General features: G+C 47.7%; 47 protein-coding genes and 1 pseudogene. 22 read left to right on the forward strand and 26 right to left on the reverse strand.

The annotated features are described in order from the left end of the window. Positions 1 to 617 (forward strand): ATP-binding cassette domain-containing protein (locus FEN17_RS26715; RefSeq protein WP_138368494.1); only part of this gene is annotated, 617 nt, incomplete at its 5' end. 162 nt (positions 618 to 779) lie between these two features. After that, positions 780 to 1,892 carry an NAD(P)-binding domain-containing protein gene (locus tag FEN17_RS26720; RefSeq protein WP_138368495.1) on the forward strand — a complete coding sequence of 371 codons (1,113 nt, stop codon included), beginning with the start codon at positions 780 to 782 and terminating at the stop codon, positions 1,890 to 1,892. 151 nt (positions 1,893 to 2,043) lie between these two features. Here FEN17_RS26720 and FEN17_RS26725 read toward each other — a convergent pair whose 3' ends face one another. Further along, positions 2,044 to 2,730 (reverse strand): LytR/AlgR family response regulator transcription factor, encoded by a 687-nt coding sequence (locus FEN17_RS26725; protein ID WP_229209012.1) that lies wholly within the window; start codon positions 2,728 to 2,730, stop codon positions 2,044 to 2,046. Next, positions 2,727 to 4,139, reverse strand: a complete 1,413-nt coding sequence (locus tag FEN17_RS26730; protein ID WP_138368496.1) for a sensor histidine kinase — start codon at positions 4,137 to 4,139, stop codon at positions 2,727 to 2,729. The genes FEN17_RS26725 and FEN17_RS26730 overlap by 4 nt, the downstream gene beginning before the upstream one ends. Positions 4,140 to 4,155: 16 nt before the next feature. Here FEN17_RS26730 and FEN17_RS27580 point away from each other — a divergent pair, with 16 nt between their 5' ends. Then, the gene (locus FEN17_RS27580; RefSeq protein ID WP_205748198.1) at positions 4,156 to 4,434 is read left to right on the forward strand and encodes a hypothetical protein; all 279 of its coding nucleotides are present in this window, start codon (positions 4,156 to 4,158) and stop codon (positions 4,432 to 4,434) included. A gap of 46 nt (positions 4,435 to 4,480) precedes the next feature. Further along, positions 4,481 to 7,990, forward strand: a complete 3,510-nt coding sequence (locus tag FEN17_RS26735; protein ID WP_138368497.1) for a choice-of-anchor Q domain-containing protein — start codon at positions 4,481 to 4,483, stop codon at positions 7,988 to 7,990. Positions 7,991 to 8,027: 37 nt separating this feature from the next. Here the strand turns inward: FEN17_RS26735 and FEN17_RS26740 are convergent, their stop codons facing one another. After that, positions 8,028 to 9,143 carry an alpha/beta hydrolase-fold protein gene (locus tag FEN17_RS26740; protein ID WP_138368498.1) on the reverse strand — a complete coding sequence of 372 codons (1,116 nt, stop codon included), beginning with the start codon at positions 9,141 to 9,143 and terminating at the stop codon, positions 8,028 to 8,030. A 155-nt stretch (positions 9,144 to 9,298) separates the two neighbouring features. Between FEN17_RS26740 and FEN17_RS26745 the strand changes: the two genes are divergently transcribed. Further along, positions 9,299 to 10,483: an FG-GAP repeat domain-containing protein gene (locus tag FEN17_RS26745; RefSeq protein ID WP_138368499.1), complete on the forward strand. Its 1,185-nt coding sequence runs from the start codon at positions 9,299 to 9,301 to the stop codon at positions 10,481 to 10,483. Positions 10,484 to 10,528: 45 nt separating this feature from the next. Here the strand turns inward: FEN17_RS26745 and paoC are convergent, their stop codons facing one another. The 5 genes from paoC to FEN17_RS26770 all read right to left on the reverse strand — a co-directional run bounded on the left by paoC (position 10,529) and on the right by FEN17_RS26770 (position 16,365). Next, entirely contained in the window at positions 10,529 to 12,727 is a 2,199-nt protein-coding gene (gene paoC, locus FEN17_RS26750) for an aldehyde oxidoreductase molybdenum-binding subunit PaoC (RefSeq protein WP_138368500.1), read from the reverse strand. A 1-nt stretch (position 12,728) separates the two neighbouring features. Next, the gene (locus tag FEN17_RS26755) at positions 12,729 to 13,679 is read right to left on the reverse strand and encodes an FAD binding domain-containing protein (protein ID WP_138368501.1); all 951 of its coding nucleotides are present in this window, start codon (positions 13,677 to 13,679) and stop codon (positions 12,729 to 12,731) included. Between the two features lie 45 nt (positions 13,680 to 13,724). After that, positions 13,725 to 14,369 (reverse strand): aldehyde dehydrogenase iron-sulfur subunit PaoA, encoded by a 645-nt coding sequence (paoA, locus tag FEN17_RS26760; protein ID WP_138368502.1) that lies wholly within the window; start codon positions 14,367 to 14,369, stop codon positions 13,725 to 13,727. Positions 14,370 to 14,558: 189 nt separating this feature from the next. Further along, complete coding sequence (locus FEN17_RS26765; RefSeq protein ID WP_138368503.1) at positions 14,559 to 15,320, reverse strand: SDR family oxidoreductase; 762 nt, start codon at positions 15,318 to 15,320, stop codon at positions 14,559 to 14,561. 61 nt (positions 15,321 to 15,381) lie between these two features. Continuing rightward, positions 15,382 to 16,365 (reverse strand): aldo/keto reductase, encoded by a 984-nt coding sequence (locus tag FEN17_RS26770; protein WP_138368504.1) that lies wholly within the window; start codon positions 16,363 to 16,365, stop codon positions 15,382 to 15,384. Between the two features lie 224 nt (positions 16,366 to 16,589). Here FEN17_RS26770 and FEN17_RS26775 point away from each other — a divergent pair, with 224 nt between their 5' ends. The 4 genes from FEN17_RS26775 to FEN17_RS26790 all read left to right on the forward strand — a co-directional run bounded on the left by FEN17_RS26775 (position 16,590) and on the right by FEN17_RS26790 (position 20,061). Beyond that, on the forward strand, positions 16,590 to 17,489 hold the full coding sequence (locus FEN17_RS26775; protein ID WP_138368505.1) for a helix-turn-helix domain-containing protein: 900 nt from the start codon (positions 16,590 to 16,592) through the stop codon (positions 17,487 to 17,489). 281 nt (positions 17,490 to 17,770) lie between these two features. After that, the gene (locus FEN17_RS26780) at positions 17,771 to 18,193 is read left to right on the forward strand and encodes a helix-turn-helix domain-containing protein (protein ID WP_138368506.1); all 423 of its coding nucleotides are present in this window, start codon (positions 17,771 to 17,773) and stop codon (positions 18,191 to 18,193) included. Then, positions 18,190 to 19,233: a PDDEXK nuclease domain-containing protein gene (locus FEN17_RS26785; RefSeq protein ID WP_138368507.1), complete on the forward strand. Its 1,044-nt coding sequence runs from the start codon at positions 18,190 to 18,192 to the stop codon at positions 19,231 to 19,233. The genes FEN17_RS26780 and FEN17_RS26785 overlap by 4 nt, the downstream gene beginning before the upstream one ends. Further along, positions 19,234 to 20,061 (forward strand): hypothetical protein, encoded by an 828-nt coding sequence (locus FEN17_RS26790; RefSeq protein WP_138368508.1) that lies wholly within the window; start codon positions 19,234 to 19,236, stop codon positions 20,059 to 20,061. Positions 20,062 to 20,091: 30 nt separating this feature from the next. Here FEN17_RS26790 and FEN17_RS28015 read toward each other — a convergent pair whose 3' ends face one another. After that, positions 20,092 to 20,238, reverse strand: coding sequence for a helix-turn-helix transcriptional regulator (locus tag FEN17_RS28015; protein ID WP_138368535.1), 147 nt, complete (start codon positions 20,236 to 20,238; stop codon positions 20,092 to 20,094). A 110-nt stretch (positions 20,239 to 20,348) separates the two neighbouring features. Between FEN17_RS28015 and FEN17_RS26800 the strand changes: the two genes are divergently transcribed. Both FEN17_RS26800 and FEN17_RS26805 read left to right on the forward strand, forming a co-directional pair. After that, the gene (locus tag FEN17_RS26800; RefSeq protein ID WP_138368509.1) at positions 20,349 to 20,609 is read left to right on the forward strand and encodes a type II toxin-antitoxin system Phd/YefM family antitoxin; all 261 of its coding nucleotides are present in this window, start codon (positions 20,349 to 20,351) and stop codon (positions 20,607 to 20,609) included. Further along, positions 20,591 to 20,872: a Txe/YoeB family addiction module toxin gene (locus FEN17_RS26805; protein ID WP_138368510.1), complete on the forward strand. Its 282-nt coding sequence runs from the start codon at positions 20,591 to 20,593 to the stop codon at positions 20,870 to 20,872. Before FEN17_RS26800 ends, FEN17_RS26805 begins: the two co-directional genes overlap by 19 nt. A 122-nt stretch (positions 20,873 to 20,994) precedes the next feature. On the opposite strand, the gene FEN17_RS26810 is transcribed toward FEN17_RS26805, so the two are convergent. From FEN17_RS26810 to FEN17_RS26820, 3 genes are read right to left on the reverse strand one after another with little or no spacing between them, the layout of a single operon-like run. Further along, positions 20,995 to 23,220 (reverse strand): xanthine dehydrogenase family protein molybdopterin-binding subunit, encoded by a 2,226-nt coding sequence (locus FEN17_RS26810; protein ID WP_171038013.1) that lies wholly within the window; start codon positions 23,218 to 23,220, stop codon positions 20,995 to 20,997. A 2-nt stretch (positions 23,221 to 23,222) separates the two neighbouring features. Beyond that, positions 23,223 to 24,242 (reverse strand): FAD binding domain-containing protein, encoded by a 1,020-nt coding sequence (locus FEN17_RS26815; protein ID WP_138368512.1) that lies wholly within the window; start codon positions 24,240 to 24,242, stop codon positions 23,223 to 23,225. Beyond that, positions 24,239 to 24,871: a (2Fe-2S)-binding protein gene (locus FEN17_RS26820; RefSeq protein ID WP_138368513.1), complete on the reverse strand. Its 633-nt coding sequence runs from the start codon at positions 24,869 to 24,871 to the stop codon at positions 24,239 to 24,241. The genes FEN17_RS26815 and FEN17_RS26820 overlap by 4 nt, the downstream gene beginning before the upstream one ends. A 392-nt stretch (positions 24,872 to 25,263) precedes the next feature. Here FEN17_RS26820 and FEN17_RS26825 point away from each other — a divergent pair, with 392 nt between their 5' ends. After that, the gene (locus FEN17_RS26825) at positions 25,264 to 26,169 is read left to right on the forward strand and encodes a LysR family transcriptional regulator (RefSeq protein WP_138368514.1); all 906 of its coding nucleotides are present in this window, start codon (positions 25,264 to 25,266) and stop codon (positions 26,167 to 26,169) included. Between the two features lie 104 nt (positions 26,170 to 26,273). Here the strand turns inward: FEN17_RS26825 and FEN17_RS26830 are convergent, their stop codons facing one another. The 9 genes from FEN17_RS26830 to FEN17_RS26870 form a co-directional block, all read right to left on the reverse strand. Next, a complete protein-coding gene (locus tag FEN17_RS26830) occupies positions 26,274 to 26,672 on the reverse strand; it encodes a (R)-mandelonitrile lyase (protein WP_138368515.1) in 399 nt (132 codons plus the stop codon). Between the two features lie 184 nt (positions 26,673 to 26,856). Next, positions 26,857 to 27,357: a cupin domain-containing protein gene (locus FEN17_RS26835; protein WP_138368516.1), complete on the reverse strand. Its 501-nt coding sequence runs from the start codon at positions 27,355 to 27,357 to the stop codon at positions 26,857 to 26,859. Positions 27,358 to 27,418: 61 nt separating this feature from the next. Next, positions 27,419 to 27,931: a cyclophilin-like fold protein gene (locus FEN17_RS26840; RefSeq protein WP_138368517.1), complete on the reverse strand. Its 513-nt coding sequence runs from the start codon at positions 27,929 to 27,931 to the stop codon at positions 27,419 to 27,421. Between the two features lie 251 nt (positions 27,932 to 28,182). After that, on the reverse strand, positions 28,183 to 29,397 hold the full coding sequence (locus tag FEN17_RS26845) for an MFS transporter (protein WP_138368518.1): 1,215 nt from the start codon (positions 29,395 to 29,397) through the stop codon (positions 28,183 to 28,185). Between the two features lie 130 nt (positions 29,398 to 29,527). Next, positions 29,528 to 30,067, reverse strand: a complete 540-nt coding sequence (locus FEN17_RS26850; RefSeq protein WP_138368519.1) for a hypothetical protein — start codon at positions 30,065 to 30,067, stop codon at positions 29,528 to 29,530. A 92-nt stretch (positions 30,068 to 30,159) separates the two neighbouring features. Further along, positions 30,160 to 31,038 (reverse strand): helix-turn-helix domain-containing protein, encoded by an 879-nt coding sequence (locus FEN17_RS26855; RefSeq protein ID WP_138368520.1) that lies wholly within the window; start codon positions 31,036 to 31,038, stop codon positions 30,160 to 30,162. Positions 31,039 to 31,170: 132 nt separating this feature from the next. After that, complete coding sequence (locus FEN17_RS26860; protein ID WP_171038014.1) at positions 31,171 to 33,612, reverse strand: alpha-L-rhamnosidase-related protein; 2,442 nt, start codon at positions 33,610 to 33,612, stop codon at positions 31,171 to 31,173. 36 nt (positions 33,613 to 33,648) lie between these two features. Then, entirely contained in the window at positions 33,649 to 35,310 is a 1,662-nt protein-coding gene (locus tag FEN17_RS26865) for a carboxylesterase/lipase family protein (protein WP_138368521.1), read from the reverse strand. 224 nt (positions 35,311 to 35,534) lie between these two features. Continuing rightward, the gene (locus tag FEN17_RS26870) at positions 35,535 to 36,203 is read right to left on the reverse strand and encodes a Type 1 glutamine amidotransferase-like domain-containing protein (RefSeq protein WP_138368522.1); all 669 of its coding nucleotides are present in this window, start codon (positions 36,201 to 36,203) and stop codon (positions 35,535 to 35,537) included. A 370-nt stretch (positions 36,204 to 36,573) separates the two neighbouring features. On the opposite strand from FEN17_RS26870, the pseudogene FEN17_RS28020 reads away from it, so the two are divergent. The 5 genes and pseudogenes from FEN17_RS28020 to FEN17_RS26890 all read left to right on the forward strand — a co-directional run. Beyond that, positions 36,574 to 36,705 (forward strand): annotated as a pseudogene (locus FEN17_RS28020) (permease prefix domain 2-containing transporter); the annotation flags it as partial. Between the two features lie 99 nt (positions 36,706 to 36,804). Continuing rightward, positions 36,805 to 39,174, forward strand: a complete 2,370-nt coding sequence (locus FEN17_RS26880) for an ABC transporter permease (protein WP_171038015.1) — start codon at positions 36,805 to 36,807, stop codon at positions 39,172 to 39,174. 60 nt (positions 39,175 to 39,234) lie between these two features. Further along, positions 39,235 to 39,585 carry an ArdC-like ssDNA-binding domain-containing protein gene (locus tag FEN17_RS27585; protein ID WP_205748199.1) on the forward strand — a complete coding sequence of 117 codons (351 nt, stop codon included), beginning with the start codon at positions 39,235 to 39,237 and terminating at the stop codon, positions 39,583 to 39,585. Beyond that, complete coding sequence (locus FEN17_RS28025; protein WP_205748200.1) at positions 39,488 to 39,790, forward strand: zincin-like metallopeptidase domain-containing protein; 303 nt, start codon at positions 39,488 to 39,490, stop codon at positions 39,788 to 39,790. Before FEN17_RS27585 ends, FEN17_RS28025 begins: the two co-directional genes overlap by 98 nt. A gap of 72 nt (positions 39,791 to 39,862) precedes the next feature. Then, a complete protein-coding gene (locus FEN17_RS26890) occupies positions 39,863 to 42,139 on the forward strand; it encodes a GEVED domain-containing protein (protein ID WP_138368525.1) in 2,277 nt (758 codons plus the stop codon). A 326-nt stretch (positions 42,140 to 42,465) separates the two neighbouring features. On the opposite strand, the gene FEN17_RS26900 is transcribed toward FEN17_RS26890, so the two are convergent. After that, positions 42,466 to 43,380 (reverse strand): TIM barrel protein, encoded by a 915-nt coding sequence (locus tag FEN17_RS26900; protein ID WP_138368526.1) that lies wholly within the window; start codon positions 43,378 to 43,380, stop codon positions 42,466 to 42,468. Positions 43,381 to 43,523: 143 nt separating this feature from the next. Here FEN17_RS26900 and FEN17_RS26905 point away from each other — a divergent pair, with 143 nt between their 5' ends. Further along, positions 43,524 to 44,231 carry a helix-turn-helix transcriptional regulator gene (locus tag FEN17_RS26905; protein ID WP_138368527.1) on the forward strand — a complete coding sequence of 236 codons (708 nt, stop codon included), beginning with the start codon at positions 43,524 to 43,526 and terminating at the stop codon, positions 44,229 to 44,231. Positions 44,232 to 44,295: 64 nt separating this feature from the next. Next, positions 44,296 to 44,832 (forward strand): VOC family protein, encoded by a 537-nt coding sequence (locus FEN17_RS26910; RefSeq protein ID WP_138368528.1) that lies wholly within the window; start codon positions 44,296 to 44,298, stop codon positions 44,830 to 44,832. Positions 44,833 to 44,846: 14 nt separating this feature from the next. Here the strand turns inward: FEN17_RS26910 and FEN17_RS27760 are convergent, their stop codons facing one another. The 3 genes from FEN17_RS27760 to FEN17_RS26925 all read right to left on the reverse strand — a co-directional run bounded on the left by FEN17_RS27760 (position 44,847) and on the right by FEN17_RS26925 (position 46,369). Further along, entirely contained in the window at positions 44,847 to 45,191 is a 345-nt protein-coding gene (locus FEN17_RS27760; RefSeq protein ID WP_229209014.1) for an alpha/beta fold hydrolase, read from the reverse strand. A gap of 294 nt (positions 45,192 to 45,485) precedes the next feature. Beyond that, on the reverse strand, positions 45,486 to 46,010 hold the full coding sequence (locus tag FEN17_RS26920; RefSeq protein ID WP_138368529.1) for a DinB family protein: 525 nt from the start codon (positions 46,008 to 46,010) through the stop codon (positions 45,486 to 45,488). A gap of 5 nt (positions 46,011 to 46,015) precedes the next feature. Further along, a complete protein-coding gene (locus FEN17_RS26925; RefSeq protein WP_229209015.1) occupies positions 46,016 to 46,369 on the reverse strand; it encodes a carboxymuconolactone decarboxylase family protein in 354 nt (117 codons plus the stop codon). Between the two features lie 138 nt (positions 46,370 to 46,507). Here FEN17_RS26925 and FEN17_RS26930 point away from each other — a divergent pair, with 138 nt between their 5' ends. Then, entirely contained in the window at positions 46,508 to 47,128 is a 621-nt protein-coding gene (locus tag FEN17_RS26930) for a DUF1579 family protein (RefSeq protein ID WP_138368530.1), read from the forward strand. Positions 47,129 to 47,268: 140 nt separating this feature from the next. Here FEN17_RS26930 and FEN17_RS26935 read toward each other — a convergent pair whose 3' ends face one another. Continuing rightward, the gene (locus tag FEN17_RS26935; protein WP_138368531.1) at positions 47,269 to 49,413 is read right to left on the reverse strand and encodes an ATP-binding protein; all 2,145 of its coding nucleotides are present in this window, start codon (positions 49,411 to 49,413) and stop codon (positions 47,269 to 47,271) included. A gap of 212 nt (positions 49,414 to 49,625) precedes the next feature. On the opposite strand from FEN17_RS26935, the gene FEN17_RS26940 reads away from it, so the two are divergent. Further along, on the forward strand, positions 49,626 to 50,051 hold the full coding sequence (locus FEN17_RS26940) for a helix-turn-helix domain-containing protein (RefSeq protein WP_138368532.1): 426 nt from the start codon (positions 49,626 to 49,628) through the stop codon (positions 50,049 to 50,051). 139 nt (positions 50,052 to 50,190) lie between these two features. Then, positions 50,191 to 50,616: a hypothetical protein gene (locus tag FEN17_RS26945; protein ID WP_138368533.1), complete on the forward strand. Its 426-nt coding sequence runs from the start codon at positions 50,191 to 50,193 to the stop codon at positions 50,614 to 50,616. Positions 50,617 to 50,772: the final 156 nt, after the last annotated feature.

Consider the following 50,772-nt stretch of genomic DNA (forward strand, 5'->3'; position numbering starts at 1 on the left):
CGAAAGGACGCTGTCCGAAGTGCGAGGGCGAAGGCTTTGTGATGGTTGAGCTTTTGTTTCTTCCGAGTGTTTATACGCCGTGCCCGGTATGTCATGGAAGTCGTTACAATGAGAAGACCTTGGAAATTACCTACGATGATAAAAACATTGCTCAGGTACTTGCCATGACGGTGGATGAGGCATTTGACTTTTTTGAGTCCGAACCTCAGATTAAGCGGGCGCTGGATGTTGTTCGTCAGGTTGGTCTGGGATACCTGCGTCTTGGGCAACCGGCCACCGAGCTTTCGGGAGGTGAGGCGCAGCGGATAAAGCTCGCCACAGAACTACAACGAGCCCAGCATGGAAACACATTATATGTTTTGGATGAACCCACAACCGGGCTGCACCCTTCCGATGTGGACAATTTACTTATTCAGCTCAACAAGCTGGTTGATCAGGGAAATACGGTTATTGTCATCGAACACGATATGCACGTAGTCGCAAACAGCGACTGGGTGATCGACGTCGGGCCGGGTGCCGGAGATGAAGGCGGTGAGATCGTTGTGTGCGGTCCGGCAGAAACTGTTGCGGGTGAACCAGCAAGTCAGACGGGGAAATATCTGGCAGCAAATTTCTGATGGAAGTAACGCCCTGAAACGCAGGAGCGAAGTAAGACGCGAATTGGCCTTGACGGTTTTGGCAATGTGGCCTCTGACTTAATGATCTATCCTGCCTTAAATGCAAGTTGTTTTACCAGATCTATCTTCTCAAATTTGGCGAGATCTTAGTTAGATTTACAAATGCCAGATAAAATCCGATACAAGACGAAAATCGTGGTCATTGGTGCCGGACAAGCCGGACTATCCGCAGCTTATCATTTGAAGAAGCTGGGGTTGGAGATAGGGCCAGATTTCATAGTACTTGATGCCGCGCCGTCGGCGGGTGGAGCATGGCAAGATCGTTGGCCATCACTTACTTTGAGTACAGTAAACAGGATCCATGATCTGCCCGGAATGTCTTTTGCGGAAACGCTCGAAAAAGCCAGCGAGACGGTACAGGCCAACATTGCTGTGCCACATTACTTTCAGCTTTATGAGCAAAAATTTGGGATCCGGGTCTATCGCCCGTTGAAGGTGGAAAAAGTTTACCTTCACAATGATCGCTTCTATATCAATTCGTCGGAAACACTCTTTTCTGCGTTGGGAATCATCAATGCCACCGGTACCTGGGAAAACCCCTACATCCCGTCTTACCCGGGAGCTGAACTTTTCGCCGGGGAGCAGCTGCATACGAAAGATTTTAAAACGGCTGATTATTTCAAGGGAAAGCACGTTGTAGTGGTCGGCGGTGGCATATCTGCCATACAATTGCTCGATCAGATTTCAAAAATAACGACTACAACGTGGGTTACCCGTCGTCCCCCTGTTTTTCGGGAAGGTCCTTTCGACGACGTGGCAGGCCATCGTGCCGTGGCAATGGTGGATGAAAGGGTAAGAAAAGGGCTGATTCCTTCCTCTGTGGTTTCCATCACCGGTCTACCACTTTCGCCCGAAGTAGAAGATATGAAACGCAGGGGCGTGCTTAACCGCGTTTCGATGTTCAGCGAAATCACCAGGGACGGCGTTAAATGGGAAGACGGCCGGGAAGAAAAGGCCGATGTAATTCTGTGGAACACCGGGTTCCGGGGCGCATTGGCACATCTGGAATCCGTTTTACCAAGGGAAGAAACCGGTGGCATTATCATGTCCGGCCGGCTAGCCACCATGGTCGCGAAAGAACCGCGCATCCACTTACCCGGATACGGCCCGTCTGCATCCACCATTGGCGCCAACCGCGCCGGCTCAGTAGCAGCCCGCGAGTTAATGGCTACGTTAGGTCTTGCAGTGAATGATAGAGGTGTTGTTAGTAGGTAATAATCGGCCTTTTGGAGGCTGCGGTGATTCGGAATTTTGATGAGGAGAAAGCGATTATATTATTTCAAATATTTAATCTGTCCAAGGCAGCCTATCATAAGAGGCGTTGTTTCTTAAATCTAATTAAATGCCTTGTCAGAGAAATTGTAGCCTATCTATATAGCGCATGAAGGTTTTCGGCGTACATATTTCCGACTGGGATTGCATGCTTCCCGGCGTGAACCCGGTTTTTCTCAATGCGCGTAATCTTCGCTTTTGCAATAAGAAATGAGCGATGTGTACGTATGAAAAAATTTGGAGATAGTAAATTGATTACCTCCTGCATGGTAAGTCTGCTCAAGATTTTCTTGTCCTGCAACACAAAGTGTACGTAGTTCCCAGAACTTTCTATATAGACAATTTCCTCCAAATGTATCTTAATTTGCTCGTAGCCTGATTTGACAAAAATGAAAGGAAGACTTTTTAAAGTTGGATCGTTTTTTAGTTCAGTAAAATCTCTTGCTTTCATGCAAGCCTTTTGAAAGCGCTCTCTTGAAAAAGGCTTCAGTAAATAATCGATTGCTTCCAACTCATAACTTCTTACAGCATGTTCCATAAATGCCGTCGTAAAAATAAGCATCGGCTTATTTGCGAGTGATTGGAAAAAATCTATTCCGGATATGTCAGGCATCCGAATATCAAGAAATAATAAATCGGCGGTATTAGCGGCGAAATAACACGCCGCGTCAGACGTCTCCGTAAATGTTTTCTCCAAACTCAAAAACGGGACCTCCTTTGCAAAGGACTGAATGATGCTTAGGGAAACAGGCTCATCGTCTAATGCTACTGCTTTGATCATCTTTCGAGTTTGAGGGTCATATGTACAAAATACTCAATAGGCGATTGACTTATACTAAGCGTATATTGGTCAGGATAAATCATTTCTAAACGTCGACGGACATTTTCCAATCCAATTCCACTGCTGTTCTTCTCCGGATCGTGTAAGTTTTGATGGTGCGTACTGTTATAAATGTCGAAGTTCAGCGCGCCGTGTGTATAAGCCACGGAAATGTGGATCCAAGAGCGATTTTTCAGACTGATTCCGTACTTGAAAGCATTTTCAACAAACGGAATGAGCAACATCGGCGCAATCTTTTCCTGCATCTGGCCTTGCGGGTAAGTTACCTCAATGTTGATTTCCGGTAAACCGGCAAGCCGCAACTTTTGAAGGTGAATATAATCCCTGAGGTTAGAAATTTCACGTTCCAGCGGAATAAAATCAAGGGTATTTTCAAAAAGCATAAATCGCATCATATCGCCTAATTTTTGTATGCCTTCACTCGTTCGCGCGCCCTTTTCTTCCAATGCGGTTCCGTAAAGTGCATTCAAAATATTGAACAAAAAGTGTGGATTAATCTGGGAGCGAAGTGAGGAAAGGTCGGCAGACGATTTGCCAAGCTCCCTTTTCAGTATTGAGAATTGCTCACGATCCTGATTCTGTTTGTAAAAAAACGAGGATAGAAGTAGAGCGATCAATAAAAACAGGATACTCAGCCCTAAATAGGTGCCAACGAGCACACTAGGTGGCATCAGCGTCCATACAATAAAAAATACTAACCACACAAGTGCAATGGTAAGCAGCCCGTTGAGCGTGTAAATATTTTTTTTGAGTTGATTCCTATTAATCTTTGGCAACAGCCATTTCAGATTGAACTGGTAAACGATATAAGCAAACGGCATAAGTGAAATCCACAATGCTCCGAAATGATAGTTATCAGTGATGATAAAAAACAGAGAAATCATTGCCCAAACAGAGCCCGCTACAAGAATTTGTCCTAGTAGACGGTGCCTGGGTGTTTTTTGCTCTTGCAAGTAAATCACCAGATTTTTCAATATCTCGTAGGTAGCGAGGAGTGATACTGTCCATCCAACCGAAGGTAAAATGTTTAGAAAACTTTCCTGATAAGACGGCCGGGTATCAAAATAAAAAAAATGGTGAGAAAGTGTAAAAACGCCTGTAATAGCCAAAACTGTCAATGAGGACGCCAGGACAATGCGGAGCCATTCTTGTTTTGGCAAATAGCGGGGGAGGATAAAGTGATTAATCGCAAAATAAGAAGCAAAGACGATTGCTATCACCGAAAATTGCGGGAGCAGGCGATAATTGATATAAATCGCGTTCGGCTTGTAAGTGCTTAGCACATTCATGTAGACAATGAAACTGTAAAGCGCGGTTGCTATCAAAAGCTCAGTTTTACGGATTTGCATAGCTTTTTTTTATACAATGTTAGCCGCTATCTTATTGTCAGAAAAACAAGTGGGATGGAAAGCCATTTTTAGGTGTGAAATCCATCAATTAACATCCGCCAACGCCTTGCTGGTTTCTGAACCCTTACTAGTTATTCGTGAATTGCTGTTCATGATTTTTAAATTAAATGGACTAAACTGTTTTTACATTTTCGTCAGCCATTTAGAAGGCTGTGAAAAAGACAAACTATCAAAACCAATATTGGAAAAATATAATTTTCTGACTAAGAATATACGTCTGGGTTATCTAGAATGAAAAGTAGTCCTTTGCAAAATCTTAAAACTTCCTCTTTCCATACTAGATGACTCAACGTTTACTTCCTGCAAAAAGAACGAATTTCCTGTTTCATGTCTCTTTGCGCGCCGCAGCTTGCTGCCTGCTTGTTTTATTTCTGACCAGCGTTTCGTCTGGTGCGCTGGCTTCCATATTTTATGTAAAGGTAAATGGAATAGGTTCAGGGGCCAGTTACTGGGCTAATGCCAGCGGCGATTTGCAGGCAGTGATCAATGCTGCTCATTCCGGGGATGAAATATGGGTGGCCGCGGGTACGTACAAACCTGGTGGAGATGCGAACACGGATCGTGCTGTCAGCTTTACCATGAAAACTGGGGTGAACATGTATGGGGGCTTTGTTGGTAATGAAACTTCTCTGAATGAGCGCCCGGCCATTAACCAGACCACCCCTTCGATCACCATTCTTTCCGGTGAAATTGGCGATACAAGTGATCCGGAGGATAATAGCTTCCACGTCATCCTGAATCGCCTCGGAGCAACCAGCATTACAGTACTGGACGGCTTTGTTATTACAGGTGGCAATGCCAGCGAACCAGGAACAGCCCAGGAGCCACAGAATATTGGCGGGGGAATTTGTAATCTTGGGCAGCCATCTATCGCAATCAACAACTGCTTGTTTCTGGATAATTCAGCTGCCTCCGGCGGGGCCATCTACAACGGCGTCAGCTCGGACGTAAGCGGCCCTGTACTAACCAACTGTGTTTTCAGGAATAATACCGCTTCCGGAAATGGCGGAGCTATCTGTAATGTTGGAGGATCTGGCTCCAACATCCAGCCCAAACTGACTAACTGCCTTTTTCAGGCCAATTCGGCTGACGCTGGTGGGGCCATATATAATGATGGGTACGGGTTTAGAGGAAGAACGAGTAGCCCGGAAATATCGAACTGCGCTTTCGAGGACAACCGTGCCACATCCGGCGGGGCTGTTTATAACAATGGTCAGAGCGATGATGGTGTTAGCAGCCCTGTGCTGACGAACTGTTCGTTTAAGAATAATCATGCAACGAATCAGGGCGGAGCCATTTTCAATAACGGGGATTTTAATGGCAACAGCAGTCCACTTATTCGTAACTGCGTGTTTCAGACTAATTCAGCAGACAGCGGTGGAGGGGCCATTTTCAACCTAATCGGTTATGTTCGTGGGGATAATATGGGTAGGCCTAAGCTTACCAACTGTTTGTTTCAAGCCAATACCGCTGCCTATGGCGGGGCTATTTATACGAGTAGTGTCTGGGAAGGTGAAATCGAATTATTATTGACCAACTGTACATTTCAAGCCAATACTGCAGGCTTCAACGGGGGCGCGATCGTTGGCAATGGTTATGGCAATGGTTATGTGTCGAATACCACGCTGATCAACTGTGTACTGTTTGGCAATGGAGGGGCCAAAACATTCTGGAACCGGGCGACAACTGTCTCAGCTACTTATACCGTATTAGATAACTCGGTACAGGGTTATTCGGGCAGCACGGGTAATATTAAAGTAACCGACTCACCCTTTGCCAGCGCCACCGATCCGACGCTCTTCGGTTGCAGCCCGGCTGTTAACGCGGGGTTAAACTCGGCTGCTGGTATCGCGGGCGTTGATAGTGATCTGGCGGGCAATCCCCGCATCTTCGACGGACGGGTTGATATGGGAGCCTATGAGTATCAGTCTACAAAGGGCCTTGCCATCACCGTTCCAAGCGTGAATACGGCGACGGTAGGGATAGCTTTCAGTCAGTCTTTCACTGCTTCGGGGGGAACAGCCGGGCCGGGCAGCCTCTATAATTACACCCTGGCCAGCGGCAGCTTGCCCGCGGGACTGGCTCTGGCTTACAATGGCACGCTGACTGGTGCGCCTACGGAGGTAGGTAGTTTTTCGGTTACCGTTAGTGCCACCGATGGCAGTTGCTCCGGGGTGAGTGCGGCCTACGTTCTGAACGTAGCATCGTCTACACCTATACGCTACGTCATGGCGGGTGCATCGGGCAGCGGTAACAGCTGGACCGATGCCAGCGGGGATCTGCAAAGTCAGATCGACTATATCGGTGCGGAGCAGGTCTGGGTAGCGGCTGGTACATATAAACCCACCACCACCAACCGCAGCATTAGCTTCTCGATGAAGAATGGGGTGCATATTTACGGAGGCTTTAAGGGTACTGAAACCGCCCTGAACCAACGGGTACTTAAATATCCGCTATCGACTATTTTAAGTGGTGACATTGGCACCGATGGTGACGATACCGATAACAGTTACCACGTTTTCAACAACCCCGCCGGCCTGAACAACTCGGCCGTACTCGATGGTTTCCTCATCACCGGCAGCAATGCCAATGGCAATTTACCCGATGATTCGGGCGGAGGGATGCTCAACAACGGTAATGGTGCCAGCAACAGCTGCAGCCCCCTGGTTCGGAACTGTATGTTCCTCAGCAACAAGGCCGACAATTCGGGAGGAGCCGTATATAACGGGGGTTATACTGACGGCAATAGTAATCCCACCTTTATCAACTGTGTCTTCCAGAGCAATGCTGCCAATCGCGGTGGAGCCATTTACAACGATGGAAGTGTAAGGGGAAAGAGTAGTCCCAGCTTGATCAACTGCTCATTTCAGGCTAACTCGGCTACCTTCGGCGGGGCAATGGGAAACGTTGGTTATCAGGGCAGTAGCCGTCCAGTAATGACCAACTGCGTCGTATGGGGTAATGGCGGGGCCAACACCTTCTATTACGGCCCCAACGCTTCAATCACGACCAGTTACTGTCTGTTTGAGGTTTCGGTGACAGGCTACAGCCTTGGCACAGGCAACCTCACTACCACCATTTTACCGTTTGTAAGCGCTACTGACACCAGGCTACGGGCTGGTTCCGAGGCTATTAACGCAGGTGACCCCAACAGCACCAGCACTACTAATGGAAATTCCGACCTCGCGGGTCATACCCGTTTCGATGAAGGGCGCATCGATATGGGTGCCTATGAGTTCGACGCCGCTGCTTTGCCCGTATCTCTGGTAAGCTTCACAGCGCAGGTTCAGCCAGACCACACCGTGCTGCTTAAATGGCAAACAGCCTCGGAGTGGAACAATAAAGCGTACCTGATCGAGCGCAGCAAAGACCTCAAAAACTTCGAGTCAGTGGGGCAGGTAAGCGATGTGGGAGGTACCAGCAATGTTTCTCAGGCTTACCGGTTTGTTGATACAAATCCCTATCAAGGCACCAGCTATTACCGCTTGAAACAGGTGGATCTAGACGGCAGCAGCCACACTTATTCGGCCAAATCGGTGATCATCGAGGGTAATTATGGGGTTTACCCAAACCCGGTTGTTGGCCGGCAATTTACCCTGAATCTGGACGAACCGTCCAGCGCGGTGTTACGGCTGTATTCAGTCACTGGTCTCGAGATAAGCTTAACCCGGTCCGCCAGCAGCTCGGCGAGCACGGTCATCAGGACCGGCAGCCTGTTTACCAGTGGAATTTATTTGCTCAGCGTGGAAGAACGGGGCACGCTGCGCGTACACCGGCTGGTGGTTCAATAGGCTTTGGGATAAGTCGGCATTTTTTGGGTTAGTAATGCTATTTAAATAAAAGCGGGGCCATCTGATAGAGGCTGCGGCGCCAGGTCAGAAACTCGTGCGCTGTACCCTCGGAAATGTAGGAAACTGAATTATATCCAGCCGTTTTAAGCGCGGCAGCCGCATTCCGCACGCCGTCGGGTTTCTCTTTACTGCCTGCGCTGAGGAAAACAAGCTTGGGTTTGGTTTTGTCTTTCAGATCTTCCGGCGAGTACACGCCCCCGCTGAGCAATGCATAGTAGCCGAAAACATCTGGCTTGTTGACCGTAATGTTCCGGGTTTCCATTCCTCCCATCGACAAACCCGCCATCGCGCGTTTGTCGCGGCTGGCTAATGTCCTGAAAGTAGCGTCCACATAGGGGATCAGCTCGTCAACCAGCACGGTCTGGAAAGGTTCGATCTTAAATTCTTTGATCTTTCCGAATTTCACTTCGTTGGTCATTCCGTAGGTCATCACTATGATAAATGGTTCGATTTTGCCGTCGGCAATCAGGTTGTCCATAATCAGGTTCGCGTGTCCCTGGTTGCTCCACGCCGTTTCGTCTTCTCCCCAACCGTGTTGTAGATACAGTACCGGATAGCGTTTGTTACCCTTTTCATAGCCGGGCGGGGTATAAACAAATGCACGACGGGAAGTATTTGTGCTTTTAGATGGGAACAATACCTGTTGCACATGGCCGTGAGGCACATTTTTCAACTGATAAAAATCCTGGTCATGCGCCGGTATTTCAATCCCGCTTTCCCAGCGAACCGAGCCGTAATAGTTGAGTGTACCCGGATCATTAAAGGTCCCTCCATCAACATTCAGGTGGTAATAATGAAAGCCCTCGTCCATAGGACCCTCCGTGGTTCCGGTGAAAAAACCCTCCGCATCCTTGGTGAGTCTGGTACCTCCTCTCCCACCCAAACCCAGGCTTACCCTTACACTATCTGCCTGCGGTGCTTTGATGCGAAAACGGACATATCCCTGAGAATTCACCTGCGGATATTCCTGGCCGGGCTGATTCAGTTCGCAAGGCTTGAAGTCGTCCTTAATAGCCGGCTTTTCCACCTGCGCCCAGGCGGCTCCCAGCGTGAGGGAGGCTGCCAGAAGGAGTGTAAAACAGTGTTTGTTCATGAGAGTTTCTGGTAAAAGTGGTCAGATGAAAAACCTACTTTATTTTGCTGATTTTCTCAATAGTGGTTTGAGTAAAGGATGTCAGGGGCGGCGAACATTTGTTAGACAGTTCTAAAAGACTAATTTTAAGTGCACGTCCACTCCCATTCGATTCTATGAAATTCCACTTTCTCATTTTCTGGTTATTCAGTATCCTTGGTCAAAAAGCGCTTGCCCAGGCGAATATTCCCACAGCTGGTAATAAGCAGCAAGAGACAGGGAATGATTTTCCTGACTTTGATCAGACTTTACTGTTGGAAACCAAATCAGACACAACGGCGAATGTAAGTTTTGGTGATCTGGATAGTGATGGTCATCTCGACATTCTGTTGGTAAAGGGTAGACACTGGCCTATTATTGACAGGGTTCTTTTGGGTGATGGAGCGGGTGGGATTCGTAAATCTTACAGCCTGGGTGAAATAGCAGACCGCTCCTACACGGGCGGCCTGGCTGATTTTAATGGAGACGGCTTCTTGGATATCGCAATCAGCAATGACACCCCGGACAGAAAACTGATTTACCTGAATGATGGTAAAGGCAATTTTACCATTGGCTCCGAATTCGGGCGCCCGGAGTGGCCGACACGGAATTTATCTATTGCTGATATCAACAAGGATGGCTTGCCGGATCTCATTTTGGCGAACAGGGGCAAATCTCCAACGTCAAATTATATTTGTCTCAACCAGGGCAAAGGAAAATTTAACAGCAGCCCTATCGCATTTGCGTCGTATCCGGCTACAACCATCACGCCTGCCGACTTTAATAAAGATGGATTTGTTGATCTGGTCGTGCCGCATCGTGACGGCGGCCAGAGTTACTTATATCCCGGCAGTCCGGATATGGATTTTTCAGATGCGCATCGAATACCATTCGGTCCTGCTGACGCCAGCATTCGCGCCGCGGCAGTTGCAGATTTTAATGGAGATAGTCTGCCGGACATTGTAACGATTGACGAATTCAAGAGAGTAAATCTTTATTTTGGACAAAATAATACCCAGTTTTCTGCTGGTATTTCCTTGGCGGATTCACATTCTGCTCCTTATGCATTGGCGATAGCCGATTTGAACCGCGATGGGAAAATGGATGTCTTTGTGGGCCACAAACAAGCGCAGTCAAAAGTGTTTTATAATGATGGAACAGGCCTCCATTTCAAAACAATTTCCTTCGGTGATTCAAAAGGTGACGTATATGGTTTTGCGATTGCTGATTTCAATGAAGATGGCATCCCAGACATCGCCGCTGCCCGCTCAGAAGCTACCAATGTCTTATACTTTGGCCATGTCAAGTCAAAGACGAAATGAAGTATATGAGTAGGAGAGCCGCAGGTGACGGCCTCCTACACGAACTCAGACTGCCCTCAAAAGCTTATCCAGCGTAACAGGATAATCCCTGACCCGGATGCCGGTCGCATTATAAACCGCATTCGCCACGGCTGCCGCCACGCCCACAATGCCCAGCTCACCAATGCCTTTGGCTTTCATCGGTGACATCGTCGGGTCTATATCTTCCAAAAGGATTACTTCCTGGTGCGGGATGTCTGCATGAACAGGAACTTCGTATCCCGCCAGGTCATGATTTACAAAAAAGCCAACCTTTTTGTCAACGACCATTTCCTCCATCAATGCTGCGCCTACGCCCATGGTCATCGCGCCGATTACCTGGCTACGCGCCGCCTTTGGATTCAAAATCCTGCCTGCGTGGCACACTGCCAGCATTCTTCTTACACGGATCTCATATGTAAATGCATTCACGCCCACTTCCACAAAATGCGCCCCGAAGGTATCCTGCGCATATTCTTTTGAGAGTTCGCCGTAAGTCATCGTATCCTCTGCAACAAGCTCCCCATTTTTTGCCGCATCTGCCAAAGCAGCGCTGCGGTCACCAACCGTAATACGACCATCCGAAAACTGTGCTTTTTCCACATCGAAACCAAGCTTACCAGCTACTGCCTCCCTCAGTTTCATGCAGGCCGCATATACGCCGGAAGTGGAAGAAGCCGCGCCCCACTGCCCGCCTGAACCTGATGACTCGGGGAAGGACGAATCCCCAAGCTTCACCTGAACCTGATCGATCCCGACGCCCATCATTTCTGCGGCTGTCTGCGCGATAATCGTGTAGCTTCCCGTACCGATGTCGGTCATGTCGGTTTCCACAGTGATCTTTCCGCTGCTGTCCAGTCTTACACGTGCAGCGGATTTAGTAATGGGTGCACCCCGCATAGCCGCTGCCACGCCCATCCCAATGAGCCAATCGCCTTCCCTGATTATACCCGGTTTAGCATTTCGGCGCTCCCAGCCAAATTTATCAGCTCCCTCTCGCAGGCACTCGACCAGTTTACGGGTCGAAAACTTACGTCCCGGCTTCTCGGGGTCTTCCTGTGTATCATTTTTGATCCGGAAGTCGACCGGGTCCATTTGCAGTTTTTCGGCCATTTCATCCATCGCGATTTCCAGCGCCATCATACCCGATGCCTCTCCCGGTGCCCGCATGGCGCTGCCCTCAACAAGATGCAAAACAGCCAACCGGAGCCTGGTGAGCCTGTTAGCGCCCGCATACAAGAGACGCGTGGATGCAATAGTTGATTCGGTCATGCCTCCCGGCAGGTTCCCCGACCAGCTTTCATGACCGATTGCCGTAATGGTACCGTCCTGCTTTGCCCCTATTCTTATTCGCTGAATGGTTTTCGGACGGTGGATGGTGTTGTTGAACATCAAAGGACGCTGCAATGTCAGCTTTACCGGCCGGCCAGCAGCGCGCGCGGCCAGACTTGCCGCTACCAGATCCGAAAGTACTGTCCCTTTCCCCCCAAAGCCACCACCAATGTAAGCTGAGATAAGCCGCACATTTTCTTTGGGTATACCCAAAATGACCCCAAGGTCGCGGATGCCCCAATTGAGCTGCTGGATGGTGCACCAGCAGGTAAGTTTATCACCATCCCATTTGGCGATAGTGGCGTGAGGCTCCATCATCGCATGCGCCTGGTCGGGCGTCGAGTAGGTTTGATCTATTTTTACCTCAGCCGCCTTAAACGCACCCTCAAAATCGCCTATAAGCGTTTCACCCGGAGGCGTGTATGGACCTGGGTTAGGAGGCTGGGCGCTACCTTTTGAAGCTTCCAGATCATAATCGCCTGCTTGTTTTTTGTATTCAACCTTCAAAAGCGCGGCTGCTGACCTTGCCTGTTCAAAAGTTTCAGCCACGACAATTGCTACCGCCTGATGGTAATGGTCAACCTGCGGTCCGGCCAGAAAACGGCTGACGTAAAACTTACCTGTTTGCAGCGGACCGGCGTTCGCAGCCGTGACGATCGCCAGCACGCCGGGCGCAGCTTTGGCGGCAGTTTGGTCAATGCGGGTAATGGTTCCGCGCGCAATGGCCGCACCCAGAATATACCCATAGGCAGGATTGGTAACCTGCTCATTGTATTCATAAGCATATTTGGCCGTGCCGGTTGTTTTCAAAGGGCCTTCAATGCGGTCGGTGGGCTTGCCAACGACTTTCAATTGATCGATGGGGTTTTGCCCCGCTGGTTTGTCGAATTTCATATCAGCTTTTCCCTTCTTTTAAGACTAGTTCAATTGTACGCTCTACCAGAGCGAGTTTATATTTATTGTCCTGGGTAGGCCTGGCGCCTTCCATCAGTTTGGCAGCAAACGCCTTTGCCCCCGATGGAATCAGCTTTTCTGCACCCGGAACGCGCCACGGCCTTGGAGCAACGCCTCCAATGGCTATTTTCCCGCTTCCATCTTTAAATAAAATGGCGGCAACCGACACCAGCGCGAATGCGTAAGAAGCGCGGTCACGAACTTTATGATAGATATGCGTTCCACCGACCGGCGCAGGCAACACCACGGATGTGATCAGCTCATTCTTTTCCAGATTGGTTTCCAGATGTGGCGTTTTCCCCGGCAAACGATATAATTGCGAAATGGGGATCTGACGGGTTTTGCCGGCAGGATTGATTGTCTCAACCACTGCATCCAGGGCCATCATGCCCACAGCCATATCGCTGGGATGGGTCGCAATGCAGGCATCGCTGCTGCCAATGACGGCCAGTTGCTTGCTAAATCCGGCGATAGCTGCACACCCGCTGCCAGGCACGCGTTTGTTGCATGGCTGGTTGGTATCATAAAAATAAGGGCACCGCGTGCGCTGCAAAAGATTGCCTGCCGTTGTTGCCTTATTACGGAGCTGCCCGGAAGCGCCTGCAAGCAAAGCCCTGGATAAAACGCCATAGTCTTTTCGGATTTTTGGGTCTGCTGCAAGGTCCGTATTGCTGACCAGCGCGCCAATTCTCAGGCCGCCATTCGCTGTTGGCTCAATTTTGTCCAAACCGATCCGGCCAATGTCGATCAGGTGGGCTGGTGTCTCAATCTGCAATTTCATTAGGTCGAGCAGGTTCGTGCCCCCTGCCAGAAATTTAGCACCGGGCTTATCGGCAATTGCTGCTGCCGCCTCGGCTGGCGTAGTCACGCGCTGGTATGTGAATGATTTCATGGGATGAAATGTCTTTTCGTGAAAATGCGGCAGTCTTTATCTGCCTTATGCTCCTGCAACTTCCGCTGCTGCCTCGGCAATGTTGGAGTATGCGCCACACCGGCAGATATTCCCGCTCATCCGTTCCCTGAATTCTGCATTGGTAAACAACATCTCAGCATTCAGATCGCCACTGGCATGGCTGGGGATGCCTGCCTTTATCTCTTCCAGAACAGCCACGGCCGAGCAGATTTGCCCTGGCGTGCAATAGCCACATTGGTATCCGTCGTGTTTGATAAATGCCGACTGCATCGGGTGGAGCTTTTCCGGTGTTCCCAGCCCCTCGATGGTTGTGATCGAATCATTCTCGTGCTGCAATGCGAGCGAAAGGCATGAATTGATACGCTTTCCATTGACAAGCACCGTGCAGGCACCACACTGTCCATGATCACAACCCTTTTTGGTGCCTGTAAGATGCAAATGTTCCCGGAGCGAATCCAGCAATGTTGTCCGGGTATCGATTTCAAGTTTCTGAATTTTTCCGTTCACAGTAAACGATACCTCAGCCGAAACAACCGGCACAACAGCCTGCGGCGGTGACGCAGCCTCTACTCCGGTAACCTTGGTAAGAGCCAGCGTAGTGACTGCAATGGCAGTCCCCGCCAGCATTTCGCGCCGGCTGATGTTGCCTGCTGAATTTTCTTCTTTCATAGTTTCGCCCATTTGCGTATAACTTGTTGACTTACAATAGCTATACCGTGTAAAAGTAAACTAAGTCGTAGTCACAAAATCGTGATTATTCTGCACTATTTTAATCCTGCCAATATAAACTATCCCTCCTGCGGAGAATGTAGGATATCAACCAATTGCTTATGAATATCAAACTATTCGAAGGAGTTGTTATAGTTCCTGCGCGGTCGGCCGGAAGATCACTTCATTGATATCTACATCGTCCGGCTGACTGATCGCGAAGGCCACCACGCGCGCAAAACTATCGGGACTGATTCCTACGGTTCCCACGTAATCCTGGTTGGCTTTCTGGATATCAACCTCGGTAATATGATCGAGCAATTCGGTCTTCACCGCGCCGGGACAAACGATTGTGGTGCGGATATTGTAAGGCTTCACTTCCATCCGTAACCCCTCGCTCAATGCGCGCACGGCAAACTTGGTAGCGGAATAAACCGCAGAACCGCCGAATATTTTATGTCCCGCCACAGAAGAAGTATTAATGATCTGGCCCGATTTCTGCTGTTTCATATAAGGCAGGACAGCGGCAATGCCATTCAGCACACCCTTGATGTTCACATCGATCATCGTGTCCCACTCATCGACATTCAGGCGGTCGATCGGCGATAGCGGCATGATGCCTGCGTTGTTCACGATGACGTCCACCCGTCCGAAATGCTCCACTGCCGAATCGACGAACTGCTTCACCTGCTCCCTTTTGGTCACATCCACGGCAATGGCGAGGGATTTTCCGCCAATGTCATTGATTTGTTTTGAAAGCTTTTCAATTTTATCCGCTCTTCTAGCGCCCAGCACAACAGTTGCCCCCAGCGCCGCCAGATACTTTGCGGCTGCTTCACCCATTCCACTGCTCGCGCCGGTAATTAAGACTACTTTTCCTCTGATATTTTCTATACTAATTGATAATCTGATTTTACTTTTTACTGAATTAAAATGCTATTCTGCGTCTGTTTCCAACAAAAATGGCGGTGCGTTACCGCTCAACTTGTTTTTGCATTTCTGCCGGGTAGCGCGCACCCATGATTTTAATTTGAGACACTGCTGCATTGATTTCGCTCAAATCGCTTTCGCTCAACTGAATATTGACTGCACCCAGATTTTCTTCGAGCCGGTGGATTTTGGTGGTTCCCGGAATGGGGACGATCCATGGTTTCTGAGCCAGCAGCCAGGCCAGTGCAACTTGTGCAGCAGTGGCTTGTTTTTGCATTGCAATCTGCCCCAGCAAATCCACCAGGTTTTGGTTTACCTTCCTGTTTTCCTCTGCAAAACGAGGGACCTTGTTACGAAAATCGCTTTGATCGAACTTGGTGTCGACGTTTATTTTGCCTGTAAGAAACCCTTTTCCCAGCGGGCTGAATGGCACAAAGCCAATTCCAAGTTCTTCCAATGCGGGCAGTATTTCGGCCTCGGGCTCTTTCCACCAAAGCGAATATTCACTTTGTAATGCAGCAACCGGCTGGACGGCATGTGCGCGGCGAATGGTCGCTACGCCTGCTTCCGAAAGGCCGAAATGCTTCACTTTTCCTTCGCTGATCAAATCCTTCACGGTTCCGGCAACATCTTCAATCGGAACATTGGGATCCACCCGATGCTGGTAAAACAGGTCTATGACATCCGTCCGTAAACGTTTTAAAGACGCTTCCGCCACTGCACGGATGTTTTCGGGCCGGCTGTCGAGTCCCTTGGCTGGCACCCCTCCGACAAAGCCGAATTTGGTCGCAATCACTACCGCTTTGCGAAAGGGCTGCAAAGCCTCGCCCAGCAATTCTTCATTCACATATGGTCCATATGCCTCGGCCGTATCAAAGAAAGTGACGCCCCGCTCCGCAGCTGCGCGGATCAGCTTAATGGCTTCCTGCTTCTCAGTTGCAGGCCCATAACCAAAGCTCAGCCCCATGCAACCCAGGCCAACCGCAGAAACTTCCAGTCCAGTATTTCCTAATTTTCGCTTTTCCATATTTTTATTCTACCAAAATCATCAATTAATTACCAGCCGCTTCGAAGACCGTCACATCATTTTAGCCTTTGAACTTCAATGATTGTACCACAAAGTTCAAGCCATTTTTGCGATCGCTTTGTATACATATTCCTGATATTTATACCAATGTTCCAGATTCATCATGAGTATGTAGTCGAGCGCGTTTGAATTCAGTAATTTGGTATCTGTTAACAAAAAAGACGATGGAAAATCAGATCCGATTTGACTCTGTAAGTGAATACAATGCATTCAACCAGCACGAAACGCTGCATCCTTTGGCGACGGTGGTAGACCTGTCCAAAGCTGAGGCGCGCCAGCTCAAAACCATGTATTTGGGGCTGTACTTTGTGATGCTGAAAGGAGTAGCATGTGGCGACCTTCGTTATGGCAAGCAGCATTACGATTATCAGGAAGGTACACTCGTATTCTTTGCGCCGGGTCAGGTGGTGGGTCTTGAAAACGAACTATACAGGCCGAACGGCCACGCGCTCGTTTTTCATCCCGATCTGCTGCACGGCACCTCCTTGAACCAGCACATCCACGAATACAACTTTTTTCGCTACCAGACCCACGAATCTTTGCATATCTCCGAGCGGGAAAGGCAAATTGTGATGGACTGTTTTGCAAAAATCAGGTATGAGCTCGAACATGCCCTCGACCACCACAGCAGGAAGCTGATCGTTTCCAATATCGAACTGTTTCTGGACTACTGCAAACGCTTTTACGACCGGCAATTTCTCACCCGCGAAACGGTGCATAAAGGGATTATTGAGCGATTTGAGGCACTTTTGACTAACTACTTTTTGTCAGACAAGCCCGGTGCAATCGGGTTACCTTCGGTAGCTTATTTCGCTAACGAACTTAACCTTTCAACAAAGTATTTCGGCGACCTGGTCCGAAAAGAAACCGGGCAAACGGCGCAGGACTATATTCAGGCCAAACTGATCGATGTGGCCAAAGAAAAGATTTTTGACCATACCAAAACCGTAAGCGAGATCGCATTTGAAATGGGATTTAAATATCCCCAGCATTTTTCAAGGCTTTTCAAACAGCACGTAGGTCAGACGCCAAATGCATTCCGGGGACTTCAAAATTTGAACTAAGGTGCATCGATCGAAAACGATGACCACCTTGAATTAATCTTATCGGAAGTGGAAGATGATTACGATAAGCCGACATTAGCAAGCAGATTATCAGGCGCTTGATGAACTCTTTGCAACTGACGAGTCGATTGTGCACACGCGGATCACAGCACGCGCCTTGCAAGAATAGACCTGCGCCGACCGTTGAACCCGGTAATTTACACAGGCAAGGGCTGTAAAATATCCCTGCGCTTCCCGCCGGATTTACATAAATTGCCTTTTTTACAAAAACCGTCCACTGTATGACACATACTAACTCCAATCCAAAGATCCATGAAGGCCGTAATTTGAAGAGATTCAGAGAGATGATGTCGGTAAAACAAGAGGCCCTCGCCTTTGAGCTTGGCGAAGACTGGAACCAACAGAAAGTCTCACTTCTTGAACAAAGAGAAAAGATTGATAATGATATTTTGGAGCAAGTTGCAGCGATTCTGAAAATCCCGGCTGAGGCGATTCGGAACTTTGATGAGCAGCAGGCAATCAACATTATTTCAAATAATACTTTTGATAATTGTGCTCAGCCAGCCTCGGTTTTCAACAACTCAACAATCCATCCAATCGACAAAATGATTCAGCTTCATGATGAGAAGATTGCTTTGTATGAGCGGATGTTGAAGGAGAAGGATGAGATGATGGGGCGGTTGGAGAAATTATTGCAGCGATGAGTGCAACCAACGTCCCGACAGCATCATTGATTCAGGATGTTGTTGAAATTTTACTGCTGGCTCGTCAAAAAGCTTATAGTGCGGTAAATAGTGAAATGGTGATAGCCTACTGGAAAATGGGCAGGCGCATCGTCGAGGAAGAGCAGCATGGAGAACAAAAAGCTGCGTATGGCGAGGCGATCTTGAAAACGCTTTCCGTGGCGCTGACAGCCGAATTGGGAAAGGGATTTTCCTACGCCAATATTCGAAATTTCCGACAGTTTTACCTTACCTATCCTGATGAATCAATTTGCTACGCAGTGTGTAGCAAATTATCATGGAGCCACAACCGGCTGATAATGCGGATAGAAAATCCAGAAGCAAGAAAATATTATCTAAAAGAGTGCGCCGATCAAATGTGGAGTACACGGACGTTGGAGCGCAACATCAATTCCCATTATTATCAGCGCTTGATTTCTTCTCAAACGAAGTCAGAGATCTTAATTCACAAGCAAGATTCCGATAAAATTTTCGCGAAGGATTTTATAAAAGACCCTTACGTTTTCGAATTTCTAAATATTCCCGAGCCAGTAAATGTATTGGAGCAGGACATTGAAAAAGCATTAATCGGAAACTTGCAGCAATTTTTACTCGAATTAGGAAAAGGATTTTCATTTGTAGGAAGACAATTCAGGATCAGTACAGAAACTAGTCATTTTTATATTGATCTGGTTTTCTATAATTACCTTCTTAAATGTTTTATTCTTTTTGATTTGAAAACGGGAAAGTTGACGCATCAGGATACTGGGCAAATGGATATGTACATCCGCATGTTTGATGATCTGAAAAAACAGGCTGATGACAATCCTACAATCGGAATTATTCTTTGTACTGAAAAAGATGAAACGGTTGTAAAGTATAGTATTTTGAATGATAGCAAGCAATTGTTCGCTACCAAGTATATGCTTTATCTGCCGACTGAGGAAGAGTTAATTGCGGAGGTTGAGCGGGAGAGGCGGGCTCTTGAAATACAGATGAAAGGAGACAAGCAGTTAAAATAAATGGAAGAAGATTCATTGCTAACGTTTGAGGAAATCGGCTTCATATTATATGATGCTACTGATCCTCAATATCAAATACCGAATCTACACCATCCGGGCATCAAAAAAACAGACATAATGCGGATTTCCCTGGATAAGCAGTTAATTCTATTTAATGGAGATGAGCATACTGGGTATCAACACATCTACAAGCGTCATAATCCAATTAGGAAAGGCGCTACGTGGTCTGAAAGTGGCAGCATGACTGAAAGTACGAAGTTTAGCTTTTACCATCCACCGATATTTTACTATTTGATAATTGCAGAGGCGATCTATTGTCCAGAAAACCTAAACAAAGACAAAAACATTCGTCCCGACTATTTTGATCTCTATATAGGTATCTATATTGATGCGCAAAGTATTACAAATACTTACAGGCTGTTACTTTATAAGAACACAAGAATTATTCATAATCTCTTCCCGGAGCAAAAGGTATATCATAAATTTAAACTTGTTAAAGGGTTTAATTTAGCACAAGGTTTTACTGGATACACTCATGATGTGGTAAATATGAAGGTAACCTATGAATTTAAATTTTTTGACTCGAAGTCAACTCCAAAAATAGATGTGTCAATCGAAACAGACATGTATCTAAAAACTGAGAAATGGATTTATGATATTTTAGACCATAAAGGAAGTGTTATAAAAACTATTCAGTTTGCAAATTTCAGGAAAGACGAGTTTATTGACATGCACGATAGAGCCACAAATCTCACACACTTTGAAGATCTCACTGAGCTTAAGAAATCGATTAAAAAAGAAATTGATGCATTAAACAAAATCCGATAAAGGGTGTATATATAAGGCAAGTAATCGGAATCACCCCACCCTAACCCCAATCAACTCAACCCCCAAAACCTCCTCAATCCGAACAATCGTCTCAATCGTAAAATTACTAGTCTCCTTAACCCAGGAACTCACTGTCTGGGGCGTTACCTTCAATTTCTCTGCTAAATCCTTTTTCAGTCATACCGAGCTTTCGCAATTGGTCAAGGCAAGTTTCGCCTCTTTCACATCAATTTTTGCCAAAAAATTCCAAAAACTACCTATCTTCGTGTACACAAATTCGTACACCCATGAGAATTATAACTGCCAGGGAATTTCGGGGGAAGCAGAAGGATTATCTGGATCTGGCCGAGAAGGAACGGGTGATCATTCACCGGGGAAAGAATAAAAAGTCAGTTTTACTCACGCCCATTGATGAAAGTACTGAAACTGATGTCTTTTTTTCTGACCCGCAAATGTTAAATGCCATTAAAGAAGGCATCCAGGACGTGAAGGCTGGAAGAGTGACTTCCATTCGCGACCTTAAAAATATATGGGCAGATATTCTGTAACCGTCACTGACAAAGCAAAAAAAGACCTTTCCTACCTACATAAATCTGGCGGCAAGTCACTGTTAAAACGTATTGAACGCATTTTCGAAGAACTTGGTGAAAATCCGTATAGCGGAATCGGCAAGCCCGAGCAGCTCAAAAACAATCTTGCCGGATTATGGTCGAGGCGCATTGATAAGAAGCATCGCCTGGTTTATCAGATCATTGAACAAACTGTTACCGTCGTTGTAATTGCCGCAAGAGGACATTATGACGATAAGTAGTCTGCATATGAATCGAATCACGCAACCCTAACTGGATTCCAGCTTTGCATTAGCACCTAGTATGCCTCAATAAGCGCCTGGACGAGTAGCCCCAAGGCAGACGACTCGTCCAAGACCTCTGATTAAGCCTCCTGCATCACCTTATCCGGCGTGATCGGCAGCTGCCTGATCCGTTTCCCCGTCGCATTAAAAACCGCATTCGCAACCGCGGCCGAAAAGCCGATCAATGCGATTTCACCCATGCCTTTTGCGCCCATCGGGTTGATGATCGGGTCGGGTTTGTCGATGAAGATGGTTTCGATTGCGGGGACGTCGGCGTGGACTGCTACGTGGTAATCGGCAAAATTGTTGTTGACAAACCTGCCGTAGCGATGATCAATGATGGCTTCTTCCGTCAGCGCCATTCCGATGCCGCCGGTCACGCCGCCGATCATTTGGCTGGCTGCTGTTTTTGGGCTGACAATGCGACCTGAGTCGGCTACGCTGACGGCTTTTGTCACCCGGACAGCACCTGTGAGCGCATTCACTTTCACCTTCACAAAATGCACGGAGAAAGAGTACATCGAGTATTTTTCAAGCTCCGCACTCCCTTTCGAGTCGGCAGTTTGGGCGATGGAAGGCAGGTTATTGGCTTTTAATAATTCCGTTATCGCTACCTTTTTTGAAGAGTCATTTGAAATAAAAACATTGCCATTTTCTATTGAAAGATCAGCGGCTTTACTGCCTGCCAGTGGCGCGCCTGCTTTTGTCGCCAGTTCAAAAAGGTCATTTTTGATTTTTGTACAAGTATCGAAAACGGCAGAGCCTACCGCGGATACAATCGCAGACCCACCCTGACTTGGCGCTTTGGGTAGCGACGTGTCGCCGTACTCGACCTTGATGCGCTCGAAAGGAATGTCCAGCACATTGTGCGCAATCATGGTCAGGGCCGTGCCTGTGCCCGGACCGATGTCGGTCACCGCGCTTTGCACCACCAGCGATCCGTCTGCATTGAGCACCACTCTGGCCGACGCTTCCCATCTGAATGCATTGAAAACGCCTGTGCTCATGCCATAGCCTGCGAGCCAGTTGTCTTCCTTGCTTTTGCCGGGCTCGTTTTTCCGGTCCTTCCAGCCGATCGCCTCTGCGCCGCGCTCGTAGGCTTCTTTTAAATGTTTGCTTGAATACGGCCGGTTATGTTCGGGATCGGTTTCCGAATAGTTTTTAAGCCTGAATTCAATCGGGTCCATGTTCAGCTTGTGCGCCATTTCGTCCATGGCCGATTCCAATGCAAATGCACCGGTCGCTTCTCCCGGGCCGCGCATCCAGATGGGCACACTGCGGTCGAGGCGCACGAGGCGGTAGCGTGTACTTACATTCGGACAGTCGTACATAAACTTCGTCATATTGACGGTCGCCTCCGTAAAGTCTTCGTATTTAGCTGTTTCTGCCGTGGCTGCGTGATGAATGGAGACGAGCTTACCGTTTTTGTCAGCGCCCATTTGAATGGACTGCGCCGTATAAGGCCGGTGGCCGACCATGGTGAACATCTGGCTGCGGTGCATCACCAGCTTCACCGGACGACCTACTTTTTTGGCGATGGCCACGGTTGCGGTTTCCTGCGGCCAGGTGCGTAATCCCATTCCGAAACCGCCTCCCATAAATTCGGTATGTACATGGATGTTTTTGGGGTCCAGTTTAAATGCCTGTGCCATAGCCTGCTGGGTTGAATTGACGCCCTGCGTTTTAGCGTAGACCATCAGCTGGTCCGCGCCCGTCCAATGCGCAATAATCCCGTGCAGTTCCATAGGATTATGCACTTCAATGGGGATTGTATATTCAGATTCGAGCTGTACCGGAGCTGATTCGAAGGCTTTTGCATCGCCCCGCGCGTAATCGCCTCCCCGGGGCGTGATCTCGTCTTTTTTATGTTTTTCAAGATCCGTCCGGGTCGTTTGCTTGCTGTAAGTGGCTTTTACCAATGACGCAGCGTAAGTCGCACGTTCGAAGGTATCCGCAACAACCATGGCGATAGGCTGGCCGTCGAACAGAATTTTGGGACTGCTGAGAATGCGGTATTTTTCTTCGGTATCAGGCTTGGGCGGTGGGCCGTCGGCCTGCTTGCTTGCCGGCCCATCCCAACCAGGGATAGGCGGCATGTTTTGGTGGGTAAATACGCCCAGCACGCCGGGAGCGCCCTGCGCTTTTTTGGTATCTACACTGGTGATGGTTCCGCGTGCAATCGTGCTGCCGACAATCACACAGTAGGTCATATTGGGAATAGCAAAGTCAGCAAAGTATTTGGCGCCGCCGGTTACTTTCATTCGCCCGTCGACCCGGTCAAGCGGTGGATTTTTTTCGTTTTTCATGATCAGACGGTTTGCGTAGCGATTTGAAGTGCTTCGATGATGGAATTGGGGGCCAGGGTTAGTTTGAAATCATTTTCCCCATAACCTTTCGCGCCCTGCATAGCGAGCGTGGCGGCTTGTTTGAAATTTTCCAGGGTTGCTTCCTTCCCTTTCAGATAACGCTCCGCCTCTTTTAACCGCCAGGGTTTATGTGCCACCCCGCCCATGGCCAGCCTGATATCCTGAATGGTTTTCCCCTTCATATCGGCAGCCACACCCACCGACACCAGCGCGAATGCATAGGAAGTCCTGTCACGCACTTTGAGATAATGTGCGTATTTGCCCAATTCATTCTTTGGTATATCTACAGAGAGGATTAACTCCCCCGGGAGCAGCGTGTTATCCTTCTGAGGAGCATCACCTGGCAGGCGATGGAATTCGGCAAAATGAATGCTGCGGTTTCCTTTCGGCCCGGTCACATTGACTGTCGCGTCTAATGCTGCCAGCGCAATGCACATATCGCTGGGGTGTACGGCTATGCATTTTTCGGAAGTTCCGAAAATCGCATGCATCCGGTTGACACCGCCGATCGCACCACAACCCGCCGGCCCGTTGGGCTGGCCCTTAGATGGTCCCGACTGTACCGGACCGCGTTTATTACAAGGCATCGAATGATCATAAAAATACGGACAGCGTGTGCGCTGCATCATATTCCCCCCCACCGTCGCCATATTTCGAAGCTGGGCAGAAGCGCCGGCGTTCAAGGCCATTGATAACAATGGTAAATGTTTTTTAATCAGCGGGTGATCGGCCACCGCCGAGTTTTTCGCCATCGCTCCAATGCGGATACCCGACGCAGTTTCTTCAATCGTCGCCAGGGGCAAACGGTTAATATCAACGAGCCGTTCAGGAATGACCACTTCCCTTTTGACAAGATCAATCAGATTTGTTCCACCGGCCAGAAAATAAGCACCGCTCTCTTTTGAAACGGCCAATACTGCCGCCTGGGGCGTGTTTGCACGCGTGAATTGAAATGGGTTCATATCCGGCCTCCTTTCGATTTAACTTCCATGATCGCTTCCACAATGTTCGCATAAGCTCCGCAGCGGCAGATATTCCCACTCATATATTCCCGCACTTCGTCGGGCGAATTGGCATGTCCTTCGTTAATGCAGGCCACAGCCGACATAATTTGTCCGGGTGTGCAATAGCCGCATTGAAATCCATCGTGTTTGATAAACGCTTCCTGCATGGGATGGAGCTTGTCGACACTACCCAATCCTTCAATTGTGGTGACTTTGCTGCCTTCCGTGGTAAGTGCCAATGTAAGACAGGAATTAACGCGCTGACCATCGACATGCACCGTGCAGGCCCCGCACTGACCGTGATCGCAGCCTTTTTTGGTACCGGTGAGACTTAACTGTTCACGAAGCAAGTCCAGCAGCGTCACGCGCGGCTCTACGGACAATTGCTGCGCAACACCATTGACCTCCACACGAAGCGGCTGCTGTTCAAATGCAACTGCCACTTTTTCATCCAGCCCCTTCTCCACGGCGTGAACCGCAGCGGGCGGCGTGAGCGCAAAGGCAGCGAGCACGGACGATTGTTTCAGGAATGCACGCCGCGATGCACCCGTGCTTTCCGGCTCTCCGGCATTATTTTCGTTCTCCATGGTGATCTTGATAATATAAATACAGCTCTGAATGTGATCAGTGAATGTTATTGCACTGGTACTAAAATCATGCTAATGCTTTGTCTTGTTAAGCCCTTACATTGATCTTCTTTACACGCTTCCAGCATCGGAAGTACTGCCATAAAACTGAGAGAGTTAAATACTTTTTTCAGAAATCTAATCGGTTCATTGCGCTTGTTGTTCGTTTAGTTTGATGGATGATAGAATTGGGTTTACGTAAGGTAAAAGTAGAGACGGGAAAACGCCAGCCAATAATGATAATCAAACCATTCGCTATGAATATCAAATAGAACCTACAAACGGCACGCGGCGAATGGTTTGCCTGATGAATTAACCTGCATATTTGTAAGGCATATATTTCAAATATCCAAATGGAATTACGTCAGCTGAAGTATTTCGTGGGTGTTGCCGAACAGTTACATTTTGGCAATGCCGCTCGTAAGCTTTTTATTTCGCAACCCGCACTAAGTCAGCAGGTAAAATCATTCGAAGCGGAGCTTGGCGTTGAATTATTTGTCAGGATTAAACGCACGACATCGCATAAGGTAGAGCTGACACCGGCCGGTGAAGCATTTTTGTCGGACGCCAAACGCATTCTTTCGCTGGCCGATAAAGCCGTCCGCGATGTCCGGCAAGCCGGGGCAAAGCAGCAAGCGGTAACATTGGGCGTTTTCAAGCTGATCCTGCCCGAAAGGATCATGGGAATCCTGGAACTGTTTTCTGCTCATTTTCCGGCCGTGGAAATCAAACTTGTAGAGTTGCCTAATCCAATCCAGGTGCAAACCAGTGTATCCAATGGTGAAATAGATCTGGGCCTTTGCGTGCTTCCATTGGTAAAAGAAGGTCTGACGGCGAACCAATATACGCAAGCCGATTACACGATTTTATTGAACCGCAACAACCACCTTGCCAATCGGAGCGCGATCACGCTTGCGGAGCTGAAAGATGAAAAATGGATAGATCACGGTCCGGAAGCGGGCCTCTTTTACAGTCAGTTGGAAGAAGTTTGCCGGCAGGCAGGTTTCCACCGGGAAAGCAACATTGCGCATTATGTCCCCTCTTTTGATCTCCTAAAAAGCATGGTGAGGTCCAACAAAGGGATCGCTTTTATCCCCGCTTCCCTGGACTTACAGCACGATCCGAACCTGATCTCAATGCCCATTGTCAACCCGGATGGGTCACCGTTCAAAGACATTGTGATCCAGCATGTGCTCATTTTTAGAACCGAACAGTCTACGCCTCTCGTACAGGCGCTGGGCAATTTGGTCAGGAAATGACCTCTTTTACACTGAAATAAAAGACAATCTAATTCACTTACCCAGATTGAAAGAATGAATGAAAAAGCCTTCTTTATATTCAGTTTGACTTTCTCCATGTGCGGCTATGGCTTCATATAATCCGAATCTTTGACCTTCTCCATCCATTCCACGACCTTTCCATCCAACTGTTCCTGGATCGCAATATGCGTCATCCCGGTAGTCGGCGTTGCTCCGTGCCAATGCTTTTCTCCCGCGTCGAACCAGACGACGTCACCAGGAAAAATCGGCTCCACTTTACCACCTTCTCTTTGCACCCAACCCGCTCCTGATGTCACAATAAGTGTTTGTCCGAGTGGATGGGTATGCCAGGCTGTACGTGCTCCCGGCTCAAAAGTGACGCTTGCGGCGTGGCCCAGCCTGAATTCGTTTGGCTGAAATAATGCATCGATGCGAACTTTTCCTGTAAACCAATCTTCTGGACCAGCACTGGACGGTTGAGAACCTATTCTTGTAATTTCCATGATTTTTTTATTCTAAATTAAAAGCGTTTTAACAGCTGATACACTGATAGTTATGCAGGCTCAACTTTCCTAAACCCGAAAGCAAATACCTTCGCCATATTGTTGCTCAAAAAGCAGACCTGAACCTCAGGTCTGCTTTGCAATCGTTCATCTAGCTTAGGATAAATTTTTCAATGCTTGCATTTCATTTAAATGCATTGTATTCCTTATCGGTAACGGGTTGAAGCCATTCTACAATCCCTTTCTCCGCGTTGGGGATGATATACATTTGATGCAATGCCATGTCGGGCGTTGCGCCGTGCCAGTGCTCTACATTCGGCGGACATTTTACAACATCGCCTTTTCGCATTTTCTCGATCGGTTTTCCTTTGATCTGGTGATAACCCTCCCCTGCCGTGATGATCAGGATCTGACCCGCCGGGTGCTTGTGCCAGTTGGACCGGGCACCGGGCTCAAAAAGCACGTTTCCAACAACCGTGTTGTAAGTCGGATCATTTTCTATCAACCCATAGTTGAAAGCTTTACCAGTAAAATTCGAAGCGGGCCCTTGCTTACCTTTTGGGAAAATAGCCTGTTTGGAGTCTGCGTCAACTTTCGACTGAGAAAACCCCTGAAAAGTGATGAGGGCAGCTGCCGCCAAAGTTAATATCAGCTTTTTTGCTGTGTTATTTCTGGTATTTTTCATCTGTTGATAGTTAAGTGAGTATTTTTTTAAGAGCCTGATCATTGTTTAATGGTCAGCATAATTATTCCATTTCAAAACGTACAGAAACAGATCCGCTACCGACAGCCGCAGCAAGGCCGGATGCATTGTCTATTTTCCCAAGCCTGGTATAGCTGTATGATGTTGGAAATGATTCGTAAAAAAGCACCAGCGTGGCAGATCCGTAAAGCATCAGGTCACCGGCTGCGATGTTGCGCGGATTAGAGGCATTGGTGGGCAACGCGCTGCTGAAATTATAAAGCTTTTCATTGCCGTTCAACTCAGTCATATTCACCGTCATCGGCAACCTGGCCTTAAATGCCCTAACTGTTGGGCTCGAAACCAAGGTGGCATTGAATGTTCTGGTGCCGATGATGATTTTTAATCGGTTGCCCGAAGTGTCCGCATCCGTGCTATCTGTGCCAGGATTTTCCGCTCCGGGATTTTCCAGCTCATTGTTATCGGGATTTGGATCCATGCTACCGTCTGAATTACATGCCATGATCGCCAGAATAAAAACCAGCAAAGGATACAGGATTACTCTTGATTGTTTCATGTGATCTGTGATAAATATTTTTAATCTGATACAACTAAGTGATCGATCGGGGCTCCTTTTTTGGAGTCTTCCTCCGACAGATCACCTACGCTGAACATTTCGCGGCTCCTGTTACAAATGCTACTTTATCTTTCATCGTATTTCTGAATTGTAAAAATCGGTTCGGCACAATGGTGTGCCTTTCATTTATTCAAAATTAGCGGGATACGGACCACCAAGTCCAATGGATATCAAACGATATGTTATGATTATCAAACATGCACCATACCCCCGCTTGCGGAAGCGGCCTTCCATACTCTTCCTTTCATAGCACGCCATATCGCCCACGCTGCGCAAAGCCAGACCAGACTTCCCAGTCCAAATGTGCCTTCAATCCCTACATGGTCAAACACCAGCCCTCCCAGGCCCGCACCCAGTGTAATGGCAAGCTGCGTGGTAGCAACCAACACACTGCCAGCGCTTTCAGCTTCATCAGGGACTGCCAGGGTAATCCAGGTCGGCCAGCCTACCTGCACACTTCCGAATGCAAAGCCCCAAACGGCAATAAACAGCGAGGCGAGGATCACATTACCTCCCAGGAAAATAAGCAGCGCCGTGACAACGGACATCAAAAAAGACATGGCCACCATCGTCCATGAAAGGCTTTTGTCAATGAAGAACCGGGCGATAATGGCTCCAAAAAAGTTGGCAACACCGTAGAAAAGAAGAATGGTCGTCAGAATCGCCACCGGCACATGCGTGATATTTTCCAAAAAAGGGCGCAGATAGGTGAAGAAAATCGCATAACCTGCGAATGAAAATGTCACACCCAGCATTCCTCTTTTGACATAATCCCTCTTGAATACCGAAACCAATGTGCGCAACTGCGAAGGGCTGCTCGGCGGCATGGGCGGGAGCACGAGGGCCTGCCAGACAAGCGCAATAACACCAATGCCGGAAACCAGTAGAAATACATTACGCCAGCCGATTGTCCCATCCAAAAAACTGCCCAGCGGAGCGGCCAGGACGGTTGCAATCGAAACAGCCGCAAAAACGATGGATAGTGCTTTTGATATCAGATGCTGCGGGACCAGCCGCATCGTTGTGGCTGTCGACATGGCCCAAAAACCGCCAACCGCAATACCAAGCAGCACCCTGCCCACCATAAGCACAGCAAAAGACGATGCCTGCGATACCAGAATATTCGAAACGATTTGCAACACCGAAAATGACAACAGCACCCATCGCCTGTCAATCTTTTTGGTCAGCATGGAAGTAAACAAACTTGAAAACATCGCAATTAATGCGGTAACTGAGATCGCCTGCCCGGCCATCCCTTCTGTCACATGAAGGTCCCTGGCGATCGGGGTAAGAATGCTGACGGGCAAGAATTCCGAGGTAATCAGTCCGGCGACGGCAAGTGATATGGAATATACCGCGATCCATCGCGGCTCTTGTGGGGTAGTCATTGATCTTTCTTCTTTCATAATGATAATGCGGATGATCAGAATGTTGCAAAATTACTTCGCCGACCACCGTTTGTGATAATGATTACCAAACCATCGGTTATGGATATCAAACAATTCTGACCCACGCGGGACTAAGATAATGTCAGCTTTAATTGAGATGGAATGGCTGGTAACCTGGTATGTTCGCGGTCGTTTTTTTGAGAACTTCGTGGAGAATCAGGTTCATATAATTGCAGAATAGCTCGTGGCTGAAAACATAGGACGCATCCTGTTCCAGCATGATCTGCTCAAACACATCGGCGATAAAATTCTTCTGTTTACCGTCCAGGCGGAAGAATACAGGCCCCGAAACGGCAGCAGATGCCATCAGTTTGCGATAAGTGCCTGAACACAATTCGGACCGGAGCAGGTGTTTGGAAAACAGGCAGGAGAAACTTTGACCGCTGCCTGTAACCTCATTTAAGGAGTAAGGCGCCAGCGGCTCGAACAGCAGAATGGGATCGCTGGTGCGGATCGTTTTTCCATCAGCGCGAATATCTGCATTGCCGGCAATAAGATAAATTTTAGCAAAATTACCGCGCTTATAGGCGGTTTGAATATCCAACCCTACTGCTGACTTATAGACTTTGAAATGTATCTGTTTCGTACTGCCAGCATTCTCCGCCGCTGAGGCATTGCCATTTTTCATAACCCGATTGTAACTCGTTGGACTTCTTTTTGCAAAGTTAGCCCCGTGTTACAATCAGGTCATGATGATAATCAAACCAATCATTATGGAAATCACGCAGGTTGCATGCGCACCGAGGACGGAACGGTGCCGGTGAGCCTTTTGAAATAGTTGTTGAAGTACGCAGGATACTCAAATCCAAGAGCATAGCCGATCTCAGCAATGGTCCAGTCGGTGTGGATTAAGAGCGCTTTGGCTTCCATAATGATCCTTTCCGCAATGTGGGCGCTGGTGGGCTTGCCGGTGATCTCTTTCACCGACCGGTTCAAATGGTTAACATGCACCGACAGCCGGTTTGCAAATTCCTGCGCCGTTTTAAACTGCATGGGCTGATCGATGCTTTCAATAGGAAATTGTCTTTCCAAAAGATCAAAAAACAAGGATGCTGTGCGCTCTGCCGCATTTTTATGCTTAAAGAAATTCTCCGCAGGCTGCATTTTCAATGCTTCGTGAATCAGCAGGTTGATGTAGTTACGCATCAGATCGTGCTTAAACATATAACCTGTCGCGTCTTCGGCGATCATTTTCTTAAATATCGAAGCGATGAAATCCCGCTGCTCTTCGGATAATGTAAAAATGGGCGTCCCTCCTATTTTGAATAACGGGCTCTCCTGCAAGCTTTCCGAACGCTCATTGACCTTTAAAAAACTTTCCGAAAACAAACAGGTATATCCGGTATACTGCTCCGAAATGATTTCCCAGGAATAGGGAATATGTGGGTTGCCAAAAAACAAGGTCTTTGCATCAATTTCAATTCCGCGGTCGGCGTACTGCACAAGACTGTGACCGGTAACCAGGCAGATTTTATAGAAGTCTTTCCGGTTATAAGTCCTGACGACATTCTCACCAGGCTTGATTTCAAAAACCTTAAATCCCTGGTTCCTGAGCTCCGCGCCAAATTCGGAAACGGGTGCAATGTTACGATCTTTCATAGTTATAGGTTATGATTATCAAACAGAAATGCTTGACGACTTAGGTTTTAACGGCAAAACCACTCTGTTTGATATTCATAATCCAAACGTTACCATTATTTTTCTTTTCAAAACAATCCAAACTGAACCGAGCTACATTTTCAGCGAATTTTTCCCCGGCTTCAACGCGACTGATTTACCTTTCCAAACGAAGCTCCCCGAAGTTTTTTCAGGAAGATTGATCTCTGCCTGCATGGCGCCTTGCTGCACTTGATAGTTCACCGAAATGGTTCCGTTCGGATGCGGCATCTGGCCGCTGATTTGTGTAATTGAGCCCAGATGAGGTGTGATTTTTACTTTTGCAAAACCGGCTGCATCGCTGTCAATCCCCAAAACAGTCCTGAAAAATTCAATGTTAGGACTCGATCCCCACGCGTGGCAATCCGAGCGGGATGTGCTCACATCCGAGGTTTCTGCCCAGGTGGTAAGGCCAAGCTCCATATTCTCCCGCCATTTGCCAAGCCAGCTTATATAGTCATTGCCCAGTCCGGCTTTGGTAAGTGCCTGGTGCAGGTAAAATTTAAAGTAAATCGACGCAGGCGCCAGACTGGTGTCGGCCAGCATTTTGGTCGCCAGCGGTTTTGCCTGATCCGACGCGACGACGCCCGACAGGATCGCCAGCGAATTGGCATGCTGAGAGTAATTGTCTTTCTCCGGCGTGTTGGCGAAAAGTCCTTTGCCGGCATCCCAGTACTTGGCTTGAATGGTCTTTTTCAGTTGCGCGGCACGGCTTCTGTAACGGGCGGCCAGTTCTTTCAAACCCAGGTTTTCTTCCAGGTCAGCTGCGAGCTGATAGGTCCACAGCAGCTGCATATCCAGCACGGCCGATTCGCCATTTTTGCCGGTAGGCGCCATTCCGAAATCCCACCCTTTTCCCTGCGACCAGTCGGTAAAAACCCAGTATGGGACATTTTTCAGCGAGCCGTCGGATTGCTGGTAGCGTTCGAAAAAAGACAAAACCTGCCTTGCGCCGGGAAGTTTATCTTTGATAAAAAGACTGTCTGGCCGGTACATGTAATAATCGTGCAGCATCGCCACCCACCACAACGAAAATGTCGGGATTTGCTGATGCAGATCGGTCGGGTAGCGGCTCAATGTAATGCCCTCGGCAATGCGGGAATGATCCATTAACGTCAGCGCATTGCGGACCATCCGGTCGTCGCCGGCATTGTACATGGACACCTGCGCCTGGATCCGGGCATCGCCGATGTATTGCAGCTGCTCATAATAGGGACAATCCATATAGGTTTCAAATGCGCAAAGCCTAGCAGTGCGCCAGCCGATTTCCATCATCTTACCCATTTCAGGGTTCTGACTTGCAAGCTTTGCTTTTTGCTCGAAAGGATAACCTGTGAATGTGCCGTAAATGTCATCGACCACCAGGGGATCGGCCCTGGTTTCGACCACCAGCTGAATGTAGCGATACGTCCGCCAGCTCAACGGCGTGTATTGCTGACCAGCGCCCCCGCTCGAACGAAGGCTGTCTGTCCTGCCCACGAATATCTTTTCATCAATTTCATTGCGGTTGCCTTTGGGAAGCATCGGCAGCCGGGGGCTTTTTAGTACCTCTTTTTTGCCTATATAAAGCCCTTCCGAATAGCCCATTGAAATGCCCGCTTCCTTGCCGCCGCTAAATTCGAGGGTGGGATAAGCATTGGTCAGAAATCCCTGATCGAGCAGGATCGTCGCCTTCGTATTTGCGGGTATCGTTATGCTGGTCTTAGTTGCAGGAAAACCCGCTGGAACCTGCGTTCCTTCGGCTTTTCGGGTTGTGGCAAGGCGCTGGACCGTCATTTCCATCTGCGGGATCTGCGATTGCACCAGCATCCAGCCGGAAGAATTCACCGCCGCGTCCTTGGTCACGCCCGGCCCGATCTGCCGGGCTTTTACCCATTTGCTGTCATCATAATCTGCCTTTTCCCAGCCGCTCACGTGACTGTTCATATCTACCAGCTCAGCCGGACCTGCCACATAATAGCCGGGCACCTTCACAGCAAGTGGTTGGTAACTTTCATCTTTGATGGTTTTCCAGCTCTCATTGGTGTTCAGGATTTCTTCTGCGGCCGTATTTCCCTGCAGGATGAACCCGGTTAAGTAAGAGATCTGTGATTCGGGTTTGGAGCGGCCTTCATTCCAGACAACTGCCGAAACAATGTTGCTCCCCGCATTTAAAAATGGTGCAATGTCAACGGTTTCAAAATTCCAGAAATACAGATCGCCCCGGGCCGGACCTTGTGAAACGTGCTTTCCGTTCACAAAAAGCTTGTAGCGGTTATCCCCTGAAACATGTACAATAAAGTTCGCAGGTTTTGAAGTCAACTCGATTGTTTTCCTGAATTTATAGATCCCGTACTCTTTCAGGCTCAGATCCGAGGCTGCCGTAAACCGGTTGATGGGCCTGCCGGGTCCGGTGATCCACTGCGCCTTCCATGGTTTTTGTAAAAGATCATTGCTTAATGTTGTTACGGACTGGGCGTACAAACGCGCCGTAAGCAGGCAGCAAGCCAGCAGGGACATGTATATTTTCAATCTCATTTGAATGCGGTTTTTGAAACAAAAAGCCAACAACTACTAAACTTTACCGAGTGATCTCCACATGGCCAGTTCCTGAGCGAAGCGGTTGTTGATGACTTCGCATTTCGTGTCAATGCGCATTGTGGGCCTGTCTTTCAGGTTGTAGGCTGGCCATTCGGGAACGTCTTTGGCGGCTGGTTTGCCGGTTTTGGCAAATGTGGTCCAGAGTTCTGCGAAATGGTGCGAAGCCACAAAACGGTCGGGGTTATTTCCGCCGAAGAAACTTTCCTTTGGCGCAGAGCCGTCGCGCGGCGGAATTTCATTATTGAATTTGAATGAAATGTCCATCGCGTGGGGCGTACCCATGGCGTAATCCGTGCCCGGGATCTTTTTCTCGGACTTATAACCAAAATTGTAGAGGTATACCGGAGCTCCACCTTGTTTTACTTTCCGCTCCGCAATGGTCACGGAGCCGAGGCCCATCATGGAAATGGACGAGATCGCGACAAAAACATCCGGTGCCGAGGCATTGGGATTGGCTTTCCGGTAAGCTTCGATCAGCTTGTCGGTATTCTCGCCATATCTGGGTTCGAGTTTCTTTTTAAGTCCTTCAAAATCCATTTTGAAAGATTCGGTATCCTTCCGCTCCCAGGCAAAGAATGTATATTCATCCTCATTCCAGCCCACGAGCAATGGTTTGTCTTTGGAGATCTCCGGTGCCACGGGATCAAACGGATGCTGGGGCAGCACAACGCCGTCTACCACCGGACCGAAACCGCCTGCATTGCGCTGCTTAGCCTCCCTACTGTTGTTTTTTTCGATAAATGGCGGAACAAAGGGCAGCTTGGCCTGCATCGCCAGCAAGTCGGCAGCCGGAATGTCGAGCAACTTTTTCCAATCTTTGGGAGCAATGTTAAGCTCTTTCAAAAGCATTGCCGTGGTCTCCGCCGCCGTTTCTTTGGTCGTCATCCGCACGCCAGGCCCGCTCTCGATGGAGGCTTTATTGAAGTATGGCGCAGCTGCCGGCATGGTGTACAAACAGGATGTTTTGGCCCCCCCACCCGATTCACCAAAAATCATGACATTATTGGGATCACCGCCAAACTGGGCAATGTTCTGATTTACCCATTTTAACCCGTCTGCAATGTCGAGCATACCCATGTTACCCGAACCTGCATAATCTGCCCCCGCGATTTCGTCCAGATAAAGGAATCCCAGCAAGCCTAATCGGTGATTGGTCTGTACGACAACCACATCGAAATTCCGGGCAAGATTGGACCCATCCTGAGCCTGTGACGCGCCAGACCCTCCTACAAAACCGCCGCCGTGGCTGTAAAACATCACCGGCCGTTTTTTGTTGTCATTGGCTGGTGTCCAGACATTTAAGAACAAACAATCCTCCGAAGGCGCAGGCTCATTTCGCCGTGGTGCCTGAATGGCCGGCGCACCAAATTGCGTCGCGTCCCGCACACCCGTCCAGGGCTGCAAAGGGGCCGGTCGCCGAAACCTGCGGTCACCCGAGATTTTACCACCATAAGGAACGCCTTTAAACACATTGACCCCATCACTGCGGACGCCCCTTATTTTTCCGGTATTGATTTCAGTTTCAATAAATTCGTCAGCCTTGCGCGCTGTTGTAAAACCAAATCCTGCTGTCGCGGCCACTGCGCCTGCGAGGGAAAGTTGGGATAGGAAAAGTCTTCTGTCAATGGTGTTCATCGTATGTTAAGAGCTGGTTGGGTTGGGAATCTGTAAAAGCGCAAACAGCAAGAATACAAGTTAATGCAGAAAAAGTCTAATCGTGATTACTTACGTGATGATAGGAATTACTTATCAAAGTCATTACTCTGTTAGTCATCTATCGAGGGGCCATCCTTTTTTAGGCTTGCTGCGCTAATTCATAGCTGTTAGCAATTTGAATGGCAGCGTATCTGATTAATTCTTCATTTCGGCTGAACAACCTTCCATTTACCTTCCGAAATCATTAATATACCTTCACTGGTCACCATGACAGCACTTTGGTCATCAATTAAATAAGAGGGTACCGACAGTGTGCCGGCCAGCTTTTCCAATTTTGCCAATGCATTTTCCGGAAACCATTCATGATCCAGATGAGGATGTATGGCGATAGCAAGCAGTCGAAGCGACTTATCTGTTTCGGCGGGCAGGGAATTGCTACCAAAAGTGGTCCCGTAGCTTGTCATGATCATACTTCCTGCGCTCAAACCGACATATACGATTCTTTCCAGTAATGTCGGCAGCAGATCTGCCAACCCTGATTGTTGCATCCAGTAAGTCAGATACTGACAATCGCCTCCACCGACGAGTAATGCGTCAGTTTTCAAAACGGTATCTACCCAAAATTCCCGCTTCAAACTAGGCAGGGCTGTAAGTTCCAGCAGGCCGATCGATTTCCAACCTAACTCACAAAACGGATCGCCGAGGGTACCGCAAATGACCTTGCGAATGATGTCGTTGCCACCAGCGACCCCGTAAATCGCACTAGGTACAAATAGTGCACTGGATTCGGCAACGGGTTTTCCTAAAAGATCAACCAGCGCGTTGTAGATGCTTTTATTGCTGATCCCTGCCGAAGTGAGAAGAAGTTTCATGAGACTGAATTGAAATGTCTGCCTTTACAAGTTTTTTCAAAATTAGCTGCACTTATCAACTTTCGGGGAGGGCAATTGAGTCAAATGTGGTCTTTGCTGACCTTTATGGTAACCTATGGGATCTGGTTGAGCTTAAAGAAGGGACGTAAAATCGTACAGAGAACGTTCGGTTATGAACACTCACCACTCTTTCTTAATTGATAATCAACTGCATTTCAATAACTTAAAATCACAATTTCTTCTGGCAAGTTATTTTATCAGCAAATATGGAAATTATATAGCTGATGAACAGAAATTATCTTGGCGAGTTTGAAGAACTCATTCTTTTGGCTGTCGCTGTGCTGGATGGACAGGCTTACAGGATACTGACATGGAAACACCGCCCCGCCTAGCCAGGCAACTCTTGCGATATTTTGTAGCACCGCACCTTCTGGAAGTAATCGAAGGTGATCTTGAAGAAGAATTTTCCTATCGCCTTAAAATGATCGGGCCCCGTAAAGCCAGTATATGGTTCTGGCTCGAAGTACTCGGATTTTTTAAGCATAGGTATATGAAAAGGCAGCCCAATCCATATTCTCCTACTCCATTATTTAGCCAACCTATGCTGAACAACTACTTCAAAGTTGCCATTCGACAGCTGCTTAAAAACAAATCGCTTACAAGCATCAACATCCTCGGCCTCTCGTTCGGCATGGCATTCGCGCTGCTGATCGGCATGTGGGTACGGTTTGAAATCGGCTTTGATGCATTCAACCAGCATGCAGACCGGATTGCACTGGTAATGAAAAACACGCTGATGGATCAGGAGAAAAACACTTCCGCCAGCGTCATGATGCCGGTCTACGATGAGCTTAGGGCCAAAATTCCAGAAATTGAGCACATTTCCCGGCTTGATTGGGGCAGTGTTCATAGCCTGGTCAGCGGCGATCGGAAATTTAAAAAACAAGGCTATTATGTGGATCCCGACTTCCTAAAAATCTTTTCTTACAAGGTCATCAAAGGGAATCCGGAAACTGCCTTAAACGATCCCAATGCCATTGTGCTCACCCAATCACTTTCAAAAGCTATTTTTGGGAACATCGATCCGCTAGGCAAAGTGATCCGCATCGACAACAAGTTTGATATCCAGGTGACAGCAGTCGTTCAGGACGTGCCAGCCAATTCTTCCTTAAAGTTCGAGTTTTTGGCCCCTTTTGAATTCAAGGTAGCCAATATACCCGATGTGCACCAGTCAAAAACGCGCTGGAACAACAGTTTCATTGGCGTGGTGCTGCAAGTAAAAGAAGGCACAAATCTTGACAGACTTTCGAGAAAGATCGGCCCGATGACGATGAACAAAGATCCGTTTGTCAAAACGCAAATGTTATCGCTGTATCCAATGGAGCGGTGGCATTTGTACGACGAATTTCAGGAGTGGGTCAATACTGGTGGTCACATTACTTATGTAAGGTTGTTCGGGATCATCGGTGTAGTTGTTCTGCTCATTGCCTGCATCAATTTTATGAACCTAAGTACGGCCAGATTTGAAAAGCGCGCCAAAGAAGTCGGAATCCGTAAAGCCGTCGGATCCCAGAGAAGCCAGCTTGTTGCGCAATTTCTTATCGAGTCACTGCTAACGACTTTTCTGGCTTTCACGCTCTCCTTTTTTATTATTTGGCTTATCATGCCGCATTTGGGCGCATTGGGTTTCAAAAACATCAGCCTTGATTTGCGTGACCTGTCACTTTGGGGAGCCATGCTCGGCGTTTGCCTGATGACAGGGCTGCTGGCAGGTAGCTATCCGGCGGCCTACCTCTCGTCCCTTATTCCGGTAAAAGTTTTGAAGGGAGCATTGCAGCAAGGAACAGGTGCGGTCAGTCTTCGTAAAGTGCTGGTCGTTTCACAATTCTTCATTTCCATAGCGCTCATCATCGGCTCAGTGGTTGTTTATCAACAGGTTCAATTTGCCAAAAGCCGCTCAATTGGCTATAATCCTGACAACCTCATCACATTAGATGCGAGCAGCGATCTGGTCAAAAATTACAATGCACTCAAATACGATTTGCTCAAAACCGGGCACATTGAAGCCGTAGCCAAAGCTTCAAGCTCTATGACCTGGGTCAACAATGATTTTACACATTTTAGCTGGGAGGGAAAAGATCCCAGCAGCAATGTGAGCTTGAATGTGGTGATGACAGACTGGGACTACGAAAAAGCAACCAAGCTCGAATTCATCGCTGGCCGGCCGTTCGACAGGCGCTACGGTACAGACAGCACAGCAGTTATTCTGAACGAAGCCGCATTAAAGCTGATCAATTACAAAAATCCGGTCGGCAAAACCATGAAGCTGGGAGACCAGGTGCTGACCATTATTGGCGTGACCAAAAACGTGTTAATGCAAAATCCGTTCGGTATGGTGAAGCCAGGCGTGATACTGTTCAATGGTAACAATGTAAATGCATTGTTGATCCGGCTGAAAGACCCGCAAAATCTGTCGAAAGCGTTGGCTGAAATACAGCCAATTATTGACAAATACAATCCGTCGGTGCCGTTTGAATATCACTTTGCGGACCAGGAGTTTGAGCAAAAATTCTCTTCGGCGAACCAAATGTCCCGACTTGCCGGAATATTCGCTTCTCTGAGCATTTTTATATCCTGCCTGGGGCTATTCGGTTTGGCAATATTTATGGCCGAGCGACGTACCAAAGAAATCACGATCCGCAAAGTACTGGGCGCCACAGTTGCGAATTTATGGCTGCTCCTGTCCGGCGAATTCATTTGGCTGGTGGGAATATCCTGTCTCCTTGCCGCACCCGCCACACTTTGGGCGATGAACAAATGGCTCGAAACTTACGATTACCGCATTGTAATCCAATGGTGGCTACTCCCCGCAACGTTCGTCATCGCATTGGCCATTGCTTTTGCTACGGTTAGCTTCCAGGCCATCAATGCTGCGCGTGTAAATCCTTCACAGTCGCTGAGATCGGATTGATGTTACATAGGGAGGTATCTCAGCAGCCGTGGACGGGTGATTATCGGCTTTCACACACTGGTGAATGCTGAAACCGGTAAGGAATACAAGGGCAGTAATTTCTTTATGCTAAACTTGGATGCATGGGTTAAGAAGCACCACTCACCCAAATACGCCACCATGATCCAGTGGAATAAGCTGGGTGAGCGGATCAAATCAGGCGAGAAGGCATCTCCCATCATTAAATATAATGTTGTCGAAAAGGAAGACGACGAAGGTAAAATCAAGAAATCAGCCTGGCTGAAACAGTATTTTGTTTTCAACGAGAGCCAGCTTGTTAGTTTTATGCCAAAGGAACGACCAGAACCTCGCCCTGAAAAATCGAAGCAATGTTCTTGGCCACGAAGTCACTCACGCCACCGGCCGCCCTAGCCGGTTAAACCGTAATATGCTGGGTAAGTTTGGAACGAAGGAATACGCTGAAGAAGAAATGATCGCCGAGTTCGGGTCGGTCCTGTTGTTACACAAATTTGGCATTGCACTGGTGCCGCCGGAGAATAGCGTTCAAGTATTACTTGCCAGAGTCGTAAGTGCGAGATTCTTACTATCTACTTTGTCCTGCTTGCTATCCGTATAGCAATTATTAGCTATACCACACTATTTTTTGACGCGGTAAATTTGTGTAGCAGCCAACCCTTATTTACTCAAAATGAAAACTTTATACTTCAACTACCTGGTATGGATTAGCAAAAGACTGATTTTGCTTCTGACTTTCACCAGCATGATCTCTCCTTCCTATGCCCAGCAACAAGCGCACGGCGGTACACCGAATACCAACGCACGGGTAAATGCAACCCAGGGAACGATCGTTATTTCTAAGAAAGCAGTATCGGAAATTTCTCCGGGTGCCGATTTCTCTTTCACGAATAACCTCCCGGTGAGCCAAAACATCATCCTGAACGACGATCCATCATTTATTTCCATGCAGGATGTGGGTATGGGAGAGGATAACACGATCTGGGCAATTGCTGCTCCGGAATCAGGGCTCAATGGGAACATTTATTACAGGAGACCGGCTACTACGGAATGGGTGCAGGCCCCAGGCATGGGCGTGAGATTAGACGTCACCAGAATCGGCAATTCGGTGCTAGTCAATGAAGCCGGACATTTATTCCAGTGGACGGGTAGTGATTTCAGAACATTAAATGACAGGATAGATGCGGTGGATGTCGGAGTTTCAGCAGGTACGCCCATTGGCTTATTTGTGTTGTTAAGAAATTTCGGATGCCACATCCTCGCTCGGTATACAGGTACGTCAGAGCTGACCACTTTCCCAAATATCTGCGGCACTCGCCTTGACGTATCTCCGGATGGGTCGATTTATGTGCTGAGCGAACAAGCGGGGCAAATATACCGTGTAGAAATTGCCGGAACCACCGCGACGGTCACTCAAACATTTGCTGCCCAGGGATTCAGGGATGTTACGGTCGCAGCCGACGGGAGAGTATGGGCAGTCGATAGAGACTATTGCTACTATCTTGAAAACGGCGCCTTCGTGAAAGACCTAAATAGCAGCGGGGCGGGTGAGGGCACTCATCTTGCAGGGTTATCCGCAGGATCCGACGGTGATACACCCATCCTGACGCTGAATGCAAGTGACGATGCGCCAACCAGTGCTCGCGGACAAATCGTTCAGCGCCGGGAAGACGGCAGCTGGATGAATAGCCACAAAGTGGGGCAATCGGGCAGGGGAAATAGCATCATTGTAAATGTCGAGCCGGGGACTTACAACATTACCGAGAACCCAGGTAACTGGAAACTTACCGGCATCAATGCAGTGGGTGGTTCCGTCGTTAAAAATCTTCAAACCAACAGCGCGTCCGTCAGTGTACTCGCAGGGCAGACCGTGCATATCGAGTTTGTTAATACGGGATACGACTACGGTGATGCGCCCGATTCTTACGGCACATTATCAGCAAGTAGTGGGGCGGTTCATCAGGTAAACCCCGCTCTGACATTGGGAAGTACAATTGACATTGACGCAAATGGGGTACCAGGTACCGCAGCCGCAGGAGATAATACGACCGGCCAGAACGATGAGGATGGTGTTTCCTCGTTCCCAACAATTTCCCCGACCGGGAGCAAAACATTTACAAATTATACGGTGAAGGTTTCGGCCCGCAACACAACAGGATCGACTGCTAACTTATGTGGCTGGATCGACTGGAACAACAACGGTACTTTCGAGTCAGGGGAAGGTGTATGCACAACATTGCCCACGTCCGGCACAGAAGCTACTTTGGTGTGGCCGTCTTCGACACTTAGTGGCCCAACTGGCACTTCCGGCACTTACGCCAGGTTTCGACTTACCACGAATTTCCTGACAACCGGCGGTGTAACCGGCCTGGCGACTGATGGAGAAGTGGAAGATTACTTTATACCGTTTTCAGGCCCACTTCCGGTCACATTGATGACCTTCGAAGGCTCTTTAAAGGAGAGCCACGTAGCACTCGAATGGGCCACAGCAGAGGAAGCAAATGCCGATCGATTTGAAATTCAGCATAGTACAAACGGGAAAAACTGGAATTTGATCGGAACTGTACTAGCAAAGGGTGAAAGCAGCGTTCGGGAAAACTACGAATTCCAACACGCGGCTATCGTGAACGGCCAGAACTTTTATCGCCTCAAAATGATCGATCGCGACGAAACCTTCGCGTTTAGTAAAATTGTCAGGATTGTCTTTGACAAAACCTCTGCATTCATGGTATATCCAAACCCTGCGACGCATCTGATCCGGATCAGCAACAATGAACTCGTTAAACAAGTAACATTGCATTCCGCATCCGGGGTTAAAGTATTTGAACTAAAAGACCATTTTCATGAAGGGATCGATGTTTCGGAGCTGAGTCAGGGTATTTATATGATAACGATAAGCCATCTGAATGGAACTGTAAGTACGCAAAAGGTGCTCATTGCCAGAGAATAAATCTGTCAATAATAAAGGAGTTCGACCCCGCAATTCACCGGGACGGTTTATACCACAATGGATCACCAGATGAGTTTGATCTTCCATTGAAAACGGCCTGTGCGGTGACAGCTCGATAATCAGCACACCTTCAATGCCAATAAAGGTTTCATCGGAATCCGGATGATAATGCCAGTGATAGTGGCCGGTCATGACGCTCATTCTGATCACATGGTCATTGACACGTGCCAGCTCCACATTGGCATATTCGCCCTGCATCGTGTTTGCGAGACCGATGAGATCCGCCGGGTAATGTAATGAGTGGTTTATCAGGCATTTCGTCAAATCTAGCGGTGGCCAGCGTTAAAGTAAGGTATGATGGCGCCGGGATAATCAGCGAAGGCAAGCTCAGGCTCCGGGATTTCCGGATGCCACATTTTCTCCCATTCAAAGCTGTAATACCCCTTATATCCGCCTCCTTCGAGTGCATTGATCGCCTCGGTGAGCGGTGCCTCGCCTTTTCCGATGAAAGTGTAAGCCAACTTGCCATCGACCAGTCTGCCGTCTTTGATGTGCGCGTGCCGGATGTATTTTTTCAAGGCCGCATACACTTCTGCAGGCGGTTCTTTGGTGACCGACCACATATTGAATATATCCCAGATCAACCCCACATTCGGGTGCTCGGCCTGTTTCATGATGCGCAGCAGCATGTCTTTCCAGATGACCTCCCCATGAGATTCCAGAAGGACGGTCACATTCTTTCCTTTGGCATAATTGGCAAGCTCCAGCAGCCCCTCGGCAATCATATTGATCGTTTGCTCGCGATCCTGATCTTTGGGAAGATCATTGGGGAACACCCGCACATAAGGACAGCCGAGCTGCTGCGCGAGGTCTATAAAAGCCCGCCCTTCGTCCAGGTTTTTCTTGCGTTTTTCGGCATCGAGGTGGTGCAGCGCCGTAGAGGCGCCCAGGTTGCATATCTCGATTTTATGGTCGGCAAAAAGCTTCCGAGTTGAAGCAATCTGCTCGGGCGTGCTGAATTCAGCGCATTTGGGAAGATAAAGCTCCCCCTGTAACCCGCGAATCTCCACGGCATCGTAACCCTCTTTGGCCGCGGTCGTCACGATTTCGGTAAGTGTCCATTTAGGACAGCCCAATGTCGAAAAAGATAGTTTTTGTTTGTCTTTTTTGATAGGCAGGTCAAGAGTGGCTACGGCGGCCAGCGCCATGCTGCTTTTCAGGAATGTTCTGCGGGTATTCATTGGGGTAGATGGGTTAGGAGCTGTAGATAATCATTCCAGAAAGGCTAAATCGGGTAAAATATACCGGTTAGCATTTAGCGCAGAACCTGGCGGTCCGGAGCCGAAAAATACTCACTTTTGTGTAACGTTCTTGAAAACAAACATTGTCAGATAACGATACCTCCCGACTTTCCCGGCTCGTTGCCATTGTGACGCAGCTACAATCGAAGCGAACGATAACTTCCACTTACCTGGCCGAGCAGTTCAATGTCAGCGTACGCACGATTTACCGTGATATCCGTACGCTGGAAAGTGCAGGGGTGCCTGTCGTGACCGAGGAGGGGAAAGGGTATACCCTTGTGGAAGGTTACCGGCTTCCTCCTGTCATGTTTTCCGAAGAAGAGGCAAATGCATTGATCACTGCGGAAAAGCTGGTGCAACTCAATAAAGACTCCTCATTATCACAAAACTATGTCAGTGCTGTCACAAAAATAAAATCGGTACTGCGGAGTAAAACCAAGGATAAAGCGGCGCTCCTTTCTGAGCGGGTTGCTTTTGAGGAAACATCACCATTGAGCTCCGGCAGCAACCTGTTGTCGTCATTACAAATTGCGCTTACCCACTTTAATGTCGTTCGGCTTGCTTATCGCTCATCGGCAAAAGATGATACGACATTACGGTTTGTGGAGCCATTTGCGGTTATTAACCGGTTAGGAGAAAATTGGTATTTAATAGCCTGGTGCCGTTTACGTCAGGATTTTAGGCTATTTCGATTTGATCGGATTATCGGATTTGAAATCATAAATGAGACCTTCAAGCCACACAATATAAGTCTGGAAGAATTTCTTGAAAATTATAGGAGAAAATTCTGATCACCCCTGACATAAGGCTGTCACCTGACGCTGCTTATTTTGTGTAAACTTTAAAACAAAGCACATGGAAACCAGCAATTCAATAAACATGACGCCCGAAGGCTACACCGCTATCACGCCATGGATCATCTCGCCATCTTCGGAAAAGTTGATAGCGTTTTTGAAAGATGCATTCGACGCCCAGGAAATCCCCAACAGCAGAATCACGAATGATGTGGGACAAATCATCCACGTGGTTGTAAAGATCGGAGATGCTCACGTCATGCTTTTCGACGCGCGTGAAGGCTGGGCCGCTACACCGACATTCCTGAACCTGTATGTCACAGATATCGAGAAGACTTATCGCCGTAGTCTCGAACTGGATGCACAGTCGGTTACCGATATCACATTGTTATGGTTTGGCGAGAAAGTCTGCCGCATACTCGACCCGTTTGGCAATTTGTGGTGGATCAACCAGCGGGTCGAAGAAGTGGACTTCACTAAGCCCGAGATTGCAGAACGTGCTGCGACGCCTGAGGCCAAGCAAGGAATTGCATACATTCAACGATCTCTTGATGAAGCATTCAAAGCGCAGAAAGCTTTTTTTGAAACTCTGGAATAATAGTGCCTGGCTGATTATTTCAGCCACTTACTTAACGCCGTTAGAAACAGTGCCTGCTGATCAATAAATAAAGTGTGTGAGCACTGATCCAAATATTTAACCCGATCAGTTCCGATCACGCGCCTCAGTTCACCAATCTGCTCATTTGAGTAAAGACCATCCTGCTTGCCATAGAGTGCATAAACGGGAACTTGCAACTCCCGCAAATATTTGAGCTGTGGCGTAACATCAATATTATGTCTGGGTTCATGCTTCCAGAATGTTGCGACCGCATGTTCGTTTTTTACATAGCCAGTTATGAGCGGGTCTGTTGAATAGGAATTATAAATCGCTTTTGCGCGATCATTTGGCGCAGGCAATGAAAAGAATCCGTTCGCGGAGGCGTGTTTGAAAACCAGCGTGCGGTAGGCAAGTGAATTCGTAACCGATCACAAAAAATCCCCGATCGGCCAGTAACTGAGCGGTAGTTGCTTCGAAATATACGCTGCTGCTACCCGGCCCTCCGTGCAAGAAAATCATTGGGTGATTACTTCGACTCCCAAACGATCGGCTATATAAATGCTGAGATCGACAAATGGAAGATGATAAAACAATGACAAACAACAGATATAACCGCCTGGCCAGCATTTGATAAAATAATCGCTTGATCAAATTCATTTGGCCAACCTTAAACCGAAATCATATCGCTTCTCCACCACCCGGCTAATCATTCCAATCTGCCCACAGTGATACATGGTATGTTTGATATTCCAGTCAATCGCCTCAAATTTCGTCTTCGCAATGGGGTGCGGCGTGGGTGTGGGCTCCAACGGATTGTTGAGCTCGGCAACTGTTAGAGAGGATAAAACGGCAATAGATTTTTGCTGCATTACGTTCAAAGCATTGAACAGTATGTCCGGGCTTACCTTTCCGAAAGAGCTATGCGGGCCGGCGACTGTAAACATCTCGCTATATTCCTTGATGGGAAGCTTTTGGAGTACATCCATTTGATGGCCACGGATGACCATGATTGAATGGAAGTAGTGGCTAATGATCAAATGCCCAACCTGCCAGTTGATGTTGGAGTCTACCACTTTAGGAATGACTTCCCATTTGTCGGACGGAACTTCATCGAGAAGCCGGTTCGTCCATTCGTACGCATTAATTGTTTGATTGATTAACAGTTCGATTTCTGACATTATTGTTAAAGAGCTTTTTTTGCAATTTCCTCCTCAAATATACGCATTGCAAAAAGACCATTGCAGACAGCACCACCAGCTCTAAGTGCCGCGGCGATAAATACCGTTTCCCCGATTTCTTCCTTTGTAGCTCCTGCCTCGATCGCGTTTTTCATGTGGGCTTCGATGCAGTAGGAACATTGAGTTGTCAATGCCACTGCCACCGACATCAGCTCCCTGTATTTAACGGGAATGACGCCGTCGCTCCGTTCAGCAGTATACTTCAAATTCAAAAAAGCCGCCGCCTCCTTCGGTGCGGAATTGATCAGTGTTTCAGTGTATTTCCGATCCTTGGACGATTGATATTCTGTCATCTTCATGCAGATATGTGGTATAATGCGAAGGGTCTTGTTTTGTTTCTATACTCGTTTTGTAATCTTCGCGTTGCCATGCATTTGAAAGAAGCACGAGTTGAAACGATAAATTCTGCGTAAATTATCGATCTAATAATTGATCTGATGACAAAATCCATTTCACTAGCAATCCTGACCTTTTTTTCGGCTGCTACCTTTCATGGCTTCGCGCAAACAAAGCCAGCCAAGGATACCGTGCAAAACAAAAAGGAAGAAGTCATGAACCAGTTAATTGACTATTCCAGGCCAGGTGCCAACCATGCCATTCTCGGTAAGCTTGCAGGGAATTGGGCGTTCCAAGATAAAAATCTGCCTTTTGTCAAAGGAACAATTACAAGGAAGCCGATTTACGAAGGGCGGTTCTATGTGGTTGAGGTAACAGGTGGCAAACTCCAGATACCGATTGCTAACGGTCAAATGAAGCTCGAAAATTACCAGGAAATGGAAGTTGAAGGTTATGACAACGTAAAGAAGGCATTTATTTCCAGCTCAATTAACAATCATATTGGGAGTAACATCGATATTCAAGTGGGTAGCTATGATCCTAGTGGTTCCGTTTTCACATACGAATGGGAGAGCGAATTACAGCCTGGTTTTAAGATCAGGAAACAAAGAGTCTTGCAAATCGTGGACGATTCTCATTATACAGAGACTTATTACGAAGAGCAAAACGGCACGAAGAAAATCACCAGGAGCTTGGAATATTCCAGGGCTGCGGGAAATTGAATTACCGTTTAACCAATAGTTGGGCATAAAGAGTTAGCTCGGTTACATTGCATAGTTATCCTAAAAAAATAACGGTGAACGGTCTTACAACCTGGTTTGACTTTGAAGGAATTGCACCAATATGTGCTAAGAATTCATCTTCATTTGGAAAATAACTTGACATAGAACTCGCTCCATTCACCTTCGCTACTTTCGAAACTAAATGATCCCCCATGAGCTTTTGTAATGATGTCATAGCTGAGGGATAATCCCAGACCAGTCCCTTCACCGGTTGGTTTGGTTGTGAAAAATGGCTGCATGATTTTGGATTTGATCGCCTCAGGTATGCCCATTCCGTTATCTCTCACACGAATTTCAACAGAATCAGGATGAGCCAGTTTTGTACTGATCCAAACTAGGGGCTTGAAATCCGGGTTCTGCTTACCCTTTGAATAAACGGTATAAAATGCATTGCCGAACAGGTTAAGCAGTACCCGCCCTATTTCCTGGGGCACCACATCGATCTGACCAAGTTCAGGGTCAAAATCAGTAATCAGCTCACAATGAAATCCCGGATGTTTGGTCAGCTGGGCCTGATAAGCCAGGCGAAGATATTCCTCGATAAGCTGGTTGAGGTCAGTGGGCTGGACGTCGCCCGAAGTGCTGCGGGAATGTTCCAGCATCCCGCGAACGATATTGCTTGCCCGGCCTCCGTGCTGGCGGATTTTCTGAACATTGCTCCGAATGTCCACCGCGATCGCGCTCGCTTCGGCAATATAACCCTTACTAAGCTCGCCCTCCAACTCGACAACCAACTCCTCCGACAATTCTGAAAAATTATTCACAAAATTCAGCGGATTCTGGATTTCATGGGCAATGCCTGCTGTGAGCTCTCCGAGGCTTGCCAACTTTTCCTTTTGCACTAGCTGCGCCTGCGTTGCAGTGAGCTCTTTAAGAAATTTGTTCAACTCGGAGGTACGTTCTTCGACCTGCATTTCCAATTGTTGGTTTTGAGAAGCCAGCAAATCCTGCTTTTCCTCTGTAATCCGGACGACGGCAGCCGCCTTACTCTCCACGTCCATCAGTATTTCCCTGAAACGGAGGATAATGTAAACGACGAAGGAAAGCGGAATAGCAATTAACGCCCCGGTCATAGCCAATTTGGTTGGAAGATCAATTATCCCATAAATGATAGCGGCATAGGTTAAGTAAGATACCAAACTGATGATCGCTCCAACAACAACCGGCCATTGTGCACCACGTACGTTTTTCCAGGCAGCGACAAGTAAATACATGACAACCAGCGATCCGAGTACGGTGGAAACCGATCCGATACGGTTATCTCCAATGATAATGGTTGCTATTCCTCCAATTGTCGCGACGGCAATAATGACAACGCGCAGAACCAGCGAGAGTGGTCGCCCTAAAATATGTGCTATGGCAACTACTGAAAATGGAAATGAAACGTAAAAAAGCAGCCAGGCCGCCAGGAAGGTAGAAAAATAAAGAGAGTACGGTAACTGGAAAACTTCGATGAACAAGAACAAATTATGAATACAAGTCAGGGTTCCCCATACAGCCAGGGAGCGTACAACATTTCGTTCCTGCGGTCCCTGAAAGGGGATCAGCCAGAACAATAAGGTCATTATCGCCGAAATGATCAGCCAAAGGGTCAGGTAAATGGTTTTCGTCCGAAATGAACTTAGCAAATCCTTCACTGCATCCGGCCCAAATAACGTAAGTGACTCCAATGCATCAGGGGTTGATTTCAATATTTCCGGAAAAAGAGGCGAAACGTAATCAACCCAGTGAAGCGCCACCATATGTTCTTGTCCCGGCACAAGAATTATTGGCAATGTAGGCGAGAAATAAGGATAATACTCCTTATACGATTTCCCAAAACTTCCTGTGATTCCATAGGTTTTGATCAGCTTTCCGTCAACATACAAATCGACCGCCGCCCAGCCGGTTTTTCGAAAATCAAGGGGAATGCTTTGGAAAGTTGAATCCAGAACTAGCCTGAGCCGAAACCAACCCTCGACACGTCCTTCCTTATCAGCGTCTTTTACAGACAATTCACTGGGGTTTTTCTTCTCCCATCCGGATGCGACGAAATCAGTTCTTGCCCAATCCGGATTGTTACCAGCACGATAAATCCACTCTTTGGCAGACGCCAGCGATATACGTTGCTCGTTGCCCAGCATTGTTTTGTCCAGTTTCAGGACATTATCCCGGGCAATGACAGTCGATAGGCTTGCGAAAAATGTGATGATTAATAGGCTACTGAGTAAAGACCGTTTAAGCATTTCAGTTTGAGGGGATTTGAGCTTCTCAAATTACTAAAAACAACGATCTTTCTAGTGTCCGAAACTGACCCAACACGATTTAGTGAAAAAAATTCCTACGCTACAATCCTGCACAAGCCTCTTGTAACTTACATAACCAAACCTGTAAGATATCCGGGCACTTCCCGGCAGATTTATATAAATTGCCTTTTTTAACCAAACACCTTTTCCACATGGCACATACTACCTCCAATCCGAAGATTCACGAAGGCCGTAACTTGAAGCGTTTTCGAGAGCTTCTCGGACTCAAGCAAGACGCAATGGCGTTTGAGCTTGGCGAGGATTGGAACCAGCAAAAAATCTCTCTTCTCGAACAAAGAGAAAAGATAGATTCCGACATTTTGGAGCAAGTTGCGGCTATTTTGAAAATACCGGCTGAGGCGATCCGCAATTTCAACGAGGACCAAGCAATCAACATTATTACTACTACTTTCAATGATCAGGCTGTCGGAAGCTCTGTGAATTATGGGACTATTCAGAAAGATCCAATTGATAAGTTAATGCAGCTTCATGAGGAGAAAATTGCTTTGTATGAGCGGATGTTGAAGGAGAAGGATGAGATGATGGAAAGGTTGGAGCGGTTGATTGGGGGGAAGTAGCCCCTGCCTTAACTCGAAAAACGAACTACTTATGGCCTACTTGACCGTATAATAAAATAATTATCATTTTATGTAACGTTTTCGATAGATAAAGACATTATGCTACTTGTGTTGCAAACTCCATTTTCTTTGAATTGCAATGCAAATTTTTCATGACCCCTCTAAACAGATAAATTTCCTGAGCCAGATTCTGTCAAATGGAAAAAAATCATTGTCCTTTTTTATCTCTGCTGGCTGTCCGCTAGGTGTAGCAATGCCTGCCGGTGCGTGGCCACTTATCCCAGCAATAAAGGAACTATCTCAAAAAGTTAATAAGCATTTCGAAGAACCTGCCAATCTTCCTTTGAAATACGGTGATTTATTGCACGAGCTAAACTCAGATGGTTTAGATCAAGAAAACATTGAACAAGTATTAAGTTTTATTCGTGCTCTGAGTCATGTCGCGGGTAAAGGTGTAGTGCGAGGGTTTTCGCAAGCCAATTTGGCAGATATTGAAAAGGTTATTTGCGAAAAAATTGTCGAGTTGATAAATGTATCATTACCAAGTGGAGATACCCCATTGTAAGTATCCCTAAACTGTAAGTATCCCTAAACTGTAAGTATCCCTAAACCACAGACAGTTTGAAATTGGAGAATATCACTTAATTTTAAACTGATGAAAAAAACCAAGTTCAGCGAGACGCAGATTGTTTCGATCCTTAAGCAACAGGAAGGGGGCATC

The organism is Dyadobacter luticola (assembly GCF_005860805.1).
In the GTDB taxonomy this organism is placed as follows: domain Bacteria; phylum Bacteroidota; class Bacteroidia; order Cytophagales; family Spirosomataceae; genus Dyadobacter; species Dyadobacter luticola.

What these genes read in the sequence shown, in the direction of transcription:
- FEN17_RS26720 (WP_138368495.1), top strand. Translation starts at nt 780, where the DNA reads ATGCCAGATAAAATCCGATACAAGACGAAAATCGTGGTCATTGGTGCC.
- FEN17_RS26725 (WP_229209012.1), bottom strand. Translation starts at nt 2,730, where the DNA reads ATGATCAAAGCAGTAGCATTAGACGATGAGCCTGTTTCCCTAAGCATC.
- FEN17_RS26730 (WP_138368496.1), bottom strand. Translation starts at nt 4,139, where the DNA reads ATGCAAATCCGTAAAACTGAGCTTTTGATAGCAACCGCGCTTTACAGT.
- FEN17_RS27580 (WP_205748198.1), top strand. Translation starts at nt 4,156, where the DNA reads ATGTTAGCCGCTATCTTATTGTCAGAAAAACAAGTGGGATGGAAAGCC.
- FEN17_RS26735 (WP_138368497.1), top strand. Translation starts at nt 4,481, where the DNA reads ATGACTCAACGTTTACTTCCTGCAAAAAGAACGAATTTCCTGTTTCAT.
- FEN17_RS26740 (WP_138368498.1), bottom strand. Translation starts at nt 9,143, where the DNA reads ATGAACAAACACTGTTTTACACTCCTTCTGGCAGCCTCCCTCACGCTG.
- FEN17_RS26745 (WP_138368499.1), top strand. Translation starts at nt 9,299, where the DNA reads ATGAAATTCCACTTTCTCATTTTCTGGTTATTCAGTATCCTTGGTCAA.
- paoC (WP_138368500.1), bottom strand. Translation starts at nt 12,727, where the DNA reads ATGAAATTCGACAAACCAGCGGGGCAAAACCCCATCGATCAATTGAAA.
- FEN17_RS26755 (WP_138368501.1), bottom strand. Translation starts at nt 13,679, where the DNA reads ATGAAATCATTCACATACCAGCGCGTGACTACGCCAGCCGAGGCGGCA.
- paoA (WP_138368502.1), bottom strand. Translation starts at nt 14,369, where the DNA reads ATGAAAGAAGAAAATTCAGCAGGCAACATCAGCCGGCGCGAAATGCTG.
- FEN17_RS26770 (WP_138368504.1), bottom strand. Translation starts at nt 16,365, where the DNA reads ATGGAAAAGCGAAAATTAGGAAATACTGGACTGGAAGTTTCTGCGGTT.
- FEN17_RS26775 (WP_138368505.1), top strand. Translation starts at nt 16,590, where the DNA reads ATGGAAAATCAGATCCGATTTGACTCTGTAAGTGAATACAATGCATTC.
- FEN17_RS26780 (WP_138368506.1), top strand. Translation starts at nt 17,771, where the DNA reads ATGACACATACTAACTCCAATCCAAAGATCCATGAAGGCCGTAATTTG.
- FEN17_RS26785 (WP_138368507.1), top strand. Translation starts at nt 18,190, where the DNA reads ATGAGTGCAACCAACGTCCCGACAGCATCATTGATTCAGGATGTTGTT.
- FEN17_RS26790 (WP_138368508.1), top strand. Translation starts at nt 19,234, where the DNA reads ATGGAAGAAGATTCATTGCTAACGTTTGAGGAAATCGGCTTCATATTA.
- FEN17_RS26800 (WP_138368509.1), top strand. Translation starts at nt 20,349, where the DNA reads ATGAGAATTATAACTGCCAGGGAATTTCGGGGGAAGCAGAAGGATTAT.
- FEN17_RS26805 (WP_138368510.1), top strand. Translation starts at nt 20,591, where the DNA reads ATGGGCAGATATTCTGTAACCGTCACTGACAAAGCAAAAAAAGACCTT.
- FEN17_RS26810 (WP_171038013.1), bottom strand. Translation starts at nt 23,220, where the DNA reads ATGAAAAACGAAAAAAATCCACCGCTTGACCGGGTCGACGGGCGAATG.
- FEN17_RS26815 (WP_138368512.1), bottom strand. Translation starts at nt 24,242, where the DNA reads ATGAACCCATTTCAATTCACGCGTGCAAACACGCCCCAGGCGGCAGTA.
- FEN17_RS26820 (WP_138368513.1), bottom strand. Translation starts at nt 24,871, where the DNA reads ATGGAGAACGAAAATAATGCCGGAGAGCCGGAAAGCACGGGTGCATCG.
- FEN17_RS26825 (WP_138368514.1), top strand. Translation starts at nt 25,264, where the DNA reads ATGGAATTACGTCAGCTGAAGTATTTCGTGGGTGTTGCCGAACAGTTA.
- FEN17_RS26830 (WP_138368515.1), bottom strand. Translation starts at nt 26,672, where the DNA reads ATGGAAATTACAAGAATAGGTTCTCAACCGTCCAGTGCTGGTCCAGAA.
- FEN17_RS26835 (WP_138368516.1), bottom strand. Translation starts at nt 27,357, where the DNA reads ATGAAAAATACCAGAAATAACACAGCAAAAAAGCTGATATTAACTTTG.
- FEN17_RS26840 (WP_138368517.1), bottom strand. Translation starts at nt 27,931, where the DNA reads ATGAAACAATCAAGAGTAATCCTGTATCCTTTGCTGGTTTTTATTCTG.
- FEN17_RS26845 (WP_138368518.1), bottom strand. Translation starts at nt 29,397, where the DNA reads ATGAAAGAAGAAAGATCAATGACTACCCCACAAGAGCCGCGATGGATC.
- FEN17_RS26850 (WP_138368519.1), bottom strand. Translation starts at nt 30,067, where the DNA reads ATGAAAAATGGCAATGCCTCAGCGGCGGAGAATGCTGGCAGTACGAAA.
- FEN17_RS26855 (WP_138368520.1), bottom strand. Translation starts at nt 31,038, where the DNA reads ATGAAAGATCGTAACATTGCACCCGTTTCCGAATTTGGCGCGGAGCTC.
- FEN17_RS26860 (WP_171038014.1), bottom strand. Translation starts at nt 33,612, where the DNA reads ATGAGATTGAAAATATACATGTCCCTGCTGGCTTGCTGCCTGCTTACG.
- FEN17_RS26865 (WP_138368521.1), bottom strand. Translation starts at nt 35,310, where the DNA reads ATGAACACCATTGACAGAAGACTTTTCCTATCCCAACTTTCCCTCGCA.
- FEN17_RS26870 (WP_138368522.1), bottom strand. Translation starts at nt 36,203, where the DNA reads ATGAAACTTCTTCTCACTTCGGCAGGGATCAGCAATAAAAGCATCTAC.
- FEN17_RS26880 (WP_171038015.1), top strand. Translation starts at nt 36,805, where the DNA reads ATGCTGAACAACTACTTCAAAGTTGCCATTCGACAGCTGCTTAAAAAC.
- FEN17_RS26890 (WP_138368525.1), top strand. Translation starts at nt 39,863, where the DNA reads ATGAAAACTTTATACTTCAACTACCTGGTATGGATTAGCAAAAGACTG.
- FEN17_RS26900 (WP_138368526.1), bottom strand. Translation starts at nt 43,380, where the DNA reads ATGAATACCCGCAGAACATTCCTGAAAAGCAGCATGGCGCTGGCCGCC.
- FEN17_RS26910 (WP_138368528.1), top strand. Translation starts at nt 44,296, where the DNA reads ATGGAAACCAGCAATTCAATAAACATGACGCCCGAAGGCTACACCGCT.
- FEN17_RS26920 (WP_138368529.1), bottom strand. Translation starts at nt 46,010, where the DNA reads ATGTCAGAAATCGAACTGTTAATCAATCAAACAATTAATGCGTACGAA.
- FEN17_RS26925 (WP_229209015.1), bottom strand. Translation starts at nt 46,369, where the DNA reads ATGAAGATGACAGAATATCAATCGTCCAAGGATCGGAAATACACTGAA.
- FEN17_RS26930 (WP_138368530.1), top strand. Translation starts at nt 46,508, where the DNA reads ATGACAAAATCCATTTCACTAGCAATCCTGACCTTTTTTTCGGCTGCT.
- FEN17_RS26935 (WP_138368531.1), bottom strand. Translation starts at nt 49,413, where the DNA reads ATGCTTAAACGGTCTTTACTCAGTAGCCTATTAATCATCACATTTTTC.
- FEN17_RS26940 (WP_138368532.1), top strand. Translation starts at nt 49,626, where the DNA reads ATGGCACATACTACCTCCAATCCGAAGATTCACGAAGGCCGTAACTTG.
- FEN17_RS26945 (WP_138368533.1), top strand. Translation starts at nt 50,191, where the DNA reads ATGCAAATTTTTCATGACCCCTCTAAACAGATAAATTTCCTGAGCCAG.